Below are 48,627 nucleotides of genomic sequence, written 5' to 3'. Positions count from 1 at the left end.
AAGGCGTTGATGAAATTTACTTCATCAACACCATTTATTATAGAACCAAAATAAATAGGGTTCCCTTCATCGTGTTGATGTCGGGAACTCTATTTTTTTAAACACTTTTCTTAGTTGCTTATGCACACTTCCCATCTCCAAATTATCTGTTATAATGGCGTGGATATCTATTTCCTGTAAGGTATCCAACTACTTTAAATCTCAGAAAAGGGAGTGACACATTTGAAACTGCTGCATACTTTAAAACCAATATCGGCGGTCATCGCAGGGAATATCATCGTCGCATTTGCGATTGCAGCATTTATTTTGCCGAAAAATCTTATCGCTGGAGGAACGACGGGTCTTGCCATTATTTTGAATCATTTTTTTGGATTGAACATCTCTTTTGTTGTGTTGGTTTTCAACGGGTTCATGTTTTTTGTCGGGGCAGCCTTGTTGGGCAAGAAGTTCGCTTTGACGACGATCCTGAGCACGATCATTTTTCCGACTTTTTTAACTTTTTTCCGGACAGTGCCTGCTTTGCAGGACATGACCGATGATATCCTGCTTTCGGCAATCTACGCGGGGATCCTGTGCGGATTGGGTGTGGGGCTGGTGTTCAAGGTTGGCGCTTCCACGGGCGGGATGGATATTCCGCCATTGCTCCTGAACAAGCATTTCCGCATTCCGGTAGCAGTGGGGATGTATGCGTTCGACGTCATTTTCCTGCTGGTCCAAGCGTTCTTTTCCAGCATGGAACAGATCCTTTACGGGCTCATCATGGTGTTCCTGACGTCCATCGTCATAAACAAAGTCATGGTCACCGGAACAAACAAGATGCAGCTTTTCATCATTTCCAAAAAGTTTGAGGAAATCAAAGAGGCGTTGTTGTTTGTGCAGGATGTCGGGCTGACATTGGTGAATATTGAAACGGCTTTTGAAGGGGTACAGCAACAAGCGGTGCTTTGCGTCATCGAGCAGCGTAAACTGTCCGCCATCAATGCCTTGGTCAACGATATCGATCCATTTGCTTTCGTGATCATCGGACAGGTCCATGAGGTCGCAGGGAAGGGCTTCACGCTGGAACGCCAGTCTGGGCTCGTCGAATAACAAAATAAAGCAGAGGCAGCCCCGAAAATGGAGGCTGCTTCTGCTTTATTGGTTTTTATCACATGACTAAAGTTTGTTCGTCGACAGTTTCGTCAGACTGCGAGCGCGAACAGTCGACAAACAGCGGAGGCATCAACTGTTCTGACTGCGCGTCAGCATGAACAGTCAACAACTCCCCGTAGGCGTCAGGTCAGCTGTTCTATCTGTCTTCCTGCGCTAACAGCCGACGTAGCCCGCGTTAACAACCACTTATTAGGCAGTCACTCAGTACCCGCGGACGGATTTTTTCGGTACGAACAATTGCGGGTTCGTCTTCGCGATGACCGCCAGAACCATGATGGTGAATGCGCCGGTCGCCAAGGCGCTGGCGCCGTTCAGGGTGATGGAGTAGAACCATGCGCTCCAGCCTTCGGGTGCGTAGGATCCCCAGAAATAGTAGCCGGCGATCGTGTGCCAGAAGTAACGGCCGACAGTCCCGACGATAGTGCCCAAAATGACTTGCCACACCAATGCCTTTTGGTTTTGATCAGCGATCGCTTGTTGGACTTTCGGCGTGAACAGACCGGCCAAACCGGTGAAACCGAAGGCGATGAAGTACTCGATGAATCCTTGCAGCGGGGTGAGGATGTAAGCCGTCCCGATCAGGATGTGCAGCACACCCCAAAGGAAACTGGCGAAGAACCCGGGAATCAGGCCGCGGCGCAGGCAGTAAAGCATCATGACCGGCGCACCAACCGTAACTGAAAAACTAGGGCCGATATTGAAAGGAATCAAGGACAACACGGTCGCTAAAGCAGCGATGATGGTTCCTTCAATCCAGATATTCAGATTTTTAGACATAAAAAAACTCCTCCTTTTTGGGCATAATACACCATCAACAAAGGAGGAGAATGAATTTCATTTCTCAATCACAATCCCTACGCTCGTGTTAACGAACAGGTTCGAAGGGTCAGAATCTATGTTCAATCTCAGCCATGAAGGCACCCCTTTGTGAAACGGTCTATTTAGTTATAGCTAACTTTACTACAGTTTATTTCGTTATGCAAGGAACACGCTGCACAAAAGCAAATCCGAATAAAACGGCGGTCTGAACAATCTTTTGTGCAAAAGAACCTATTTCTGTTCTTGTTCAGCCTGTGTCTTCAGGATGGCTTCGCGTTTCTTTTTCTTCTGGGTATTCAGGTAGGAATCGATTATGCCGCCGATCAGCGTACCGATGCCGAAACCGAGCGTCAGGTTGCCTGCGAAGTAGCCGATTGAAGCGCCTATCAGCATACCGTACATCGTGAGATTAAAGGAATTCTGCAGTGTTGGATCTTCATCCACCGGCAGATTTTTCTTTGCTGCTGCTTGCTTATTTTTATGCAGTTCCGGTACTTTTGGGGTCACATTTCTGCGTTGGATTTGGTTGCCGTTGTTCTTTTTCGCCATTTATTGTACATCCTTCCGTCTATCTGAAACATCTTTTGTCTCCACTGAACATCATATCAGTTCGATTCTGGCTCTTCAATAGCCTTTGGTGGTGGATGTGGGCGAAATCGTACAAAAACGGGAAAATATCAATAAAATCGGCGGATCAATGCTCGTTATTGGAAATTTCGACAGGATCACCGTTGTCATCCTTAAAGAAGCCCTTCATCACAAAGGCATCGTCGAGTGGCCGATAACCGATGGCTGTGCGTGCCTGCGAGATGTCCAGGCGCGGGAATCGATTGTCCGACAGTCCGTTCACCAACAGGAACGGCTCAACCAGCGTGGCGTTGAGAGCGCAATCGATGAGATGACAAAGGTCCCGGGGCGACACGTATTCGGCCAAGTCTGCTTCATTGATGAATGGATTGTCGAGGTTTTCATCGAAGTTGCCGATGCGGAGGCCGATCGATTCTTGGCCTTCGGTAAAGGCGAAATGGCTGGCCAAGCTCTCCAAATAGGCTTTTGAGACGCCGTAAAGGTCACCCGGACGGACTGGGGCATCGACGGGAATCTGCACATTTTTCGGGTAGGCGCTGACAGTATGGAAGGAGCTCGCAAAGATGATGCGCTTGACGAAGTTCTCGTATTTGGATGATTCCTTGAACAGGTAGTAGGGCATTTTGTAGTTCAAACTAATAAGCGAATCGTCGAAAGCAGCATAGGGCGAAGGGTTTGCGGCCAGATGGATGACGTAATCGATCCCTTCCAGCAGGCCATCCCAGTTGCCGACGACAGTCAGGTCCAGTTCCTTTACGATGGTTCCCTCCAAAAGGGTAGGGTCGACGTCATGGAAATGGATATCAACCAAAGTCAGTTCGTAGCTCTTCTTCAGATGATCCACCAAAACTCTTCCTATATTACCGCTTGCGCCTGTGATCATGATTGTAGTCATTAGGGGTCAACCTCCTTGTTTCTATGCGACAAACGTTGCTGTTATGCTCGTGAGTGGCTTTGCTTTAACTGTATGCAAGCCACCGGAAAATGTCAAAGGATAGCACTTACAAAGGCAATGAATGGGCAAGTAAAAGGGGATTGTAATATTTCTGTAAGGAATAGGTAAATTAATTGAGCTGCGGGGATTATCCTAGTATAATAGGGGTAAGATGATAGGCAAGGGCAAGATACTTTTCAATCGAAAACGAGGGAGTGAGTAGGATGGACTTGTTGAATTTGCAAATGCGCGCTTCTCAAGGTCAGTGCGGATCTGTTGTGCAACAATCTTCCCATTCATTCTTTTGCCCGACAGAACACGTGCTTTCGCATGTGTTTTTTTGTTGATTCTCAACCGAATCAGCCAGGTTTATCATCATGAACATAAGCATTAAACGGGGGTGATGACCATTAATCTTTCTAACAACAAGACACAACGGAAAGGAACGGTGATCCGACGCATATCTCCTAGCTGTCAGGGGTGACAGCCATCGTACAGATGAAAGGCGTGAGGCCGGATAGAATGGTAACGTATCACCCAATTCAATGTAAAAATAAAAAAACTGGCGAGGTTCCCTTTCGGGGTGCCTCGCCAGTTTTTTGTAGAATCGCTATTATGCTTTTTTTACGAACTCGGATTTCAGTTTCATAGCGCCGAAGCCGTCGATTTTACAGTCGATGTTGTGGTCGCCTTCCACTAAGCGGATGCCTTTGACTTTTGTTCCGACTTTCAAGGCACTCGAGCTGCCTTTGACTTTCAGGTCTTTGATGACCGTAACAGTGTCGCCGTCCTGAAGTAGGTTGCCGTTCGCGTCCTTGACGATCAATTGATCTTCGTTTGCTGCATCAGCAGCATCCGCGCTCCATTCGTGCGCGCACTCGGGGCAGACCAGCATTGCGCCGTCTTCGTAAGTGTAAGCGGAGCCGCATTTCGGGCAATTAGGTAATTCCATCATGATTTTTATTCCTCCATTATTCTGAAATACTGTCTTCTGACTTTTCATTTCCGTCCCATTTTACAAGGCGGAAGATGCTTATATACTGCCACATTTTCGCCTTGTTGACAATAGAATCCGGACAATATAAGAATAATAACCAATAAGCAGAAAGAGCAAGAATGTTTGAAAGACAAATTCGGGAATATTAGATTCCACAAAAACCGCCCAGCCAACAACACAAAGTTGATAGCTGGACGGTATTTATTATCTCATCAGATACTGCTATTCAACACAACATCTTTCTGAACAGACATTTTTGCTTTGTTCTCCTTGATTGCTACTTGCGCGGAAGCCAAGCGGGCGATCGGCACGCGGTACGGCGAGCAGGAAACGTAATCCAAGCCAATGCTTGAGAAGAAAGCGATGGATTCGGGATCGCCGCCGTGTTCGCCGCAGACGCCCAGCACCAAGCCAGGATTAGTTTCACGGCCCAATTTGGCGGACAATTTGACGAGTTTGCCGATGCCTTTGACATCCAATGAGTGGAACGGATTCGGCTTCAGCAAGCCTTTTTCTTCGTATTCCTGGAGGAACTTGCCGGCGTCGTCGCGGGAGAAACCGAAGCCCATCTGCGTCATGTCGTTCGTGCCGAAGCTGAAGAAGTCGGCCTCCAGTGCGATTTCGTCGGAAGTGACGGCAGCGCGCGGAATCTCGATCATCGTTCCGATCAGGTAAGGGATGGTCGTAGTTTTTTCAGAGAATACTTCCTGGATCTCTGCCACGATTTCCGCTTTGACGTAGCGCAGCTCATCGACATCGCAGACCAATGGAATCATGATTTCCGGTGTGATCGTACTGCCGGTTTCAACGGAAGCGGCGATGGCGCCTTCGATGATGGCGCGCGCCTGCATCCGGTAGATTTCCGGGTAAGTGACGGCCAAACGGCAGCCGCGGTGACCGAGCATAGGATTGACTTCATGCAAGGAATCGATATGCGCCTCAAGTCCAGCCAAAGTGCCTCCCATCGCTTCCGCCAGTGCAACTTTATCCGCATGCGCTGTCGGCAGGAATTCATGCAACGGCGGGTCCAACAGACGGACGGTCATCGGACGATCCTGCAACAAAGCGAACATTTCCTGGAAATCTTGGCGCTGCATTTCCAACAATTCAACCAAGTATTTTTTGCGTTCGTCCAACGTGCGGGAAAGGATCATCTGACGGACAACCGGAATCCTGTCTTTATGGAAGAACATGTGCTCAGTACGGCACAAGCCGACGCCTTCCGCGCCCAAGGATAATGCTTGTTTGACATCGGTCGGGGAGTCCGCATTGGCTTTGACTTGCAGTACTTTCATTTCATTGACCCATTCCATGAAGGTGCTGAATTTGCCCCCCAAAGTCGGGTTCTGCTTGGCGATGGTGCCGGCGTAGACTCTGCCGGTTGCGCCGTCAATTGAAAGCAGGTCGCCTTGGTGAAGCGTGACATCATCGATCACGACGGTTTTATTTTCTTCGTCGATTACCGCTGCCGTGCAGCCTGCCACACAACATTTGCCCAAACCGCGGGCGACGACTGCCGCGTGCGAAGTCATGCCGCCGCGCGCCGTCAGGATGCCTTCCGAACTCATCATGCCGGCCAAATCTTCCGGTGATGTTTCGCGGCGGACCAGGATGACCGGCAGGCCGTCCTTTTGGGCCGCTTCGGCATCAGCTGTTGAGAAGTAGATATGTCCGGAAGCCGCTCCAGGCGAAGCGCCCAGACCGGTCGCCAACAAAGCTGCTTCATCCAGTGCTTTCGTGTCGAATGTAGGGTGGAGCAATTTGTCCAACTGGCCGGTTTCGATGCGCATCACGGCTTCTTCTCTCGTGATCAGACCTTCGTCCGCCAAATCAACGGCCACTGCGACGGCTGCGGCTGCTGTGCGTTTCCCGTTGCGAGTCTGCAGCAGGTACAATTTGCCTTTTTCAATCGTGAACTCAATGTCCTGCATATCGGCGTAGTGGTCCTCCAATTTTTCAGCGATAGCCTTGAATTCGCTGTAGACGGCAGGCATCACTTCTTCCAGGGTGTCGATGTTCAATGGCGTGCGGATGCCGGCGACGACATCTTCGCCTTGCGCATTCATCAGGAATTCGCCGAAGAGTTTTTTCTCGCCGGTCGCCGGATTGCGCGTGAAGGCCACGCCGGTTCCCGAATCGTTGCCGCGGTTCCCGAACACCATGCTTTGGACGGTGACGGCTGTGCCCAGGTTATGCGAAATGTTGTGGATCTCGCGGTAAAGGATAGCCCTTTCATTGTTCCATGAAGAGAAGACGGCTTGGACGGCTTGATGCAATTGATCCAACGGTTCCTGCGGGAAAGTTTCGCCGGTTTCGCGTTGGTAGACGGCTTTGTATTGCGCGACCAGCTCGGTCAGGTCTTCCAAAGTCAATTGGTTGTCGAACTGGTAACCGTTCTCATTTTTGACTGTATCCAGAATCGATTCGAAATGGATGCGCGGAACGGATTTCACGACATCGGCGAACATCTGGATGAAACGGCGGTAGCTGTCGAAAGCGAAGGTCGGATTCTGAGTCTGTTCGGCAAGGCCGGCGACTGAAGCATCGTTCAGCCCCAAATTCAGGATCGTGTCCATCATGCCGGGCATCGAGAAGGCAGCACCGGAACGGACCGACACCAACAACGGGTTGGCAGGGTCGTGGAACGATTTCCCGACCGCGTTTTCCAGGTCGATGAGGGCGGAATCAATCTGCTGCTGGATTGCAGTCCAAAGCGTACGGCCTTCATCGAAATAATGGATGCAGGATTCCGTCGTGATCGTGAATCCTGGAGGGATGGGCAGGCCGAGATTGGTCATCTCGGCGAGGTTGGCGCCTTTGCCTCCCAATAACATCTTTTGTTCTTTTTTGCCTTCTGAAAAACGGTAAACCCATTGCTTCGTCATATACTTTTCCTCCTTGTGAGTGGTCTATAGTTGCTTGCGGCTGATGTTCATGACATCCATGTAGTGCAGGATGTGGTCGGCGGTTTCTTCGATCGCTTTGTTCGAAACATCGACGATTTCGCAGCCAATCTGTTTCATGATCTGGTCTGCATATTCGAGTTCCTCCAGGATGCGTTCCATGCCGGCGTAGCTGGCTGAGGGTGGCAGTCCCAGTGTCTTCAGGCGTTCTTTACGGACTTCATTGAGCTTTTTCGGCGAATTCACCAGGCCGATGATCCGCTCCGGGGCAATCGTGAAGATTTCTTTCGGCGGCTTCGATTCCGGAAAGAGCGGGATGTTTGCGACTTTCACGTTCTTGTTCGCAAGATAGATCGACAGCGGCGTTTTGGATGTGCGGGACACGCCGACCAGTACGATATCCGCCTTTTCGATGCCGCGCGGATCGCGTCCGTCGTCGTATTTGACGGAAAACTCGATGGCCTCGACGCGGTTGAAATAGTCCTCGTTGAGCTGACGGTTCATGCCCGGTTTCTCCTTGGCCGGAAGCTGGAACAGTTGCCCCAAACCGGTCAGAATCGGACTGTAGATGTCGACACCGATCAGATTGGATTGTTCGATCCGCTCCTTCATGTAATCGGCCATTTCCTTTTTCACGAAGGTATAGAAGATCATCGCCTTTTCATCTTCGGTTGCTTTCGCGCAGATGTCGTCGATTTCCTCGGTCGTCTGCACGTAGGAATATTTCTTCAGTTGGTAATTTTCCGTCTCGAATTGGTAGAGGGCGGAACGGATCACCACATCGGCTGTCTCACCGATGGAATCGGATACTAAGTAAATCGCATTAAGGTCCATTTGCACACTTTCCTCCTAAAGGTCTTTGTTGAATATATCAAGCAACAATCTGCTGGCGGTCGATTTCGAAAATTTTCCGATGACCTCTTTTTTCCCGGTTTCTTCATACACGGAACGGGAAAGGACTGGTAAACTGTCGACGCGATGGGTAACGAGCAATTTGGTGGCATCGACAACGAACGTGTCGCTGAAGACGGTATACAGATTTGGCATCTTCGTCATGACCATTCCGACCGGGATGGCATTCAGATCGGAATCGCCCAACGCGCTCTTGAGCAGATCCTTGCGCGAAACGATCCCCAGTATTTCCCGGTTGTCTGTAACATAAAGGGAACCGCAATCCTCCAGGAAAAGCTGGATGATGGCATCCTGGATGCTCGTTTCTTTGGTGAGGTTGACCGAGATGGCCATCACCTTTTCGACTTTTTGTTTGGCGATCTGTTCGACCAGCACGGAGTTGGTGTGCTCCTCGTTGATCAGATAACCGACTTTCGGTTTGGCTTGAAGGATGCCGCTCATCGTCAGCAGCGAAAAGTCAGGGCGCAGCGTCGCCCGCGCAAATCCTAATATGGAGGCAATCTTTTCACCGGAAATCGGCTGCTGCTTCTTGACGATTTCGATGATCTGTTTTTGCCTATCGGTAAGTTCCATTTTTCCACCTCAATTCTTAATGTGATGTGTTAATGAATATATAGTATGTCACATTGGACACGTTGTCAACACAAAGTGACATCTTTTTTAGGAAATGTTTCCAATGCTGTGAACGGTAGGGCCGAAGGTAACGGAAACAGCGCTGTGGAGGGGGCAATTCCCGATTGGAGGATGGCTATTCGCGAATATGACCCACCGGCCCCGGGCAATCAGTCGCATCCAACAAACCCAGCGCCATTTTTGTAGCATGCTGCACCTTCCTCTATGGTAAAATAGCAGAGACTATATGTGTGAGGGTGTGAACCAATGATGATTAATGCGACATACAATAAGCGGGAAATCAAAAATCTGACGAACAACTATATGACCTTTGAGAAAGGGGGACGTCTGTATAAAAGTGGAGCCGTAAAAGAAGTCACCATTGGCGAATCTGAGACGGTTGTCGTTTCCAAAATCCACGACAAAGCAACTTACACAGGAAAATTAAAACTGGACAAGTTTGGTAAGATTGATGATTACGAATGCTCATGTGAGTATTTCCAAAGCAATCCAGAAGTGCCTTGCTATCATCTGGTCGCCCTTATGTTGGCGGTGCTGCACCTTGCTGCGGAATATAGGCAGAAGACTGCTGCATTAACACCACTAACTCGGAATCAGACGCACCCAACTGTTCAACAAGACAAATACTACAATGTCGCAGAAACAAACCGTCTTTTGGGATTCCTCCAGTACGAATTGATGGATGAAAATGATTTTTACGAGCGCGTGCCCTTGCAGGTGGAATATATGCTGACATACCAACCTTACCAGGACAATCACAATTTCAGTCTGCGGATGAAGGTAGGGCTCGACCACCTGTACCAGGTGAAAGATTGCGAGTCGGTGGTCAATGATATTCTGAACGGCAACCAACTTCCTTTCGGGAAAAAGTTCATCTATACGCCGGAACAACATGAACTGACCGAGGCGGACCATGCCGTTTTTGTGCTGCTGAAGCAGATCGCCGAGGCCGCACGTACTTCGGGACGTGACCTCCGCACTGTTGAGGACCGCAAGGAAATCATTATCCCGAACAGCATGATGAAGGAAATACTGCTGAAATTAGCCGAAAATGCGAATGTGTCGCTGAAAACGAATCAGTACCAGAAGCAGGAGATGAAGCTGCGCCCGGAACAATTTGTGACGGAATTCAAAAAGCTGCCGCTCAGTTTCGCTGTCAGTGAATTGCCGGACGGGGGGCTCCTCTTTTCGGAAATAAAGGATTTTGAGAAAACGGTGCTGCTTTTTGGTGATAGCGGATTGCTGTTGGTTGACGAAACAATCTACTTCCTGAACCAAAGTACGTTGGAACGCTTGGCGACTGTCAACGCTATGCTTGTCCGTTCAGCTAAGGAAGGCATGCGTATTCCGCCGGACAAGTCAGCCGATTTCCTGGCGATTGCCGTTCCGGCACTGCGGAAAATTGTCGGAGTGCTGCTGACCGATGAGGTGCAAGGGAAATATCAAAGCTTCCCGTTGAAGACTGAGCTTTATCTGGATTGGCAAAAGGAGCGTTTGATTCTGGAGGTGTTCTTCAACTACGGCGAGGCGAAAATCGATGTCGCAAAAGAATCCATGGAGCGCATAGATTTGACGCCGGAATCGGTCATCCGGGATCGGGTTGCCGAAAGAGTCATCGCCAAAAAGTTCATGGACGCAGGAAAACACGCCTACCTCTTTGAGGATACGCTTTTCCTGCAGGATGTGGACCAAATCAGCGCCTTCCTTTACGAAGGACTGGATAAACTGGCCCCCCACTGCGAAATATTCACGACGGCGGCTGTCGAGAACCTACTTTACCAACCGGTCAGGCTGCCGAAAGTCGCCATCGAGCTGAACAATCAGTCTCGGTTGTTGGATGTGACCTTCAGCACCGACGAAATCAGCATGGATGACCTGAAACAGATGGTCAGGCAAATTGCGGCGAATAAGTCGTATCACCGCCTGTCCAACGGCAAGATCGTCAACTTGCGCCAGAAAGAAATCAAGGAGCTGACCGATGCGGTCGTGCAGCTGGATGTGCCTTTGAAGGATCTGAAAACAGAGATGTCCTTGCCGCTCTATAAAGCCTTTGGGTTGGATACCGATGCGGGGATCGTCCATCAGGATGAGGAATTTATGACGCTCATCAATCGGATGGAGAAACCCGAAAAGATCGATTTCGACTTGCCTGAGGATTTGAATGCTACCTTGCGCCCTTACCAGGAAACGGGTTACAAATGGCTGAAGGGGCTTGATCACTACGGCTTCGGCGGCATCCTTGCGGACGACATGGGACTCGGAAAGACGCTGCAGGTCATCAGCTTCATCGCCGGTTCGCTCAGTGAGGGAGACGGCAAACCTTATTTGGTCATCTGTCCTTCCAGCGTGCTCTACAATTGGCAGAAGGAATTCAAACAGTTTGCGCCCGGCATCCAAACACAGCTCATCACCGGCACGAAGAGCGAAAGGAGCGACTGCGTAACGGCTGCAATCGCCGAAAATATTCCGGTTTGGATCACCTCCTATCCGCTGCTGCAGCGCGATGAGGATCTGTATGAAGGGAAAGCCTTCCGGACCGTCATCCTGGATGAAGCCCAAAGCGTCAAGAACGCCACGGCGAAGACGACAAAGGCGGCTTCCGCGCTCCAAGCCAACAACAAAATCGCTTTGAGCGGGACACCGATCGAAAATGCGTTGTCCGAATTGTACACCATTTTCAGCATCGCGCAGCCAGGCCTTTTCGGAACGAGAACGAATTTCAAACAGATGGAACCGGCGCAGATAGCCAAAAAAGTCAAACCGTTCATCCTGCGCAGACTGAAAGCGGACGTGCTGAAGGATCTGCCGCCGAAGATCGAATCGATCTCCTACATCGAAATGACCGAAAAACAGAAGACCGTGTACTTGTCGCAGCTGCAATTGATGCGGCAGGAAACAAAAGAGATGCTGGACGCGGACACGCTGAACGAAAACCGGATCAAGATCTTGGCAGGTCTTACGCGCTTGCGCCAAATCTGTTGCGATCCGGCCTTGGTCATGGCCGACTACAACGGCGGTTCCGGCAAATTGGACAGGCTGATGGAGTATTTGGCCGAAGCCAAAGAGAACGGCAGACGCGTCGTGTTGTTCTCCCAGTTCACACAAATGCTGGCCATCATCCGCAAAAAACTGGATGCGGCCGGCGAAGCCTATTTTTACCTCGATGGGCAGACGCCGAACCAGGACCGCTTGACCCTGACGACCCGCTTCAACGAAGGCGAGAAGGATCTTTTTCTGATTTCCCTGAAAGCAGGCGGGACCGGTTTGAACTTGACCGGTGGGGATACGGTCATTCTCTATGACTCCTGGTGGAACCCGGCCGTCGAAAGCCAAGCGACCGACCGTGTGCACCGTTTCGGCCAGAAAAAGGTCGTGCAGGTCGTCCGCCTGATCGCGACCGGCACGATCGAGGAACGGATCAACGAATTGCAGGAACAGAAACGCGAAATGATCGATTCCGTCATCCAGGCAGGCGGCCAATCGGTCACCTCCTTGTCGAAGGAAGAATTGATGCAGCTGCTGGAAATATAGAGCTTGCTGTAATGATTGGGCGTGGGCCGCTAGCAGGCTGCGCACAAGCCAATAATGTTTTGAGAAGGAAGGGGGATTTGGATGACAGTTACACCTAATCCGGAAATGGATTTTGAATTATACATGGATACAGCGGTCCTGGCCGGGCAAATCATGCTGGAAAGCAACGCGGAAACTTACCGTGTCGAGGATACGGTGACGCGCATCCTGAAGAAGACCGGGCTGCAGATGACCGAAGCGTTGGCTTTGACCACTGGGCTCGTCGCCACGCTCGACAGTCCGAATATGCACGCGATCACAGTCGTCAAACGAATCACAGAACGCACGACGAACTTGAACCGAGTGTCCCGTGTCAATGCCGTTTCGCGGAATTTCGTCGAAGACAGATTGACGATCCAAGAGGCTTACGATGCGCTGCAGAACATCGACGAAATCCAATACAGCAGACGCCAAAAGAGTTTTGCGCTGATCGGCTTTATCCAATTGTTCATCTTTTTGATGGGCGGGACTTTCTATGACTTTTTGGCGATGATTCCGGTCAGCGCCGCAGTTTCTTTTGTTTTGCACATCGCGGCCAAATGGAAGATCCGCCCGTTCATCCAGAACATGGTCTCCAGTTTTGTGATCGCCGTGTTGACGGCCATTTTGTCCGAGCTATTAACGTTTCCGATCCAGCCGGATACGATCATCATTAGTGCCATCATGCCCTTGTTGCCGGGTACCGTACTGACGAACGGCATCCGTGACACTTTCCGCGCTGATTACATGTCGGGAGCAGCCAAAATATTGGAGGCCTTTGTGATCGCCGTATTCATCGCGATTGGCATAGGTGCCGGTTTGATCGTCGGCGGGGAGGTGATCCGATGACCCTGTTTAATATCGTTTTGGAAATGGTCGTCGCTTTTGTTGCTGTCTACTTCATTGCCATCACTTTGGAAGCTCCGAAACGGACTTTGCGGTATGGAGCATCTGGCGGGGCTTTGGGATGGGGAGTCTACCTTGTCGCACTGTCGTTTTTGGACATCGTCGGGGCCACTTTTCTGGCGAGCCTGTTCATCGCTTGGATTGCGCATCTGTTCGCGCGTCATCTGAAGACGCCAGTGACGATTTATTTCATCCCTGCCTTCATTGCCCTGGTTCCCGGAGCAGGCGTTTATCAATCGGTCTATTCCTTCATCAACAAAGAGTATGCAGTCGCGCAGCAGCATCTGGTCCTGACGCTACAGATATCGGGCGCCATTGCGCTGGCAATTTTCATTGTGGATAGTCTCTTCGGGCTTATGGCCAGGATAAAGGCTTCAAAACAAAAGAAAAGCCAAGCTAAATAGCAGCCTGTGACACAGAGTTGTAAACTGGATTTAACGTAGCCGTATCGCAAATATGCTAAACTTGTATCATTCAGAAGGGGGCTACCGCATGTCCGAGAACAATCAAAAACCGACCAGACAAGAATTACACGGAAATCATAAACGCAATAACCTGCTTGTAGTTTTGGGCATCATCGTCGCCGCATTTTTGGGGCTCGTGCTCCTTTATAATATCTTTTACGGGAATGATGAAGAACCATCTATCGCGGCAGGTAATCAAACAAACTCACAAAGCATGATCATCACCGAATCGGATGACTCCAGCGAAACGTCCTCTTCAGCAGAGGAATCTTCGAGTGAAGATAAAGATAAAGATAAAGATAGCGCCAAAGAAGAGTCGGAGGAAGAATCGGATGAAGATACGGATACGGAAGAAGTACCGTCGACCGATGAGAACGTAACAAAGGCCTATACCGGCGACTGGGAACCGATCGGCACGACCCAAACCGGGGAACATGTTACGGATTACAGCGACGGCTCCGCCGACCGCAACGAAATCAAAGAGGCCATTGCTGCCGTGACAGGCATCAGTAGCGATAACATGATTGAATGGTGGATCGGCAATGCCGGCGATCAGCAAGTCACCGCCACAGTCTCCGATACACAGAAAGAGACGATTGCGCGCGTCCAGCTCGACTGGGTCGACGGCGAAGGCTGGCAAGTCACGCTTGTGGAAGAATTGAACGAGATACCGAACAACTGATCAACACAGCAAGGCGCTCCTCATCAAATGGGCGTCTTTTTTTGCGTTGCTTATTTGGAAATGTTTCTGTACGGAATGCTCGTTTTGGGGTAAACTATTTCTAAATAGGAAACAGTTGAGGGGTGTCAAAAATGGAAGAAGAGAAAAAACCTTACGGAACGGTCCTGCTGAAAGCCGCAAAAATCATCGATCATTTATCCAACAGCAAGGAGGCCCAGAGTCTGGCCGCCATCGCAGCCAACACGGGTCTGTCCAGCCCGACGGCACTGAAGATCCTGGACACGCTGCTTTTGATCGGATATGTCGAAAAGGATGAACAGACCAAGCGTTTCACCTTGGGCAGCGCGCTGATCCGCTATGCGAACAACCGTCTGGCGAATCTGGACATCATCAAAATCACCGATCCGTACTTGCGCAATCTGCAGGCGGGCTTGGACGAAACGGTCCATTTGGGCATTCTAGATAAGGATGAGGTCCTCTACGTCAACAAGCTGGAGACGCAGAAAGCGATCGCCAATATCAATTCCCGCATCGGCAACACCAACCATCTCTACAGTTCCGCGATGGGCAAGGCGATGCTGGCCGCCTTCAGCGATGAAGAGTTGACAGCGTATCTGGATCGGGTCGAACTAGTCGCGGACACTCCGAACACGATAACGGATCGGGATGTTCTGAAGGAAGAAGTGAAAAAAGTCAAAGAGTCGGGTTTTGCCACCGATGACGAAGAGAACGACCTGGATGTCATCTGCATCGGGGCGGCGCTCGTGATCGACAACAAAATCCATGGCGCATTCAGCGTCAGCACGCCGAAGTACCGTTTCGAGCGCGAGAAGACCATCGAAAAGGTGCTGGAAACGAAAAAGAATCTGTTGGCCGAATTGAGCAGGACGAACACGTTTATTAGTTGATTTGGTATTCTGGTTCGAGTTTGCGCGTTTGGATTTGACCGGGTCTCCCCGCCAAAATGGGTTTGGCGGGTTATTTTTGCGCGGTAATTCATATCCCAATGTCCCAAAGCCCTAAATCTCTGGGAAATTGAGAATGTTAAGTGACAGACTGTTGGATAAATGTCAGTAAAAGAGGAATTCGCTCACATAGGTGTTGAAATAACCAAAAGGAAACCGTATAATGAAACCAAAGTATTTCCTAAAAGAAAACAGGATTTCCTATTTGGAAATCACGTAAGTTTTATATCATGCATTTCACGTCGGTTGCGTCATGCCAGTAAGAAAAATGTAACCGCGTTCAGGGAAAACATATTAATATAATCGGGAGCGTGCGAGAAGATGAGTAAAATTTTGACGTTGGGCGAAATCATGTTACGCCTATCTACAGATCCAGGAACATTGATGACCTATTCCACAAATTTCACCGGGCATTACGGCGGCGGGGAAGCGAACGTCGGCATCAGTCTGGCGAATTTTGGCCATGAAGTGGCTTTCGCAAGCAAAGTGCCGGCCAATCCGCTTGGTGTTGCGGTCCGCAAACATCTGAAGAGTTATGGAATTTGTACAGCCTTGCTTCGAAAAGGTGGGGAGCGCCTGGGCACCTACTATTTGGAAAGCGGCGTTGGGGAACGTGCGGCATCCGTTGTCTATGACCGTGCCCATTCAAGTTTCTCGAGTATGGAAGCCTTGGAATGGGATTTCGACGAGCTGTTCGAGGATGTGAACCTGTTCCATATTTCCGGCGTCACTGCTGCACTCACAAAGGATTGGGCCGCATGGTCGGTCGATTTGGTGCGGGAAGCGAAAAGACGCGGAATCAAAGTCAGTTTCGATATCAACTACCGCGCCAAACTTTGGACGCAGGCTGAATGCGGGGCTTTCCTGCAGCAAGTCTTGCCGTTGACCGATTATCTTTCTGCGGGCAAATTGGATGCCTTGTATCTGATGGGGATTCCGGAAAATACGAGCGAGCAGGAAGACGTGACTTATTATTACGAGAAGATGGCGGAAAAATATCCGAACATCGAAGTCTTCTATTCCACCATCCGTCAGGTGCATTCCGCCAGCCACAATGTGCTCCAAGGGACGATGTGGCGCAAAGGGGAAACGACCTTCTCGAACGTGCATACGATCACACCGATCGTTGACCGCGTCGGCGGCGGGGATGCCTATGCAGCCGGAATCCTGCACGGTATCCTCTCCGAGTATACAGCGGAGCATACTGTCGATTTCGCGATCGCCGCTTCCAGCATGAAGCACACGATCCATGGCGACTGCAACCAGTTTTCCGCCGAAGAAGTGGAAGACTTCATGAATTCCGAGTCCGGTGCAATCAAACGATAAGATAATGCATATCAAAAAGGCAAGCTTTCGGTCAATAAACCGAATGCTTGCCTTTTTTGTCGGCTGTGCCGTGGTGAGCTCATCAGATGAATTCGCTGTCGTATTGCTTTTCCAACTGTTTCATTTCATTTTGACTCACTTGGTCGAGCGTCATGAAAGCTAACAACAGGTTGAAATCGTCGCGGGCTTCCGAATCGGTGGCATCCCAGATGAGTGTGTGCGCCGCCTCGTCCTCATCGAGATCCTCCGATAAATCGATCATATTGTTGCGCCATTTGATGTATGCTTCGTATTGTCCAGGTTTCATATTGTTTCCTCACTTTTCTTTATTTCGTGATATAAATCATTTCGATTTCGCGTTTTTCAAGATCGGTGCCGCGCTTCATGAAGCCGGCGTTTTCAAGCGTTTCCCGTCCCCATTGGTTGCCGATCTGGATGGATGCCTGCAGCAGCGTGCAGTCGAATTGCGTCTCGATCCATTTCGCAATCTCCCTTACGCTTTCGGAACCGAAACTTTTGGATTGGAAGGGCTGGCCGACCATGAACTGTTCGAGCGTCATGATCGCTGTCTTCTGCTCTTTTTTGACGAACGCCAAGCCGACCAGTTCTTCCTCTGCATAAAGGGCGACAGGGAAAAATTCTTGCGGTTGAACATAGGCGAGCGCAATCATTTCCGCATTCGGGCGGATGTATTTGCGCTGCCAATCATCGACGCTCAACGCAAGCGCGGCCTCGATATTGTCTTGTGAAAGGTTACGTATTGTAATCATTTTTTACCCCTAGTCCGTTTCATTATTTTGGGTTTCCGTATCGAAGGTGATGAGGTAAGCCTCAAGCCAATTGCCGCTGCTCTTCAAGGCGAAATAGCCCACGATAGCTACAATCGCTGCGGCGGTGCAGTTCACGATCAGGTCACCCATCGTATCCAATAAGGCTGACTGCCCGATCAGCGGAACGCCTTCGATTGTAGCGGTCCGTTGCGTATTCTGGCCCATGACGCTGTCGGCGAAAAACTCATAAAATTCCCAGAGCACACCGATCGTAGTTGCCAGACAGAAAGAAAAAAGCGAAGATAAAACCGGTGTCAGGTTCAATCTTTGGACGCCTCCCTCCTGCAGATTGGCGATGACGGAAAATCCGAGCACCCCGAATAAAGCGGAACTCAAGGCATGTTGGATTGTATCCCATTCGGCAACCGTGTCATAGAACCCGCCAAGACTGCCCAACAAGAGAGCCAAATAGAGAAACACAGCATAGATAAAAGTGATTCTTTGAGGCAAAAGGATCCGCGTATGTTTCCGCAGGAGCGAAGGGAAGAGCAAGGCAACCAGCCCGAAGCCGACTTGAACAAGCCTCAGGAAATGCTCAGCTTGCTTCTCAGTGCCTCTCGTTTGGACGAACCGCACAAATTCATAGCCGGTAATCAGGATGAAGCTCGCAAAGATGAACAGGACAACAGCGTAACTGAATTTTTTCAGCGTTTCACGCATGGTTCTTCAGCCTTCTTTCATTTATTCAGCACATGTATGATCTACTCTCATTTTAGTCGACTTCAGCGTGATTCGCAACTTGTCAGGCCTCTTTATGCCGCAAAAAAGGATGCCATAAAGGCATCCTTTTTTTGGCGGTGATCGTAAACAAAATCGCTGCTTATCTGTCGAACTTTTCCCGACGCTTGGTGGACTTGATGAAAAGCTGTTTTAACGCAATACTGTCGTCGTTCTTGATGGCCGCTTTGATCAGGTCGAGCTGATCCTCGAACGTCTGGATGCTCTTCAGCAAATACTCTTTGTTCTCCAGGAAAAGTTCGCTCCACAGGTCCTCATTGATCTTGGCGATCCGGGTCAACTCGCGGTAACTGTCACCGGTGAATTTTTCCGTTTCGCGGCCTTCAACATCGCTGTTGACCAAAGCCACGGCGATCGCGTGCGGCAACTGGCTGGTGAAAGCTATCATTTCGTCATGGTAATCGGCAGAGATGCGCGTGATCCTCCCGAAGCCCATCTCCATGATCAAAGCTTCCATGAAAGCAAGGTTCTCCTCTTTGTTGGAAGGGAGCGGAGTGAGGATGTAATTCGCATTTTTGTAGACGGAACTGCTGGCGAAATCGATGCCTTTTTTCTCGCGCCCGGCCATCGGATGACCGAAGACGAAGTCGATCGAGGCAGGCAAAACCGACAGGATATCTTCGATGAAGAACTTTTTGACACCCGTCGCATCCGTCAGAATCGAGCCCGGCTTGAAATGCTGCTTATGGGTGACGATGAAATCGTGCACCAGACGGGGATAGAGCGAAAAGATAACCAAATCGGATTGCGGCAGGATGTCTTTCCCATCCTGATAGCCCTCCTTGATGAGCTGTTGCGCTTTGGCTTTGTCCAGCGTCGCCTGGTCGATGTCGATGCCGTAAAGATTGCGGTAGCCGGCATCGTGAAGGGCCATCGCGAAGGATCCGCCGATTACACCCAAGCCGACGATTATGATGTTAAGCTCTTTATTGGGGATTGTCATGGGCGTCGCCTACCTTTCCTGATCCAGTGTGGCGCGCGATGATTTCAGCAGCGAGCTCTTCCAATGGCTTATCGTTCTTGACGATGAAATCCGCAGCGTCCTGATAAAGGGTTTCGCGTTCGGCCTTCAGCGCATAGATCCGTTCCAAACCGTCCTTCAGCAACGGGCGGTGGGAAACTTCGATGTCGTGCGTGATGTCTTCGACTGCTCGGTCGATGTAGTAGACTGTACCGTTCTTTTTTAAGGCCACTATGTTTTCATTGCGTTTGACGACACCGCCGCCAGTGCTCACGATCGTATCCTCAAAATCGGCAATTTCCTTATAGGCATCCGACTCGATGTTGCGGAAATAGTCCTCCCCAATTTGGAAGAGGTCAGTGATACTTTTACCGGTCTTCTCCTCAATGAAGGCATCCGAATCGATGAAACGGTAACCGATTATATTGCTCAATAATTTTCCTAAAGTCGTCTTGCCTGCACCGGGCAGTCCGATCAGGATGATATTTTTTCCCAAATCCTTCACCTATTTCCGTTATGATGTTATTTTTTCATAGATTTCTTGGTTCAATGCAAGTTCGAATGGCCGTTCCAGCCAGATTTCCTGGGATTTGATGCCTTGATGCACCAACATTTCCAATCCGTTGCAGGTTTTCAGGCCTGCTGTTTTCGCTAAGCGAAGGAATTCCGTTTCCTGCGGGTTGTAGATCAGGTCCACGGCTGCGCTGAATTGACGGATCACTTCGACTGGCACCGCGCTGATGCCGATGTTGTCAGGGAACATGCCGAGCGGTGTCGTATTGATGATCAGATCGCCTGAGATGTTCGTTATCTCATCATAACTCATCAAGGAGATGCGAGGATCCTCCGGAATATCAGTCAGGGAGCCTTTTTTCCGTGAAACGATGATAATCTTATTGATGCCGTTATCAAGCAAATATAAAACGACTGCTTTTGCGGAACCGCCGAAGCCCAAAACCATGGCTGTTTTGTTTTCTACCGCAATGTCGTGTGAAGCCAACATGGTTCCGAATCCGTAATAATCGGTATTGGCGCCGTACAGTTTACCGTTTTTTACCTTGATTGTGTTGACAGCACCGATGCGCGTCGCTTCCGGTGTGATTTCGTCCAAGTAAGCCATCACCGTCTGTTTGTAGGGAATCGTCACGTTGACGCCGACAAACTGAAGCACGCGGATCCCTTCAATCGCCGCTTCCAACTCTTCAAAGGGCAATTCAATATGTTTATAACCGGCATTCATTCCGATCAGATCGAAAAAAGTCGAATGGATTCTTTCTGAATAACTGTGGCTGAGATGTTCGCCGAATAAGCCGAAAAATTGCATTAAGTTTCACTCCTTTTAGGAAAGTGTAGATTATTGCCATGCAAATTTCAATACCCAGATTAAATTAAAAAAAAATTAAAAAACTATTGCAATGATTAGAGCGTTTGTTATAATGATTGAAATCAGACGTTTTCATTATGAGTTCAGCTGATTAAATGATACACAAGAGAAGAGGTCATCCGATGGGTTCCACGCATGCTATCAATCTTTTACAAACAAACTTTTACTTTACATACTTTACATTCTGGGGCTTCTATTTTAGCGCTGGATATTTTGTTTGGAAAAAATTGCATAGAGCGAATATGAGAAACATCAGAGGATGCGAGAAATAGGTTGCAGGACGGCTCGTCAGGCAACAGCATTTTTGGATAACGAAGCTTAACGCGGTGCTCATATAACATGGGCACCGCTTTTTATTTTTTTAAAAGCAAAAACATACTTAGGAGGAACAAGACATGATCATCATTTTGAAGAAAACGGCTAAAAAAGAGGAAATCGACGAACTGACAAAACGCTTAACGGATAAAGGGGTCATCGTGAGCCCGGTAATCGGCGAAACAATGACTATTTTGGGCTTGGTAGGGGATACTTCGAAAGTATCGATGGACACTATTCAGCAACATCATATCGTTGAACGCGTATTGAAAGTTCAGGAGCCTTACAAAAAGGCCAACCGCAAATTCCATCCGGACGATACGGTTGTCGAAATCGATGGCCAACGCATCGGTAACGGCTACTTCGGCGTGATCGCAGGTCCTTGTTCCGTTGAAGGCGAAGAACAGATCATCAGCATCGCGCAACGCGCAAAAGCCGCAGGCGCTAACTTCCTCCGCGGTGGAGCTTTCAAACCGCGCACATCCCCATACAGCTTCCAAGGTTTGGAATTGGAAGGCTTGCGCTTGCTGAAATTGGCGAAGGAAGCGACTGGCTTGCCGATCGTAACCGAATTGATGTCCACGAAATTCGTTGATGAGTTCGAGGCGGATGTCGATATGATCCAAATCGGAGCACGCAACATGCAGAATTTCGATCTGCTGAAGGAAGTCGGCAAAACAAAGACGCCAGTCCTATTGAAGCGCGGTCTGTCCGCAACTTACGAAGAATGGTTGATGTCTGCTGAATACATCATGTCCGAAGGGAACGAAAACGTCATCCTTTGCGAACGCGGCATCCGCACATTCGAAACGGAAACACGCAATACCTTGGATATCCAAGCCGTTCCGGTCATCCAAAAATTATCCCACTTGCCGATCATCATCGACCCAAGTCATGCCGGCGGTTCTGCTTACCTGGTGCCATCCATGTCCAAATCCGCAGTCATGTCCGGCGCGAACGGTCTGATGGTCGAAATCCACCACGATCCTGAGAACGCATGGAGCGATGGCCAACAGTGCCTGAACCCGAATGAGTTCGATGAGTTGATGGCTGTCGTAAAACAGTTGATTGCCATTGAAGGAAAGCATTTGGATGCGGTAAAATAAAGGAAGAACTTTCCTTGATAAAAAACGAAATCTGAATGAAATCTGAATGAGGAGTGAAACAATGGCTGAATTACATGTAGGGCTCGGCAAAAACAGTTATACGATCCTGATCGAAAATGGCTTGCGCCACCGTCTTCCGGAAGAAATCAAAAAAATCTACAGCGGCAAGAAGATTGCCATCATCACGGACCACAACGTCAATGCGCATTACGGTTCCCAGTTGGAGGCTGGTCTGCAGGCTGCAGGGTACGAGACGCTTGTGGTTGCCTTGCCGGCCGGCGAACAGACGAAAGATTTCCAGATGCTGCCGCAGATTTACGACCAATTGTTGGATTTCCAACTGAACCGCAGTGAATTGATCATTGCCTTGGGGGGCGGCGTCATCGGGGACCTCGCAGGCTTTGCGGCTGCCAGCTTCCTGCGCGGCGTGCCTTTCATCCAAATCCCGACTTCCTTGTTGGCCCAAGTCGACAGCAGCATCGGCGGCAAGGTCGGCGTCGATCTGGCAAGAGGGAAGAATCTGGTCGGGGCTTTCAACCAACCGAAGAAAGTATTCATCGACCCGGAAATGCTGAACACGTTGTCGGACCACTTTTTCCGCGACGGTCTCGGGGAAGTCATCAAATACGGCTGCATCAAGGACGCCGAATTCTTCAGCTTCCTGCAGACGCTGCATACCCGCGAAGAGATGATGGCGCACATCGAAAAGATCCTCTATACGTGCTGCGACATTAAGCGCAGAGTCGTGGAAGAGGATGAGAAGGACACCGGCGAACGGATGCTGCTGAACTTTGGGCACACGATCGCTCATGCTTTGGAGACATACACCAATTATGCAAAATATTCGCACGGTGAAGCGGTGGCGATCGGGATGGTCGCGATCACACGCCTTTCCGAGAAAAAAGGCTTCACAAAACTTGGTACTGCAGCGGCGATCGAAGCATTGGCTAAACAAGTCGGCTTGCCTACAGAACTGCATATCGAAGAAGTTGATTTGGACAGTTTGCTGGCGATCATGACGTTGGACAAAAAGAATTTGGACGACCATCTGAAAGTTATCCTGTTGAAGGAAATCGGCATCAGCTACGTTCAGGATGAAACTATCGCCTTCTTTGACGATTTGGAGAACATGTAGAACTATACTATAGAAGAAACAGAAGAAATAAAATCGAAGAAACAAACAGGAGGATTACAATGGATTTGACGATACAGCCACATAAGCTATCGGGAACAGTGACTGTCCCGCCTTCAAAGAGTTTGGCGCACCGTGCGGTCATTTGTGCCGCGCTTTCCGACGGCACCTGCAAGATCGATAACATCGCACTCTCGGATGACATCATCGCAACTACAGAGGCCATGAAGGCATTCGGAGCAATCATCGAGCAGGACGGCAGCACTTTGACGATCACCGGCGCTGGCCAATACGTTACAGAAGCAAAAGCAGCTGGGGACGCAACGACCGCTGAGCACCTGATCGACTGCAATGAATCCGGTTCGACCTTGCGTTTTGTCGTTCCGATTTCGACGCTTTTCCAAGGCGCGAGCCGCTTCATCGGAAGAGGGAATCTGGGCAAACGTCCATTGACCATCTTCTACGATATTTTCGAGGAACAAGGCATCTCTTACAAACCGACTGAAGGCGAGCTCGATTTGGTCGTGGATGGGAACCTGAAACCGGGTCACTTCTCATTTCCCGGAAATGTCAGCTCACAATTCATCACGGGCCTTTTGTTCACTTTGCCATTGTTGGACGGGGACTCGGTCATCACAATCACGACGCCACTTGAATCAATCGGCTATATCGATTTGACGTTGGATGTCATGAGCGCTTTCGGTGTCACCATCGAAAACGAAGACCATCAACTCTTCCGGATTAAGGGTGGTCAATCCTACAAAGCGACGGATTACCGGGTCGAAGGGGATTATTCCCAAGCAGCCTTCTTCCTTTGCGCAGACGCATTAGGGAACGATCTGTTGGTGGACGATCTCTCGATGGATTCGCTACAGGGTGACCGCGCTGTCGTTTCCATTTTGGAAGCGATGGGCGTCACTTTTGAACAACAGGGCAACGGTTTGATTGGCACGGCAACAGCCGGATTGCACGGCACGCTGATCGATGCGGCGCAATGCCCGGACATCATTCCGGTCGTCGCGTTGACGGCTTGCCTGAGCGAAGGCAGAACGGAAATCATCAACGCCGGCAGACTGCGCATCAAAGAATGCGATCGTCTGCAAGCGACGGCCAGCGAATTGAAGAAACTGGGCGCTGACATCGAAGAACTTCCGGAAGGCCTGTTGATCCATGGCGTCAAATCACTGAAGGGCGGAGAGACCGTCTGGAGCTACAAAGACCACCGCATCGCCATGATGCTGGCAATCGCTGCGACAGTCTGTGAACAGCCGATCACGGTTACGGATGCCGAATGCGTTTCAAAATCGTATCCGAATTTTTGGGAAGACTATAAAGCTATAGGAGGCAAGATACAATGAGCGGTGTATTTGGGAATAAATTAAAGGTATCCATCTTCGGCGAATCACATGGTTCCGCAATCGGCGTCACCATCGACGGTTTGCCGCCAGGCCATAAAATCGATATGGATAAAGTTCTGGAGGAAATGAAACGGAGAGCGCCAGGCCAAGGGGCATTGACGACGCCAAGGAAAGAAAAAGATCAGCCTGAAATCTTGAGCGGTTACTTCAACGACATGACGACAGGCAGCCCGCTTGCGGCGATCATCCGCAACAGCGATACGCGTTCCAAAGACTACGGCCAGATGAAAAAATTGATGCGTCCCGGCCAGGCCGATTACCCAGGCTATGTCCGTTACGACGGCTTCAATGATTACCGCGGCAGCGGCCATTTCTCCGGCCGGATCACGGCACCGTTAGTGTTTGCTGGTGCGATCGCGAAGCAATTGCTTGAAAAACAAGGTATCACAATCGGTGGCCACGTGAAGAGCGTAGCCAAAATCCAGGATGACAGCTTTCTGAACACGGAAGTCACACCGGAAATGCTGAAAAGCTTTGCAAGTAAAGAACTTCCGTTGTTGAACGAGTCGCTTGAAGAGGAAATGCGCAATCTGATCCGCGAAGCAAAAGCCAGCGGTGATTCCGTTGGTGGAACCGCGGAAATTTGTGTATTGGGCATCCCAGCAGGAGTCGGCAATCCGTTTTTTGATTCCGTTGAGTCCGTTCTGGCGCATATTCTTTTCTCTGTGCCTGCCATCAAAGGTTTGGAATTCGGAAGCGGCTTCGGCATCGCAGAAATGCTTGGATCGGAAGCGAATGATTCCTATTATTATGACGGCGACCAGATCAAGACCCGCACGAACCATAACGGCGGTATTTTGGGTGGCATCACGGATGGCATGCCGATCATCTACAAAGTGGCGATCAAGCCGCCAGCATCCATCACGAAGCTGCAGCAAACCATCAACATCGAAGACAAGACGGATGCGGAATTATCGGTTGAAGGCAGACACGATCCGATCATCGTACCGCGCGCCATTCCTGTATTGGAAGCCGTGACGGCGATCGCGATCCTGGATCTGCTGTTGGATTCCAAATTCTATAAATACGACTGAGAACGGAGTGGAAGGCGAGTATGACGGATTTAGAAGACTATCGCAAAGAGTTGGATGCTATTGATCAGGAGCTTGTGGCTTTGTTCGAAAAACGGATGCACATTTCCCAAGCCATCGGCAATTATAAGCTGGTGCATGATTTGCCCATCTTTGACGAAGGCCGTGAGCAACGCGTCGTGGAAAAGAATCTTACCCATCTGAAGAGTGAAGAGTTTGCGGTGCAGACCCATCATTTCTTGGATACGATCATGGATCTTTCGAAGGAAGTCCAAAAGGATGTCCGGGCGGCTTCGAATGATTATGAACAGATTTTTGCGATCTACGATCCAAAAGAGCACGCGCAGATCGGTTATTTTGGGGAAACGGGCTCGTTCTGCGAAGAAGCGATGTTGGCCTATTTCAAGGAAGCCCCCCGCGATCCGAAAAACTACCATACCTTTGAATCGCTGTTCCTGGGTATCCAGAGTGGGGAAATCGATTATGGCGTTCTGCCAGTGGAAAACTCTTCCACTGGTGCGATTTCACAAGTGCTTGATCTGTTGTACAAATACGGCCTATCCATCGTGGGAGAGCAATACATCAAAATCGAGCAGCATCTGATCGGCCTGGAAGGGACCGGTCTGGATCAGATCGAGGAAGTCTATTCGCACCCGCAAGGTTTCCAGCAATCCACCGATTATTTCAAGGACCACGAGCAGTGGCGTCAGATTCCGTTCCACAGCACATCCGACAGCGCGAAAATGGTGAAGGACTCCGGTGATGCGCATAAAGGCGCCATCGCCAGCAGAAGGGCCGCACAGATCCATGGCCTCGCCATCTTGGCGGAGAGCATCCAGAATCAGAGCGAAAACACGACCCGCTTCATCATCGTCGGCAAGGATCTCGAGTCGAATCCGCGCTGCAATAAAGTCAGTGTGGTGTTCTCCCTTGACAACCAAGCCGGAACCCTGTTCAAGCTGCTGCGTCATTTCGCAAGGTACCACATCAACCTGATCAAAATCGAATCCCGCCCCGTCGAAGGGGAAAAATGGGAGTACTTGCTGTACCTGGATTTCGAAGGCAACATCGCCGACGAAAACGTCCATGAAGCCCTGCGCTTCATCCACCGGAGCAGCGTCTATTTCAGGCTCTTGGGCTGCTATAAGGCCGCTATCGAAAACAAATAAGAAAAGTCAGCAACAACCGCTTCGTGCGGTGCGTTGCTGGCTTTTTGATTTACGATTCTTGCAGTCCGGGGCAAAAATGGGTACTATTAGGGAGAGAACGCGTTACGGAAGGGTGAGTGTTGTGAAAGCAGCAGAGAGACGAAATGAAATCATCAAATTATTGGAGGCCACAGACCAACCGGTGAACGCCACCCAACTGGCTGAACTATTATCGGTCAGCCGTCAGGTCATCGTGGGCGATATCGCATTGATCCGTGCTAAAGGGATTGAAATCCTGGCAACGCCACGGGGCTATCTTTCCGCGAATGCATTCAAGGGCGAAGGCAGTCTGTTCACAGGCAAAATTGCCTGCCAGCATACGCGGGCCGAGACGGTGACGGAACTGAACATCATCGTTGACAATGGCGGCGAGGTCGTGGATGTCCAGGTTGAGCATCCGGTCTACGGAACCTTGACCGGTGAATTGCATATCCGTTCGCGCCATGATGTCATCGACTTTATGTCGAAAATCGCATCAAATGAAGCGGCGATGTTGTCTTCGCTGACCGGCGGCGTGCATCTTCATACGCTTGCCTGCAAGGATGAAGAAACATTCCTGCGCATCAAAAAGGAATTGCAGGAAGCGGGCATCCTCTATTCCGGGTGAAAATCCATGAAAATATGCTTGACAACTCCTGAAAAGATTATATAATATATTACAACTGTCAAGACAGTTGTAAACATCTTTGGAGGGATTGGCGAAATGAATACACGTACACAAACGAAACACATTACGATAGCTGCTCTACTGATTGCGATAGGGATTCTGATACCGATGATCTCCCCTTTGAAAATAATTCTTGAACCGGCATCCTTTACGTTGGCTAGCCATGTGGCGACGATGATCGCCATGTTCCTTTCACCCGGCATCGCTGTTGCGGTTGCCTTTGGGACGGCAGTCGGCTTTATGCTTGGCGGCTTTCCATTGGTCGTAGTCCTGCGTGCGGCGACGCACATGATTTTTTCTTATGTCGGTGCGAAATACATCCAAAAGCACCCGGAGATGGCGCACGATTTCAAAAAATCGTTGTTGTTCAGCCTGGTCCTTGGCGTGTTGCATGCCGGCTGCGAAGTCATCGTCGTGAGCCTGTTCTACTTTGCAGGCAACCTTACGACAGCCTATTACGATAAAGGTCTGATTTCTTCCGTCATGCTGCTGGTCGGCGTAGGAACAGTCATCCACAGCATGGTCGATTACTGGTTGGCCCAAATCGTCTGGAAAACAGTCGGCAAAAAAGCTCTGCCTCTACGTTCTGTGTAGATCGGAAAACGAATCAAATGAAAAGGACGTATCCCGGCTTTCATTGCGGGATGCGTCCTTTTTCTGTGTGTACCATTCATTCTTCGAATTTGCTCAACCGTTGCCCAACAAAAATTCGCCTTTATCGCGGTCGTAGATGAAAACTTCACCGGTCTCGATGATGTAGTGCCACCCGCTTATTTTCAGCTTGCCTTCCCTCATTTTTTCGGCAATGTAGGGGAAAGTTATCAAATGCTTCAGCTGCTCCACGACATTGCCTTGCTCCATCATCCAAGCCCGTGCTTCGGGTTCGGATTCCGGGATTTCCTTCAGGACGCGGTCGCGGACCGGATGGATCAGTTCCAGCCATTTGCGGGTGTGCGGCAACTCCTCCAGTTTGCCTTCGGGATGCAGGCAAGCAGCACAGCCGCCGCAGTTGGAATGGCCACAGATGATGATGTTCTCTACGCCGAGCGCGAGCACGGCATACTCGATGGCGGATGTCGTTGCCACGTATTCAGTAGTCATCCGATAAGGCGGCACGATATTGGCGATGTTACGCACGATGAACAATTCGCCTGGTAACGTTCCGGTGATCATATTTGGATCGATACGTGAATCAGAACAGGAAATAAAGAGCGTATGAGGCTTCTGGGAAGCTTTCAAACCTTTGAAAAGCTCACGATGAGATTCAAAATCCCCTCTTCTGAAATTGACGATACCTTCTAATAACTTTTCCATGCTCATACCTTCTTTCTGAAATGATTATCCGAACAACAGTTGTGCAAATTGCACGATGATCGGGATTGTAAATAAGGACAACAGAGTGGTCAGGACCACAAGACGTGCGCCGTATTCGTAGTCGCCGCCGAACAAACGGCCAAGGATGGCGGTGTTCGTTGCAGCCGGCGCACAGGAAGCGATGGTCAGGACGATTTCCACCATATAGTCATCGATCGGCAACAAATAGATGACGCCGATCGAAATGAGGGCAGTGACGATCAAACGCAGGAAAGTGGTCCAATACGCTTTCGGGAAAGCCAACAATTCCGAAAAATTGCTGTTGGCGATGTAGCTGCCGAGGATGATCATGGCCAGTGGCGTATTCAACGCTGCCAAACTGTCGACGGACTTCCAGAGAAAATCTGGGACAGGTAGGCGACTGATGTAGATGGACAAACCGATGGCAGCCCCGATCATTCCGGGATTGATAAGGGTTTGCCGCAAGGTCATCGCTTTTTTGTCGCCCGAAATCAGATATTGGCCGTAAGTCCACTGGGTTACGTTGTTTGCCATGATGTAACCGGACATGAAAAAGACGCCCTCATAGCCCACGGTCGCAAGGACCAAGGGGATGCCGACAAAACCGGCATTCGGGAAAATGGTGGCATATTTATCGATGCGGTCCTCTTTTTTCAGCAGGACATGGACGATGAACGCGCGTATGGAAATCGTCAGAAAAGCCGCCAAAGTAGCCCATAACAACAACTTCAAGCGTTGCGCATCAAAATCGGCATTGAACGATGTGATCATGGTCGCGGGCATCACGAACAAGGAGAGGATGGTCGATATCTGACGCGTACCCTCGCTGGTGATGACATTCGCACGGATCAGAATAAAACCAAAGAACATGATAGTGAACATGGTCAACAGCTGTTGGAAAACGATGCTTATCAAAGTGGTGCGGCACTCCTTTCATGAATGAAAGCCTGATTCAGTTTTTTCTGTTCCTAACATGATAACACACCACGTGATATAATTTTAAGGAAAATCTCATAAATGTCTAGTATAATGAATTGGTATACATAATAAAACAAACAACAGCACCTCAGCTGAAGAATGGAGAATATAGATGGCTAGAGTAGAAAGTTTTGAATTGGATCACGATTTGGTGAAGGCTCCGTATGTCCGCCAAGCAGGCTATGAAGTGCACGAAACGGGGGCTGTCGTCACAAAATTTGATCTGCGTTTTGTGCAGCCCAACCAGGATGCGTTGCCGACAGGGGCTATGCACACGCTGGAACACCTTTTAGCGATCAACATCCGCGATTATGTGGATGGCGTCATTGACTTGTCGCCGATGGGGTGCCGCACCGGTTTTTACATGATCTGTTGGGGTGAACACACTCCGGAAGAAATCGCTTCTGCTTTGGAAAAAGTGTTGCAGATTGTATTGGAAACGACCGTAGTTCCGGCAACGACCGCGAAGGAATGTGGGAATTACCGCGACCATTCCTTGTTCGGCGCACAAGAATACGCTAAGCAAGTGTTGGCGGCCGGCATCAGCCGCGATCCATTCACGCGCACGGTCTAGAAATTCAGGGAGGAATGACGTTTATGACGAAAGAATTGATCGTAAGAACTGGTCCGCAAGAATACGAATGCAGAGAAGGCGTCCTGTCAACTTTACCGAAACGATTGCAAGAGCGCTTCGTCAAAAATATTTTGATTGTGCACGGGACAGTATCTTGGCAAAAAGCCCGTCCCTACCTTGAAGAGCTTTATCAAGCCGGTTTTTCGATCACCGAAGTTGCTTTTTCGGGTGAATGCAGCTATGAAGAAGTCGACCGCATCGTCAGTTTGGCCGCAGAGCACGAAAGCGATGCAATCATCGGCGTCGGCGGCGGGAAAATCATGGATGCAGTGAAATATGCAGCAGCTAAAGCAGAGGGAATATTGAACGTAATGGTGCCGACATTAGCGAGCAATTGCGCACCATGGACGCCGCTGAGTGTCATGTATACCGAGGATGGCGTGTTCATCCGCTATGATTTCCTGCAGCAACAAGCCTCACTCTTGTTGTTGGAACCGCGCTTGATCATCGATTCACCGAAGGATTTCTTTGTGGCCGGATTGGCGGATACGCTGGCCAAATGGTACGAATCGGATGAAATCCTTTCGCTGCCTGAGAATGCCCAACAACCGATGCTGATGATGTCGCGCCAAGCTGCGTACATCTGCAGACAGAGCATCCTCGATCACGCCGAGTTGGCGATCGCCAGCCTGGAAGCGGGGGAAGTGACCGAAGCTTTTGTGAAACTGACGGAGGTCATCACTTCCATCAGCGGCATGGTCGGCGGGATGGGGGACGCATTTGCGCGGACGACCATCGCCCATGAAATCCATGATGCCATCACCAATTTCCCTGAGTCGCATCATTTCCTGCATGGGCACAAAGTAGCCTATGGAATCATGGTCCAATTGGCCTATGAGAAGAAATGGGCGGAGATCGACAACCTGATCCCGTTCTATGAACATCTCGACATTCCGAAGAGCCTCCACGATCTGCATCTGGACAGGCTGGACGCGGAAGGCATCATGGAAATCGCCCGTCTGTCGACCAAGCCTGAAGCACCGGCGCACGGACTGCCTTACGAAGTCACTGCCGAGTTGATGGCGGAAGCGATCCAGGCGCTCGAGGAGTACATGGCGAATTTGCCGGAACTCTGATCCGAACGATTAAAGCTTGAGCAGGAGCTAAGCAACGCTGACCGATGACCTTTCCGGTTTGGCAAAATCTGGAATAATCGGTATACTGTAAACACGAACATTTACCGATCAGAAAAAATACCCATTCTTGATAAGCGAGGGATCATCGATGAACAGTGAAGAATTAGTCTCCAGAGCAAGAGCGGCCATGCAACATGCATACAGCCCGTATTCCCATTTTCCGGTTGGGGCAGCAGTCCTCTATAAGGACGGCGAAGTGATCGAAGGCGTGAACGTGGAAAATGTTTCCTTCGGCGCGACAAACTGCGCTGAGCGGACCGCCTTGTTCACCGGAGTTACGAGAGGCTACCGCAAAGACGACGTCGTAGCCATCGCCATCGCCGGCGACACGGAAACTTTCCTTCCGCCGTGCAGCATCTGCCGCCAGGTGATGGTGGAATTATGCGGGTACGAAACGCCTGTCTACCTTTCCGACAAGCACGGGAAAATCATGGAGCTGACAATCAAAGAGTTGGTTCCCTATGCCTTTACCGATTTGGATATGTAAAAAAACAACTGCGGCCCACCAATCAGAGGTGGGCCGCAGTTGTTTTTATGCTACATTTTCAGGAATAATACATAGGCAATCGTCATCATCAACAACAAATGTGCACTGATGCCGCCGAGGCAAAGGTAGAGCGTATCCCGCTTCGTTTCATTGATCGTCTGGTACAGGCTGGCGATGAACGTCACCAGATAGCTGGACAGATGGACCAAGAACAACAACAGCACCGGGACAGCCATCAGGATCGGGGCGATGAGGCTGGTCACAAAGGCGGCACCCAACAACAACAGGCCGAAAGCGTTCATTCCCGCATACTGCGTCATCCAGTTATGGAAGGCATGGCGTCTGTGCAAAAAGAATGTTTTGATGAGGTACGCCAAAAATGGGTACAGATAGTAGAACGCTAGGAACAACAGAAAACTCTTCATGAACCAAACAACCGGTTCTACCTGGAAAGTGACGGTCGGCAGCAATGAAATCTGCGAAAGCAAATCATATTGATTAGCCAATGCGACCGCAATCCGCGTCACCAATCCGGCTGAAAGCAGCGCTGAAAGGACGAAGGTAAAGTAGCCGTAAAGGTTGTGGCTTTCTCTGCGCGATTTTCTGGTCTCCGCGGGGTCTTTCATTTTTTTCCACAAAAAACGCATGTAGCGGATGAATTTATTCTTTGCTTCATTGAAAGAGAAGGCTTGCTTATCAGCACGCGAAGCCGCTTCAGCCGCTTCTTCTTCCTCATCCTCCGTAAGGTCGACAAATTTTTCCGTATTATCCTCGAATAAAGTGGATTGATAAAAATCATCTTGGTGGATCGCATCCGAACCGGAAACATCCGACCCGCACATCGGGCAGATCAAAGCTTCTTTCGGGATGCGGTTATGGCAATAGATACATATCTTCATTGAGTTTTCTCCTTCTCGCTGGTAACTAACCTCTAGAATAATTCAGTTTGTGGGATATAGCAAGGTTATTTTTGCGACAAACTTTTTGTAATGGAACCGATAATTCGGTATGATAAGGACAGCATAAATGAGAGGAATGATGACTCAATGAAAATGTTACACACTTGCATCCGCGTGCAGCACTTGGATAAATCGATTGCGTTCTACAAAGAGGCGTTTGATTTCCAAGAGAAAAAGAAGTTGGATTACCCTGAGCACAAGTTTTCAATCGTCTACTTAGGTTTGAAAGGCGATGACTATGAGTTGGAATTGACTTACAATTACGACCATGAGCCTTATAACATCGGTGACGGTTATGGCCATATCGCCATCGGAGTGGATGAATTTGAAGCACTCCATGACAAACAGGTAGCTGCCGGATTCAACGTGACCGACTATAAAGGTTTGCCTGATTCTTCCGTAAGATACTACTTCATCACCGATCCGGATGGCTACAAGGTTGAAGTCATCCAGAACAGATAGGGCGGACCTATGGAGAAAACGACCAAGCGCAAATTGCTTTTCATCGGCGACAGCATCACGGATGTCGGCCGCAACCGCAACAACCCCGATTCGCTGGGGAAAGGCTATGTGGCAATAATAGCGAAGGCTCTTGCGGATAGAGGCGATTCCGAACACTACCAGCTGATCAACCGCGGCATCAGCGGCAACCGAATCCATGATATAGCGGAAAGATGGCACGCCGATTGCGTTTCGCTCGAACCTGATGTCGTAACTATGTTGATCGGCATCAATGATACGTGGCATAATGTCGGCGATGAAACGGTGTTCGCGACCGAAGCGGGCGCTGAACAGTTCGAAATGCATTACCGCCATTTGTTGGCCTCTTTGCGGAAAAAATCGGATGCAAGGCTCATTCTGATGGAGCCGTTCGTCTTCCCGTATCCGGAAGACCGCAAAACTTGGCGGGTTGATTTGGATCCGAAACAGGAAATCGTCAAACGCCTTGCCGAAGAGTTCGATGCCGATTGGATCGGGCTGGATGCTTATCTGAATGGAATCGGTGCTGTCGATGGTTATGAAACTTTATCGAATGACGGTGTCCATCCGACCAAAAAAGGCCACCAGCTCATCGCCGATGCTTGGCTGAAGCAATTTGACGAGAGTGGCATAAAATAAAGGTCATTGCGTAAAAAAAAGAATCGTGCTGAAAAGTCTTGCTTTTTCGGTTTCTGCATGATAAGATGTTTTACATGCGATGAGGCGACGAGCAATCAGGTGGGTTCGCCCATTCCGCGCAAGCGGCGAAGTGATTGCAAATCAAACGGGACATACGTGCTTGCACAACCACAGGATGTGGATGTTTGATGGTGACTGCTGTGAACAGTCCCATCCATGGGTTTACCCATGCCGTATCAGAAGAAAGGGTCGGAAAGATGAACACTTAGGTGTTTACCTTTCCGGCCCTTTCTTTTTGTGTTGGAATGAATGGGATCGGCAGCTCCGGTGAGGGGCGGTTCGCCGGAGCTGCCGGCCGCCAAAGACACATCTTCTCCTGCGAGGATTGCTTCGCAGGAGGAGAGTGCGCTAAAGCCGTGTCAACTCCGACGAGGGCCGCTTCACCGGAGAAGCGGCTAGTTTTCGCGGTTGTTCTCCGGCCAAGCCAACCCCGCCACAGCCGGAGTTTGAATATGTAAGGGCTTTATTAGGCGCAGCGGCCGCCATGCGGTATAATCTAAGTAGGAAACTTAGGAAAGATTGGAGGCGCCTCAATTGAAAAAATTGAAATTATTGATCCTTTCGCTGCTGTCATTCTCACTGGTGGGCTGTTCATTCTTAACGCCGGAGGAAACGAGTGTTTCGCAACAAGACGCTGCTGGAGTAGACAACGTGACGACCGAAATAGCCAAATCAGATGGGGCGGTCGGTTCGGGATTGCTGATCGGCGAAAAGGTAGTGACCACTGTCCACCTTTCCTATGAAACGTTGAAATATGATGATTCCATCGCCTATCTGAAGGAGATAGTCGGAAAATACGGAGCCTATGTGGAGTATTCCTATGAATCAAGCGGCGGCGACATGTTCTATACGACTTCTTCATTGACCCAAAACTATCGCCAAGGCAGCTACACGATCCGGATTCCGAAAGATTCAGTGACAGCCTTCCTGGATGATCTGGAGGGTGGGCTGGGCACAAAAGTAAGCGAGCAGCAAGGCAACGAAGATGTTACGCAATATTACGAGGACACAGCCACGCGCATCAGCGTGCTGCAAAGCAAGGAAGAGCGCCTGTTGACGCTGCTTGAGCAGGCGGAGACGGTCGAAGAGATTCTTACCATCGAAGACAGTCTCAGTGCGGCCATAGCCGAAAGGGAAGTGCTGCAGTCCGAATTGGATAACATCGACGATCTGATCGACTATACGGCTTTGTATCTGACTGTTTCCGAACGTTCGCGCATCTCGAACAACCAAGGCGGATCAGCGCCTTTCTGGGGTCGCGTCAAGGATGCTTTCACCGATTCGCTTTATTCCTTCTACTATTGGCTGCAGGATGCCGCTATCTGGTTCATCTACGCACTGCCGTTCTTCGTAGCCGTCCTGTTGCTGTTACTGCTGTTGTGGGCGATCAAAAAACTGTTCGGCAAAACGGTTTGGGGCAAGCAAAGAGCTGAAAAGCAACTCTTGGAAAGAAAACAGATCGAAGAGCGCCGGAAAGAACGGTTTGAACGGACCCACCCAAGAAAAACGGGAGGAACAACCATAGTAGCAACGAAACCGACCGCAACACCGCCAGTGCCAACAAAAACTACTGCAACAACCGTGCCGGAAACGCCAGTCGCGAAAAGTGATGAAGAAAAGGAAACCACCCCTGAGGCAGGCAACAAGGAAGATCCATTGGAACCGTAAGCTTAAGAAATAAATCTGGAACAATTAAGAAGCAGCCACCGAATCTCAGCGGATTCGGTGGCTGCTTCTTTGTTTTTCAGTTATGGAATGCACGGTACCGGAACATGCTACGAATTTTTCAAAACGATCATTTCGATGACATCGGCTGCCGCTTCAAAGGAATCGGTGGCCCGTTCGAACCGGTCGTAGATGTTCGTCGTAGCCATTGTCGTCAGCGCATCCTTCTGTTCTACAAACAATTTTTTGACCGAACGGGTGTACAGAGCGTCACCTTGTTTTTCAAGGCGATTGATGGTGATGATGGCTTCTTTGATGATTTTTGATTTCTTGAAATTCTTCAGATCATTGATGGCTTCATCCAGGCTTAACGCGCTCTTTTCGATTATCTCCATAAACTTCAACATTGCCGGTGTGATTTCTTGGATCTGATAGATATCGATGTGGATGAGCGTGTCCTCAATGGTGTCGATGGTCGTATCCAATTCTCCGGCCAGATCGATGATGTCCTCGCGTTCGAGCGGAGGCAGAAAATCGCTGTATAGGTAACTCATCATCTTGTGCTTCTTTTGATCCGCTGCATGTTCGATTTCATGCAGTTCCTTCAGTCGGGCTTCCAGAGTCTCCAAATTGTAATCAGCCAAAATGCTGTTCATCAATTGGGCTGCGGAAACGGCCATTGCAGAAACTTCAATGAATTCTTGATAGTAGCTGTATTCTTTTGTTTTTTTTCTCATCAGCATGGTTGCAATCTTCTCAGAATATATTCATGAAAATAAGCGCCATCAGGTAACCGACCAGACCGCAGCCCGGAAACGTAAGAACCCAAGCCCAAACCATTTCTTTGACGGTGATCCAATTTACGGAAGACAGCCGTTTTGCGGCACCAACTCCCATGATGGCAGTCGTTTTTGTATGTGTGGTACTTACCGGCAAACCCCAGATGGATGAGAGCAATAGGCACGCAGCTGCCCCTACGTCCGCGCTGAAGCCCTGATAGCCTTCCAGCTTGACCATGTTCATACCAACTGTTTTGATGATTTTGTATCCGCCAATCGAGGTGCCGAGTGCCATTACGAATGAGCAGAGGATCATCATCCAAAGTGGGATGATGAACTGGGTCGTATTGCTGTTCCCTTGACCCAGAAAAATTCCCAACATAAAGATTCCCATGAACTTTTGGCCGTCTTGGGCTCCGTGCATAAAGGCCATCGCCGCTCCGCCAAGTACTTGGCCGATCTGGAAAAACGGTCCCGTTTTTTGCCGCTCCTTATTTCTGCAGATGGTCGTTGTGATTTTCGATACCCCAAAACCGAAGCCGAAGCCCAAGATAGTGGAGAGGATCAGGCCGTAGATGACTTTGATCCACTCTGAACCGTTGATGGCCCCGAATCCTCCTTGAAGTGCAATCGCCGCTCCTGAAATGCCCGCAATCAAGGCGTGGCTCTCGCTTGTCGGAATTCCGAAGTACCATGCTGCCGTTGCCCACAGAACAATCGCGAAAAGTGCGGCGCAGAGTGCGATGATCGACAGCTTCGGATCGTTGCCGAAATCGACCATGTTCGCGATTGTCTGTGCTACGGTCGCGTTGATGGATGTCATCACGAAGACGCCCAGAAAGTTAAAGACGGCTGCCATCAGAATGGCTTTTTGAGGAGCAATGGACCTGGTGGATACACAAGTTGCGATTGCGTTCGGAGCATCGGTCCAGCCGTTCACCAAAATGACACCCAGAGTCAATATCACAATGATCAGGAGGATGGGGTTTGTCTGAATACTGTCGAGAAAATCCGTGAATGTGATTGTCATAGTTTGCATTTCCACACTTTCTTGAATAACGTGCTCAAATAATGTAACCGCTTGCCTTATTTTTCATAACTGCTGAATGGAAACGGTGTGCTTCCAGTAGGGCAGAGGTCGGCATATAAGATGATTTCGCTATTGTATTGTTAGATATTGCACATTATCTATTTTACTCCTACCTGTTCCAAAATAGAATAGCTTTTTGAAGGAAACGGAACGGACGGAAAACTGTTGTTTCCGATTTTAGAAACCGGTGACGTAAGCTGCTCCGTCACTGTCAAAAGAATGTTGAAATTAAATACTTTGCTGTATCCATGCGGCTCCCAATATATGGTAAAATAGCAGGATAGGAGGGTGTTATTATGGTAAAAAGAAAACTGTATATCATTTCATTAGATGCATTTGGTGCCAGTGACTTAGAATTTGCCAAGACGCTGCCCCATCTCCAGGAAATATTGAACAGAAGTGCACTCGTCAAAGAGGTGGAATCGGTTTATCCTTCTTTGACATACGTAGCCCATACTTCAATCGCAACCGGGATGAATCCGAATCGCCACGGTATCATCCACAATACACATCGGCAACCGGAAAGACAGTCTCCGGACTGGTATTGGTATGCGAAAGAAATAAAGAAGGCGACATTGTTTGATGTCGCAAAGAAGGCTGGTTATACAACCTGCGCTTTGCTTTGGCCAGTGACAGGGAAAAGTCCGTCCATCGACTATAACCTTGTGGAAATTTTTCCGAACAGACCTTGGCAAAATCAAGTGATGGTTTCAGCGTTTGCCTCCAGCACAAAATATGCGCTGGAGATGAACAAAAAATACAGTTCGTTGCGGAACGGCATTGCCCAACCGGAGTTGGATGAATTTGTCACGGCGATTGCGGTCGACACGATCAAAACGAAACAGCCAGATCTGCTGGCTGTGCATCTGGTCGATCTGGACAGCATGCGTCATCAATTTGGCGTCTTGAGCGATCAAGCGAAAGAAGCCATCGTCCGGATGGATCGCCATCTCGGCCAAATCATCGACGCGATGAAAGAAATGGATATCTATGAGGATACCGTGTTGGCTGTACTGGGAGATCATTATCAGATCGATACGCATACGGTCATCCGCCCGAACCACCTGTTTTTGGACAAAGGGTGGCAGACTTTGGATCGCAAAAGGAACATCAAGGACTGGAAAGTGCTGGCAAAAGCCGCGGATGGTGCTTGTTATATTTACCGTAAAGATGTCAGCATCACTAATAAAATGATATTGGATGCATTGAAAGGGATTGAAGACCGGGTTGAAACCATCCATTCGGCTGCAGAAGCCAGAAAAATGGGAGCGGATGAGAATTGCCTCTTCATTCTGGAAGCGAAGGCGGGTTATTATTTTGAGAGTGACGTGCTGTATCCTTTCATGGAAAGCACCGCCAAAAACCTTCCTGACCGAAGATTGCATAGCGCAACGCACGGCTTCAGTCCGAAAAAGAAAAAATATGCCACGATGCTGATGGTTTCCGGACCCGGAATCGACAAAGACGCTGTTGTCGAAAAGGGCAGGTTGATAGACGAAGGACCGACTTTCCTGCATGCAATCGGTCTGAAATTTCCGGAAGCCACGGATGGAAGGGTCATCAACAAAATATTTTTGTAATCAGGAGGATTTAATCGACGCATGATCAAAGTAGTGGGAGCTGTAATAGAAAAAGAGGGCAGCATTTTTTGTGCCAAAAGAGGTCCGGGTAAGGCTTTAGCCGGCCTCTGGGAATTTCCTGGAGGCAAGCTTGAGGACGCTGAGACGGCGGAAGAGGCGCTTGTCCGTGAGATGGAGGAGGAGTTTTCCTGCCGGATACTGGTCAAAGATAAGCTTCTCACGATCAAATATCCATATGATTTCGGAACCGTGGAGTTGACGACGCTTCTCTGTGAATTGTACGAGGGTGAACCGCGATTGTCGGAGCACACGGAAATGCGTTGGGTGAACGTTTCAGAATTGCCCGAGTTGGAGTGGGCGCCGGCAGATATCCCTACCGTGGAGCTGCTGATACAACGATTGTAAATACCAAGTAAAAATAATCCTGAATTGTAAAAATTATGCCACAATCTTTGCAAATCAGGATTTTCTTACTATATAAATGTAAGCGTCAACATTTACGATGTGGTGGAATGCTCGAATTGTGAAATAATTAACTAAATCTATCTGTGTATTTCCATGTTCATATTTGTAAGTGAATGCCAACAAAATGTTATAACAGTAAGCTTGGTAGAATCGGTTTTCATCGATTTCTAATTATAAATTCATTTTTATGACTTGGATGGTTTCTATATAGTGATATTCGTGGTTTAGTTTTGATTAGCGTTTACAATGTTGTTTTTATGTAAAAAAACTATTAATGATGATACATTATTACTATTAAGAAGGAAAAAGGGTTTCAATATATTTATCATGAATTATGGCAAAATCATCTTTAAAATGGTATTATGGATATATATTAATGAAAGGACCTGGCATGATTAAATAAATCATTATTGGATCGTTTTGTTACAGCAATATAATTGTAAGGGAAGTGTCTGAATGAGTGCAAAAATGAACATACTTAAAGAGTTGGAAAAAGAGATGTATTTGTTCAACATCGGGGAGCATCTTGAAAGCTATCGCTTTTTAGGAAGTAAACAACGGACCGAAAATGGGATTGAAGGCTGGCGTTTTACCGTTTGGGCGCCCAATGCAAAAAACGTTTCGGTGGTTGGGGACTTTACTGAATGGAAACCCGTAGAAATGCAAAAAATCGGCAAAACCGGTGGCTGGTCACTCTTTACGGAGGATGCGGCACAAGGGGACTGTTACAAGTATTATATCGAGGACAAAAACGGCAAAAAGAAATACAAAATCGATCCTTATTCTTTCGCGTATGAAGTTCCGCCGAAAGACGCCTCTGTCGTGTTTGATATGCCCGATAAGAAATGGAAAGACGGTAGATGGTCCGCAAACAAAAAAAGAAAGTCCATCTATCAAAAACCGCTTAACATTTATGAAGTGCATTTCAGTTCCTGGAAAAAACATGATGATGGCAGCTGGTATTCCTTCAAGGACCTTGCTGAAACGTTGATTCCATATGTGAAGGAAATGGGCTACACGCACATCGAATTCATGCCATTGATGGAACATCCGCTGGAAGCTTCTTGGGGCTATCAAATCACCGGATACTTCGCGGTGGCTGCCCGTTACGGCAATTTACTCGAATTACGGGATTTCGTGGAAGAAGCGCATAAAGAAGGGGTCGGGGTCATCATGGACTGGGTTCCCGGACATTTCTGCAAAAATGACTATGCGTTAGCCAATTTCGATGGCACACCGACTTTTGAATATGCCGATCCGAATCGCGCCATCAACAACCGCTGGGGAACATTGAATTTTGACTTGGGTAAAGCGCAAGTGCACAGTTTCCTGATTTCGAACGCCATTTTCTGGCTGCAAGAGTTCCATTTTGACGGAATTCGTGTCGATGCCGTTTCGAATATGCTTTATCTTGATTATGATGAAGGCCCTTGGACACCGAATGAAGACGGTGGCAATGATAATCGCCAAGGAATCGAATTCCTGAAGAAAATGAACACGAAAGTCTTCGAGCGCCAACCGGATACTTACATGATCGCGGAAGAAAGCACTGCCTGGGCGAACGTCACGAAACCTATCGAGATGGGCGGCTTGGGCTTCAACTATAAATGGAATATGGGCTGGATGAATGATACGTTGCGTTTCTTCGAAATGGATCCGTTGTTCCGAAAAGACAATTTCAACCTGATCACCTTCTCATTTATGTATGCTTTCAATGAGAACTTTATTTTGCCGATATCCCATGATGAAGTGGTCCACGGGAAACAGTCCCTTTTGGCCAAAATGCCCGGTGACCGCTATAAACAATTTGCGGGCTTAAGGACGCTGCAAGCCTATATGATGGCTCACCCAGGGAAAAAGTTGAATTTCATGGGTAATGAAATCGGACAATTCCTGGAATGGCGCTTCTACGATCAGATCGAATGGGGTGTCTTGAACAACGAGTTCAATCCGGAGTTCCAGCATTACATCAAAACATTGAATCATCTATACAAAGAGACGAAAGCCTTGCATGAAGTCGATGATGCAAATACCGGTTTAGAGCTTTTGGACGCGGACAATAACTTGGAGTCAGTCCTTTCCTTCATAAGAACAGGTGATAAACCGCGCGACTTCCTGATTGTCGTTTGTAACTTCACACCTGTAGAGCGTCGTAAATTCCGAGTGGGTGTGCCGTATGAGGGCCACTACGAAGTATTGCTGAATACGGAAATGCAGGAATTCGGCGGTACTTGGACGGAAAATCTGCCTGAAATGGTCACCAGCCTCGACGGCATGAATAACCAACCTTTCTCGATCGAATTTACGTTGCCCGCATTAGGAGTTTTGTTCATCAAACCAAAACGCGTTTTTGGTGTTAATAAATAGATCTACAGATAGTTATGATGAGAAGGAGGGGAAAGGAAGAGGCATTCTTCCTGATACTATGAAAAATCAAATGGTAGCAATGATATTAGCCGGAGGGCAAGGCACACGGCTAGGGAAATTAACACGCGAAACAGCCAAACCGGCAGTTCCGTTCGGCGGGAAATATCGAATTATCGACTTTGCTTTAAGCAACTGCGCTAATTCAGGCATCAATAAAGTCGGGGTTGTGACACAATACCAACCTTTGGAATTGAATGAACACATCGGAAACGGTGAACCCTGGGGACTGAACGGAGGAGATGGCGGAGCTACTATCCTGCAGCCTTATTCAAGTGCAGATGGCGAAAAGTGGTTCAAGGGTACCGCACATGCCATCTATCAAAATATCGCCTATATCGACAGATACAATCCGGAATACGTTTTGGTACTGTCCGGCGACCATATTTATAAAATGGACTACTCCCACATGTTGGAATTCCATATTGCGCACAATGCCAGTTTGACAGTCGGTGTTATCCCTGTTCCGATGGAAGAAGCACCGCGCTTCGGGATCATGAATACGGATCAGACCAACCGCATCATCGAATTCGATGAAAAACCTAAAGAACCGAAAAGCAATCTGGCATCCATGGGGATTTACATCTTCAATTGGCAAGTACTGCGTAAATATTTGGTTGAGGATCAAGCGAAGCAACGCGAAATGGAAGATTTCGGTAAAAACGTCATCCCGACCTATCTGGAAAACGGCGAAAACTGCTTTGCTTATGCGTTTGATGGGTATTGGAAAGATGTCGGTACCATCGAAAGCCTTTGGGAAGCAAACATGGAATTCCTTGATCCCAATCATGTCCTGAACATCAGGGATGAAGAATGGCGTATTTATTCCAAAAATCCGGTATCCCCTCCGCAATTCTTGACAGAGACATCCGATGTGACGGATTCCATGATTGTTGACGGTTGCTATGTGGCTGGTGAAATTACCCATTCGATCCTTTCCCAGAACGTTCGGGTCGGCAATGGTTCAGTCGTACGCGATAGCTTGATCATGGCGAATGTAACAATCGGAGAGAATGTCACAATCGAGCATGCCATCATCGGAGAAAATGCAAAAATCGCCGATAACGCGAATGTCATCGGTAAGAACGGTGAAATCGAAGTTGTCGGATATGCTGAAGTTATAGGAGGACTGAAAGATGAAGATGAATAGAATTTGTGCCATTTTAAACTTGACCGAGGACGAGACAGCGTTGAAACCTTTGACGCATATCCGCCCGATTGCTTCATTACCATTTGCAAGTCGCTATCGCTTGATTGACTTCAATCTTTCAAGCATCAGCCATGCCGGAATCAAATCAGTAGGCATGTTCATCGCCGGAAGCGGCCGTTCGATCTATGATCATATCCGCAGCGGGTCCGTTTGGAATCTTGAATCCGGACTGACCGGTGGAATCTTCACCTACTCGCAACAGGTGTTGAAAGCGGTCCAAGAGAAAAATGGTGATGCTCCGGACTTTTACATGAACCATAAAGAGTTCATCAACCGTTCCCAAGGCGAATATGTCATCGTCATGGGCAGCAAAATCTTGGCCAATGTTGACATTAAAGCCATTATGCAGCACCATTTGGCTAAGGAAGGCGACATCACTGTAGTCTATAAGAGTGTGCCTAAATCCTTTCTGGAAAATCGCCAGCATGAAAAAGTGCTCAAAATCGACCGAGATGAATATTTGCTGCATCTGACCGACTTCCAGGATGCGCCTTCCGATATCGAGCGCACCGCGATGAGCATGAACATGTATTTCATGAGAGCTGAAAAAATGCTGGAATTGATCCAGCGTGCCGAAATGGAAGGCGTCCAACTCGATTCGGACAAGTTGATCGAACACTACTTGCCGGAATACCAAGTCAATACCTATGAATACACAGGCTATATGGCCAATATCGATTCTATCCCAGCCTACTTCAACGCAAATATGGAAATGTTGGAAAAGAATAAGTTCTCAGCCTTGTTCCACGGCAGCCAAAGCGTCATCACGAAGGTGAAGAACGGGGCACCGACCTATTACTCGAAAGAGGCACATGTAAAAAATGCCCAATTCGCTACGGGTTGCGTCATTGAAGGTACAGTGCAAGATTCGTTGGTCTTCCGGAAAGTGTCCATCGGTAAAGATGCCGAAGTACGCAATAGTATGGTTATGCAAGGGTCGAAGATCGGCGAAGGTGCAGTCATTGAGTATTGCATCCTGGACAAGAATGTGACTATCGGACCCGGCGTGACTTTGAAAGGCACCAAAGATAATCTTGTGGTTATCGAAAAAAATAAAACAATTACTGTTTAGAGAGAAGGATGCGCACGATGAAAATTTTATTTGCCGCAAGTGAGGCTGCTCCCTTCTTTAAAACAGGTGGCCTCGGTGATGTCGCGTACGCATTGCCGAAGGAGTTAGTAAAACAAGGCGTGGATATCAGGGTTGTCCTTCCTTATTATTCAACCATGCCTGCAAAATACAAAGAAGACATCAAAGAATTGTTGCATTTCCGCGTACAAGTCGGTTGGAAAAGCATGTACTGCGGTGTGAAAACATTGGAATTGGAAGGCGTGACTTATTATTTCATCGATAATCAAGCCTATTTCAATCGTCCCTCCCTGTACGGTCAAATGGATGATGCCGAAAGATTCGGTTTCTTCTCTTTGGCGATCTGCGAAATGATGGAAAAAATTGATTTCATTCCGGATGTCGTCCATGTGAACGATTGGCATACGGCTATGGTTCCGGTCCTGCTTGTGGATAAATACCATTGGGTCGAAGCGTATCAAGGCATCCGCAAAGTCATCACAATCCACAACATCCGTTTCCAAGGCGTCTATGATCCTTCCATTCTGACCAGTATCTTCGGGACAGGCATGAACATCTATCATGAAGCTGGCGTTAAGTATTATGATAACGTCAATTTCATGAAAGGCGGCATCAATTTCTCTGATGTCGTCACGACGGTCAGTCCATCCTATGCGAATGAAATCCAAACACAAGAATTCGGTGAAGGCTTGGAAGGAACGTTGGGATACAACAGCTGGAAAATCAGAGGCATCATCAACGGAATCGATTACGATGTCAATGATCCTGAAACCGATCCGAAACTGGAATTCCATTTCTCTGCCGACGATTTGACCGGTAAAGCGGCAAATAAAGCGGCCCTTCAGGAGCGGTTGGGATTGGAAGTGAATCCTGACATCCCCTTGATCACAAGCGTTGGACGCTTGACTGATCAGAAAGGCTACCAACTTGTGCAGGAAAAAACCGAGGAATTATTGAATGCCCGTGATGTACAGATTGCAATCCTCGGTACGGGCGAAGCGGAATACGAGAACTCATTCCGTTACTTTGCCGCAAAATACCCTGATCGCTTTGCGGCGGTCATCGATTTTGACATCACCTTGGCACAGCAGATGTACGCAGGCGCGGATATGTTCCTGATGCCTTCCGCATTCGAACCATGTGGCTTGTCGCAAATGATTTCCTTGCGCTACGGCACTTTGCCGATTGTGCATGAAACGGGCGGCTTGAAAGATACAGTAGTCCCTTACAACTCCTACACGGGTGAAGGCACCGGGTTCACATTCATTGATTTCAGTGGATATGCACTGCTCGGAACCATCTATCGTGCACTTGATGTATATGAAAACCAACCGAAAGCCTGGGCAGAGATGGTGCGCGAAGCGATGAGCAGCGATTTCAGCTGGAAAGAACCGGCCAAGGATTATCTGGACGTCTATCAGTCATTAGTCAACGAATAAAAGGAGTTGAAAGCGTATATGGCATTTGACGTTCAAGAGTTCAAAAAAGAATACCAAAAGAAATTCGAGGAATTGTTCGCTTACGGTTATGAGGCTGGTTCGAAAACGGAACAGTACATTGCTTTAGGGGACTTGGTCCGCGGACTCTACTCCGAAGATTGGATTCAAACAATCATGGAGTACAACAAGAAAAAGGAAAAGCAAGTCTATTACTTTTCGATGGAGTTCCTGCCCGGAAGGATGCTGAAAAGCAATCTCCTGAATATGGGAATACTGGACTGCGTCAAACAAGGCATGGATGAGCTCGGACTGGACTTGGATGAAGTAGCGCGTGCCGAAGTCGATCCGGCCTTAGGGAACGGTGGACTCGGCAGACTGGCTTCCTGTTTCATGGATTCGATCGCCTCGACCGGTCTTGCCGGCAACGGCAACGGCATCCGCTACCGTTATGGTCTTTTCAAACAAAAATTCATCAACGGCTATCAGATTGAATTGCCCGAGAATTGGCTCCGCAACCGGAACGTATGGGAAGTCAGGAAAGAGAACAAAGCCGTCATCGTCCGCTTCGGCGGGGATGTCAGCTTTACGCAGGAGGATGGGGACGGCAGATTGCGTGTGCGTCACGAAAATACCCGTGATATCCTTGCGGTTCCTTACGATACGGCCCAAGTCGGCTACCATAACGGCGTCGTCAATAATCTGCGGCTTTGGTCTGCGGAAATTCCTTACGGGGATGAGGCGCGATTTTCGACAGAAGAACAACGCGAAGAAGTCAAACGCATCACCGAAGTATTGTATCCGGATGATTCCAATTACGAAGGACGTCTCTTGCGAGTCCAGCAGGAATACTTTTTCTCCTCTGCCGGCATCCAAAGCATCGTCCGCTATTTCAAACGACTGAAACTTGAGTGGAGCCTTTTCCCTGATAAAATCGCGATCCACATCAACGATACGCACCCAACTTTGGCAATCCCTGAATTGATGCGGATCCTGATGGATGAGGAAGGGTTGACTTGGGACCAAGCGTGGGAAATCACGAAGAAAACAGTCAGCTATACCAACCACACAATTCTCCAGGAAGCGATGGAGCGTTGGCCAGAAACGATGATTTCGGATCTGTTGCCGCGTATCTACCAAATCATTCAGGAAATCAACCGCCGTCATATCGACAAAAAAACGCCTTTATATGGGGAAGAATTATCCCAGCGCACTGCCATCATTGCCAATGGCCAGATCAAGATGGCCAACCTTGCCATCATCGGCAGCCATAGCGTCAATGGCGTCGCTAGATTGCATACAGATATCCTGATGGCTGATACGCTGAATGACTTCTACGTGATGTATCCGCAAAAATTCAACAACAAAACGAACGGGATCACGCAACGACGTTGGGTCCAGATCGCAAATGAAAATCTGACCGCGATGCTTGATGAAACTATCGGTACGGAGTGGAAAAGCAATCCGGAAGAAATAAAAATCCTGAAGGCGCACCGCGACAATAAAAATGTCCTGGATAAGCTGGAACAAGTCAAGCTGTCAAACAAAAAACGTTTTGCGGCATATGCCCAGCAAGAGATGGGCATTGAAATCGATCCGACTGCATTGTTCGACGTGCAGATCAAACGATTGCATGCTTATAAACGCCAATTGTTGAACATTCTGCACATCTTGGACAGATATCTGCAACTGAAGGATAATCCCAAGGTTAACCTTCAGAAGCGCGTCTTCATTTTCGGCGCGAAGGCTGCGCCCAGCTATTATTACGCAAAACAAATCATCAAATTGATCAATTCGGTTGCTTATCTGATCAACAATGACCCTTCCATCAATGATAAAATCAAGATTGTTTTCGTTGAGAACTATGGTGTCTCGTTGGCAGAGTTGATCATCCCGGCAGCCGATATCAGCGAACAGATCTCCCTTGCCGGCAAGGAAGCTTCCGGTACCAGCAACATGAAGCTGATGTCGAATGGTGCCATCACGATGGCCACGTTGGACGGTGCCAATGTTGAAATCAGGGATAATGTCGGTGAAGACAATATCTTCATCTTTGGCCTGAAGAGTGATGAAGTGCAAGAGTACTATCGCAATGGTGTTTACAATTCAAGAGATATCTACGACAAGAATCCGCGTTTGAAACGTATCCTGAATCTGCTAATTGATGGCACGATTCCAGGTGTCGAGACGGAAGGCCGGGATATCTTCGATTCGTTGGTCATGTACAACGATGAGTATTTCCTGCTGAAGGACTTTGACGGATACCTGCAAGCGCAATATGAGGCGGATGTGGCCTTTTCTGACAGAGACAGATGGAACCGCATGGCACTGATGAATATCGCAAGCTCAGGCCCGTTTTCATCGGATTACACGATTCTGCGTTACGCGGATGAAATCTGGAAGATCAAACCACAGGCATAACCGAACATTAACCGCAAACAAGGGCTGCCCCGAAAAATGGGGTAGCCCTTGTTTGCAGTTTAGCGGTGTAATTCCCCGCCAAAGTGGCTTGAGGCTGCTGAAAAAGTCAGATAAAAATCTGGCTTTTTTTGTATTTTGG

General features: G+C 48.7%; 45 protein-coding genes and 1 riboswitch. Of the genes, 27 read left to right on the top strand and 18 right to left on the bottom strand.

The window, feature by feature from the left end; all coding sequences use genetic code 11:
• Positions 1 to 222 precede the first annotated feature (222 nt).
• A complete protein-coding gene (locus tag C7R73_RS12690) occupies positions 223 to 1,089 on the top strand; it encodes a YitT family protein (RefSeq protein WP_153060402.1) in 867 nt (288 codons plus the stop codon).
• A gap of 264 nt (positions 1,090 to 1,353) precedes the next feature.
• Here the strand turns inward: C7R73_RS12690 and thiT are convergent, their stop codons facing one another.
• The 7 genes from thiT to C7R73_RS12655 form a co-directional block, all read right to left on the bottom strand.
• A complete protein-coding gene (gene thiT / locus C7R73_RS12685; RefSeq protein ID WP_106450857.1) occupies positions 1,354 to 1,929 on the bottom strand; it encodes an energy-coupled thiamine transporter ThiT in 576 nt (191 codons plus the stop codon).
• A gap of 57 nt (positions 1,930 to 1,986) precedes the next feature.
• Positions 1,987 to 2,087, bottom strand: a riboswitch (TPP riboswitch).
• A 115-nt stretch (positions 2,088 to 2,202) separates the two neighbouring features.
• The gene (locus C7R73_RS12680) at positions 2,203 to 2,520 is read right to left on the bottom strand and encodes a hypothetical protein (protein ID WP_106450856.1); all 318 of its coding nucleotides are present in this window, start codon (positions 2,518 to 2,520) and stop codon (positions 2,203 to 2,205) included.
• Positions 2,521 to 2,665: 145 nt separating this feature from the next.
• Positions 2,666 to 3,454 (bottom strand): NAD-dependent epimerase/dehydratase family protein, encoded by a 789-nt coding sequence (locus C7R73_RS12675; RefSeq protein ID WP_106450855.1) that lies wholly within the window; start codon positions 3,452 to 3,454, stop codon positions 2,666 to 2,668.
• A 652-nt stretch (positions 3,455 to 4,106) separates the two neighbouring features.
• Entirely contained in the window at positions 4,107 to 4,445 is a 339-nt protein-coding gene (locus tag C7R73_RS12670) for a zinc ribbon domain-containing protein YjdM (protein ID WP_205076523.1), read from the bottom strand.
• Positions 4,446 to 4,702: 257 nt separating this feature from the next.
• Positions 4,703 to 7,375, bottom strand: a complete 2,673-nt coding sequence (gene ppdK / locus C7R73_RS12665) for a pyruvate, phosphate dikinase (protein WP_106450854.1) — start codon at positions 7,373 to 7,375, stop codon at positions 4,703 to 4,705.
• A 24-nt stretch (positions 7,376 to 7,399) separates the two neighbouring features.
• Positions 7,400 to 8,227, bottom strand: coding sequence for a pyruvate, water dikinase regulatory protein (locus C7R73_RS12660; protein ID WP_106450853.1), 828 nt, complete (start codon positions 8,225 to 8,227; stop codon positions 7,400 to 7,402).
• Between the two features lie 15 nt (positions 8,228 to 8,242).
• Positions 8,243 to 8,878: a CBS domain-containing protein gene (locus C7R73_RS12655; protein WP_086987566.1), complete on the bottom strand. Its 636-nt coding sequence runs from the start codon at positions 8,876 to 8,878 to the stop codon at positions 8,243 to 8,245.
• 306 nt (positions 8,879 to 9,184) lie between these two features.
• Here C7R73_RS12655 and C7R73_RS12650 point away from each other — a divergent pair, with 306 nt between their 5' ends.
• From C7R73_RS12650 to C7R73_RS12625, 6 genes are all read left to right on the top strand, one after another.
• Positions 9,185 to 12,469, top strand: a complete 3,285-nt coding sequence (locus C7R73_RS12650) for a DEAD/DEAH box helicase (RefSeq protein WP_106450852.1) — start codon at positions 9,185 to 9,187, stop codon at positions 12,467 to 12,469.
• Between the two features lie 81 nt (positions 12,470 to 12,550).
• Positions 12,551 to 13,336, top strand: a complete 786-nt coding sequence (locus tag C7R73_RS12645) for a threonine/serine exporter family protein (RefSeq protein WP_106450851.1) — start codon at positions 12,551 to 12,553, stop codon at positions 13,334 to 13,336.
• Complete coding sequence (locus C7R73_RS12640; RefSeq protein ID WP_106450850.1) at positions 13,333 to 13,797, top strand: threonine/serine exporter family protein; 465 nt, start codon at positions 13,333 to 13,335, stop codon at positions 13,795 to 13,797. Before C7R73_RS12645 ends, C7R73_RS12640 begins: the two co-directional genes overlap by 4 nt.
• Before the next feature lie 88 nt (positions 13,798 to 13,885).
• On the top strand, positions 13,886 to 14,539 hold the full coding sequence (locus C7R73_RS12635; protein ID WP_161525949.1) for a YrrS family protein: 654 nt from the start codon (positions 13,886 to 13,888) through the stop codon (positions 14,537 to 14,539).
• A 131-nt stretch (positions 14,540 to 14,670) separates the two neighbouring features.
• A complete protein-coding gene (locus C7R73_RS12630) occupies positions 14,671 to 15,447 on the top strand; it encodes an IclR family transcriptional regulator (RefSeq protein WP_106450848.1) in 777 nt (258 codons plus the stop codon).
• 378 nt (positions 15,448 to 15,825) lie between these two features.
• A complete protein-coding gene (locus C7R73_RS12625) occupies positions 15,826 to 16,830 on the top strand; it encodes a sugar kinase (protein WP_106450847.1) in 1,005 nt (334 codons plus the stop codon).
• Between the two features lie 82 nt (positions 16,831 to 16,912).
• On the opposite strand, the gene C7R73_RS12620 is transcribed toward C7R73_RS12625, so the two are convergent.
• The 6 genes from C7R73_RS12620 to aroE form a co-directional block, all read right to left on the bottom strand.
• The gene (locus tag C7R73_RS12620; RefSeq protein ID WP_106450846.1) at positions 16,913 to 17,137 is read right to left on the bottom strand and encodes a hypothetical protein; all 225 of its coding nucleotides are present in this window, start codon (positions 17,135 to 17,137) and stop codon (positions 16,913 to 16,915) included.
• 19 nt (positions 17,138 to 17,156) lie between these two features.
• Positions 17,157 to 17,600, bottom strand: a complete 444-nt coding sequence (locus C7R73_RS12615) for a GNAT family N-acetyltransferase (protein ID WP_106450845.1) — start codon at positions 17,598 to 17,600, stop codon at positions 17,157 to 17,159.
• A 9-nt stretch (positions 17,601 to 17,609) separates the two neighbouring features.
• Entirely contained in the window at positions 17,610 to 18,320 is a 711-nt protein-coding gene (locus C7R73_RS12610) for a DUF2238 domain-containing protein (RefSeq protein ID WP_106450844.1), read from the bottom strand.
• Positions 18,321 to 18,480: 160 nt separating this feature from the next.
• Positions 18,481 to 19,341 (bottom strand): prephenate dehydrogenase, encoded by an 861-nt coding sequence (locus tag C7R73_RS12605; RefSeq protein ID WP_106450843.1) that lies wholly within the window; start codon positions 19,339 to 19,341, stop codon positions 18,481 to 18,483.
• Complete coding sequence (locus C7R73_RS12600) at positions 19,325 to 19,855, bottom strand: shikimate kinase (protein ID WP_106450842.1); 531 nt, start codon at positions 19,853 to 19,855, stop codon at positions 19,325 to 19,327. Before C7R73_RS12600 ends, C7R73_RS12605 begins: the two co-directional genes overlap by 17 nt.
• A gap of 18 nt (positions 19,856 to 19,873) precedes the next feature.
• On the bottom strand, positions 19,874 to 20,683 hold the full coding sequence (aroE, locus tag C7R73_RS12595) for a shikimate dehydrogenase (protein ID WP_106450841.1): 810 nt from the start codon (positions 20,681 to 20,683) through the stop codon (positions 19,874 to 19,876).
• Positions 20,684 to 21,138: 455 nt separating this feature from the next.
• Here aroE and aroF point away from each other — a divergent pair, with 455 nt between their 5' ends.
• The 7 genes from aroF (at position 21,139) to C7R73_RS12560 (ending at position 28,214) form a co-directional block, all read left to right on the top strand.
• Positions 21,139 to 22,164 carry a 3-deoxy-7-phosphoheptulonate synthase gene (gene aroF, locus C7R73_RS12590; RefSeq protein WP_106450840.1) on the top strand — a complete coding sequence of 342 codons (1,026 nt, stop codon included), beginning with the start codon at positions 21,139 to 21,141 and terminating at the stop codon, positions 22,162 to 22,164.
• 61 nt (positions 22,165 to 22,225) lie between these two features.
• Entirely contained in the window at positions 22,226 to 23,299 is a 1,074-nt protein-coding gene (aroB, locus tag C7R73_RS12585) for a 3-dehydroquinate synthase (RefSeq protein ID WP_106450839.1), read from the top strand.
• Positions 23,300 to 23,358: 59 nt separating this feature from the next.
• Complete coding sequence (aroA, locus tag C7R73_RS12580; RefSeq protein WP_106450838.1) at positions 23,359 to 24,654, top strand: 3-phosphoshikimate 1-carboxyvinyltransferase; 1,296 nt, start codon at positions 23,359 to 23,361, stop codon at positions 24,652 to 24,654.
• The gene (gene aroC, locus C7R73_RS12575; protein ID WP_086627353.1) at positions 24,651 to 25,748 is read left to right on the top strand and encodes a chorismate synthase; all 1,098 of its coding nucleotides are present in this window, start codon (positions 24,651 to 24,653) and stop codon (positions 25,746 to 25,748) included. Before aroA ends, aroC begins: the two co-directional genes overlap by 4 nt.
• A 20-nt stretch (positions 25,749 to 25,768) precedes the next feature.
• Positions 25,769 to 26,914 (top strand): prephenate dehydratase, encoded by a 1,146-nt coding sequence (gene pheA / locus C7R73_RS12570; protein ID WP_106450837.1) that lies wholly within the window; start codon positions 25,769 to 25,771, stop codon positions 26,912 to 26,914.
• Between the two features lie 121 nt (positions 26,915 to 27,035).
• The gene (locus tag C7R73_RS12565; RefSeq protein WP_239992640.1) at positions 27,036 to 27,560 is read left to right on the top strand and encodes a transcription repressor NadR; all 525 of its coding nucleotides are present in this window, start codon (positions 27,036 to 27,038) and stop codon (positions 27,558 to 27,560) included.
• Between the two features lie 96 nt (positions 27,561 to 27,656).
• Positions 27,657 to 28,214, top strand: a complete 558-nt coding sequence (locus tag C7R73_RS12560; protein WP_106450835.1) for a hypothetical protein — start codon at positions 27,657 to 27,659, stop codon at positions 28,212 to 28,214.
• Between the two features lie 93 nt (positions 28,215 to 28,307).
• Here the strand turns inward: C7R73_RS12560 and C7R73_RS12555 are convergent, their stop codons facing one another.
• Both C7R73_RS12555 and C7R73_RS12550 read right to left on the bottom strand, forming a co-directional pair.
• Complete coding sequence (locus C7R73_RS12555) at positions 28,308 to 28,934, bottom strand: carbonic anhydrase (RefSeq protein WP_106450834.1); 627 nt, start codon at positions 28,932 to 28,934, stop codon at positions 28,308 to 28,310.
• A gap of 24 nt (positions 28,935 to 28,958) precedes the next feature.
• Positions 28,959 to 29,870, bottom strand: coding sequence for an AEC family transporter (locus tag C7R73_RS12550; RefSeq protein ID WP_106450833.1), 912 nt, complete (start codon positions 29,868 to 29,870; stop codon positions 28,959 to 28,961).
• Between the two features lie 175 nt (positions 29,871 to 30,045).
• On the opposite strand from C7R73_RS12550, the gene C7R73_RS12545 reads away from it, so the two are divergent.
• The 3 genes from C7R73_RS12545 to C7R73_RS12535 all read left to right on the top strand — a co-directional run bounded on the left by C7R73_RS12545 (position 30,046) and on the right by C7R73_RS12535 (position 32,190).
• Positions 30,046 to 30,507, top strand: coding sequence for an S-ribosylhomocysteine lyase (locus C7R73_RS12545; RefSeq protein WP_106450832.1), 462 nt, complete (start codon positions 30,046 to 30,048; stop codon positions 30,505 to 30,507).
• Positions 30,508 to 30,530: 23 nt separating this feature from the next.
• Positions 30,531 to 31,643 carry an iron-containing alcohol dehydrogenase family protein gene (locus tag C7R73_RS12540; protein ID WP_161525948.1) on the top strand — a complete coding sequence of 371 codons (1,113 nt, stop codon included), beginning with the start codon at positions 30,531 to 30,533 and terminating at the stop codon, positions 31,641 to 31,643.
• A gap of 148 nt (positions 31,644 to 31,791) precedes the next feature.
• On the top strand, positions 31,792 to 32,190 hold the full coding sequence (locus C7R73_RS12535) for a cytidine deaminase (RefSeq protein WP_106450830.1): 399 nt from the start codon (positions 31,792 to 31,794) through the stop codon (positions 32,188 to 32,190).
• A gap of 50 nt (positions 32,191 to 32,240) precedes the next feature.
• On the opposite strand, the gene C7R73_RS12530 is transcribed toward C7R73_RS12535, so the two are convergent.
• Complete coding sequence (locus C7R73_RS12530) at positions 32,241 to 33,089, bottom strand: hypothetical protein (protein ID WP_106450829.1); 849 nt, start codon at positions 33,087 to 33,089, stop codon at positions 32,241 to 32,243.
• Positions 33,090 to 33,236: 147 nt separating this feature from the next.
• On the opposite strand from C7R73_RS12530, the gene gloA reads away from it, so the two are divergent.
• From gloA to C7R73_RS12515, 3 genes are all read left to right on the top strand, one after another.
• Positions 33,237 to 33,611 carry a lactoylglutathione lyase gene (gene gloA / locus C7R73_RS12525; RefSeq protein ID WP_106450828.1) on the top strand — a complete coding sequence of 125 codons (375 nt, stop codon included), beginning with the start codon at positions 33,237 to 33,239 and terminating at the stop codon, positions 33,609 to 33,611.
• A 9-nt stretch (positions 33,612 to 33,620) separates the two neighbouring features.
• Entirely contained in the window at positions 33,621 to 34,268 is a 648-nt protein-coding gene (locus tag C7R73_RS12520; RefSeq protein ID WP_106450827.1) for an SGNH/GDSL hydrolase family protein, read from the top strand.
• A gap of 594 nt (positions 34,269 to 34,862) precedes the next feature.
• On the top strand, positions 34,863 to 35,996 hold the full coding sequence (locus C7R73_RS12515; RefSeq protein ID WP_161525947.1) for a DUF4349 domain-containing protein: 1,134 nt from the start codon (positions 34,863 to 34,865) through the stop codon (positions 35,994 to 35,996).
• 107 nt (positions 35,997 to 36,103) lie between these two features.
• Here C7R73_RS12515 and C7R73_RS12510 read toward each other — a convergent pair whose 3' ends face one another.
• Positions 36,104 to 36,736 (bottom strand): DUF47 domain-containing protein, encoded by a 633-nt coding sequence (locus C7R73_RS12510; protein ID WP_106450825.1) that lies wholly within the window; start codon positions 36,734 to 36,736, stop codon positions 36,104 to 36,106.
• A 13-nt stretch (positions 36,737 to 36,749) separates the two neighbouring features.
• Positions 36,750 to 37,802: an inorganic phosphate transporter gene (locus tag C7R73_RS12505; protein WP_106450860.1), complete on the bottom strand. Its 1,053-nt coding sequence runs from the start codon at positions 37,800 to 37,802 to the stop codon at positions 36,750 to 36,752.
• A 356-nt stretch (positions 37,803 to 38,158) separates the two neighbouring features.
• Between C7R73_RS12505 and C7R73_RS12500 the strand changes: the two genes are divergently transcribed.
• The 7 genes from C7R73_RS12500 to C7R73_RS12470 all read left to right on the top strand — a co-directional run bounded on the left by C7R73_RS12500 (position 38,159) and on the right by C7R73_RS12470 (position 48,488).
• Positions 38,159 to 39,442: an alkaline phosphatase family protein gene (locus C7R73_RS12500; protein ID WP_106450824.1), complete on the top strand. Its 1,284-nt coding sequence runs from the start codon at positions 38,159 to 38,161 to the stop codon at positions 39,440 to 39,442.
• 21 nt (positions 39,443 to 39,463) lie between these two features.
• Positions 39,464 to 39,847, top strand: a complete 384-nt coding sequence (locus C7R73_RS12495; RefSeq protein WP_106450823.1) for a (deoxy)nucleoside triphosphate pyrophosphohydrolase — start codon at positions 39,464 to 39,466, stop codon at positions 39,845 to 39,847.
• A 516-nt stretch (positions 39,848 to 40,363) separates the two neighbouring features.
• Positions 40,364 to 42,274, top strand: coding sequence for a 1,4-alpha-glucan branching protein GlgB (gene glgB / locus C7R73_RS12490; RefSeq protein WP_239992639.1), 1,911 nt, complete (start codon positions 40,364 to 40,366; stop codon positions 42,272 to 42,274).
• 58 nt (positions 42,275 to 42,332) lie between these two features.
• Positions 42,333 to 43,481 (top strand): glucose-1-phosphate adenylyltransferase, encoded by a 1,149-nt coding sequence (locus tag C7R73_RS12485; RefSeq protein ID WP_106450822.1) that lies wholly within the window; start codon positions 42,333 to 42,335, stop codon positions 43,479 to 43,481.
• Positions 43,468 to 44,613 carry a glucose-1-phosphate adenylyltransferase subunit GlgD gene (gene glgD / locus C7R73_RS12480; RefSeq protein ID WP_106450821.1) on the top strand — a complete coding sequence of 382 codons (1,146 nt, stop codon included), beginning with the start codon at positions 43,468 to 43,470 and terminating at the stop codon, positions 44,611 to 44,613. The genes C7R73_RS12485 and glgD overlap by 14 nt, the downstream gene beginning before the upstream one ends.
• Positions 44,614 to 44,630: 17 nt before the next feature.
• Entirely contained in the window at positions 44,631 to 46,070 is a 1,440-nt protein-coding gene (glgA, locus tag C7R73_RS12475; protein ID WP_106450820.1) for a glycogen synthase GlgA, read from the top strand.
• 18 nt (positions 46,071 to 46,088) lie between these two features.
• Positions 46,089 to 48,488 carry a glycogen/starch/alpha-glucan phosphorylase gene (locus tag C7R73_RS12470; RefSeq protein ID WP_106450819.1) on the top strand — a complete coding sequence of 800 codons (2,400 nt, stop codon included), beginning with the start codon at positions 46,089 to 46,091 and terminating at the stop codon, positions 48,486 to 48,488.
• Positions 48,489 to 48,627 lie beyond the last annotated feature (139 nt).

Origin of the sequence: Trichococcus alkaliphilus (genome assembly GCF_003008695.1) — a bacterium.
Classification (GTDB): domain Bacteria; phylum Bacillota; class Bacilli; order Lactobacillales; family Aerococcaceae; genus Trichococcus; species Trichococcus alkaliphilus.
Note: the sequence above shows the minus strand (reverse complement) of the source record. Positions and strands in the feature narration are given on the sequence as shown.

Excerpts from the sequence above, each read along its gene's own strand:
- thiT (WP_106450857.1), bottom strand. The coding sequence starts at position 1,929 with ATGTCTAAAAATCTGAATATCTGGATTGAAGGAACCATCATCGCTGCT.
- C7R73_RS12680 (WP_106450856.1), bottom strand. The coding sequence starts at position 2,520 with ATGGCGAAAAAGAACAACGGCAACCAAATCCAACGCAGAAATGTGACC.
- C7R73_RS12675 (WP_106450855.1), bottom strand. The coding sequence starts at position 3,454 with ATGACTACAATCATGATCACAGGCGCAAGCGGTAATATAGGAAGAGTT.
- C7R73_RS12670 (WP_205076523.1), bottom strand. The coding sequence starts at position 4,445 with ATGGAATTACCTAATTGCCCGAAATGCGGCTCCGCTTACACTTACGAA.
- ppdK (WP_106450854.1), bottom strand. The coding sequence starts at position 7,375 with ATGACGAAGCAATGGGTTTACCGTTTTTCAGAAGGCAAAAAAGAACAA.
- C7R73_RS12660 (WP_106450853.1), bottom strand. The coding sequence starts at position 8,227 with ATGGACCTTAATGCGATTTACTTAGTATCCGATTCCATCGGTGAGACA.
- C7R73_RS12655 (WP_086987566.1), bottom strand. The coding sequence starts at position 8,878 with ATGGAACTTACCGATAGGCAAAAACAGATCATCGAAATCGTCAAGAAG.
- C7R73_RS12650 (WP_106450852.1), top strand. The coding sequence starts at position 9,185 with ATGATGATTAATGCGACATACAATAAGCGGGAAATCAAAAATCTGACG.
- C7R73_RS12645 (WP_106450851.1), top strand. The coding sequence starts at position 12,551 with ATGACAGTTACACCTAATCCGGAAATGGATTTTGAATTATACATGGAT.
- C7R73_RS12640 (WP_106450850.1), top strand. The coding sequence starts at position 13,333 with ATGACCCTGTTTAATATCGTTTTGGAAATGGTCGTCGCTTTTGTTGCT.
- C7R73_RS12635 (WP_161525949.1), top strand. The coding sequence starts at position 13,886 with ATGTCCGAGAACAATCAAAAACCGACCAGACAAGAATTACACGGAAAT.
- C7R73_RS12630 (WP_106450848.1), top strand. The coding sequence starts at position 14,671 with ATGGAAGAAGAGAAAAAACCTTACGGAACGGTCCTGCTGAAAGCCGCA.
- C7R73_RS12625 (WP_106450847.1), top strand. The coding sequence starts at position 15,826 with ATGAGTAAAATTTTGACGTTGGGCGAAATCATGTTACGCCTATCTACA.
- C7R73_RS12620 (WP_106450846.1), bottom strand. The coding sequence starts at position 17,137 with ATGAAACCTGGACAATACGAAGCATACATCAAATGGCGCAACAATATG.
- C7R73_RS12615 (WP_106450845.1), bottom strand. The coding sequence starts at position 17,600 with ATGATTACAATACGTAACCTTTCACAAGACAATATCGAGGCCGCGCTT.
- C7R73_RS12610 (WP_106450844.1), bottom strand. The coding sequence starts at position 18,320 with ATGCGTGAAACGCTGAAAAAATTCAGTTACGCTGTTGTCCTGTTCATC.
- C7R73_RS12605 (WP_106450843.1), bottom strand. The coding sequence starts at position 19,341 with ATGACAATCCCCAATAAAGAGCTTAACATCATAATCGTCGGCTTGGGT.
- aroE (WP_106450841.1), bottom strand. The coding sequence starts at position 20,683 with ATGCAATTTTTCGGCTTATTCGGCGAACATCTCAGCCACAGTTATTCA.
- aroF (WP_106450840.1), top strand. The coding sequence starts at position 21,139 with ATGATCATCATTTTGAAGAAAACGGCTAAAAAAGAGGAAATCGACGAA.
- aroB (WP_106450839.1), top strand. The coding sequence starts at position 22,226 with ATGGCTGAATTACATGTAGGGCTCGGCAAAAACAGTTATACGATCCTG.
- aroA (WP_106450838.1), top strand. The coding sequence starts at position 23,359 with ATGGATTTGACGATACAGCCACATAAGCTATCGGGAACAGTGACTGTC.
- aroC (WP_086627353.1), top strand. The coding sequence starts at position 24,651 with ATGAGCGGTGTATTTGGGAATAAATTAAAGGTATCCATCTTCGGCGAA.
- pheA (WP_106450837.1), top strand. The coding sequence starts at position 25,769 with ATGACGGATTTAGAAGACTATCGCAAAGAGTTGGATGCTATTGATCAG.
- C7R73_RS12560 (WP_106450835.1), top strand. The coding sequence starts at position 27,657 with ATGAATACACGTACACAAACGAAACACATTACGATAGCTGCTCTACTG.
- C7R73_RS12555 (WP_106450834.1), bottom strand. The coding sequence starts at position 28,934 with ATGGAAAAGTTATTAGAAGGTATCGTCAATTTCAGAAGAGGGGATTTT.
- C7R73_RS12545 (WP_106450832.1), top strand. The coding sequence starts at position 30,046 with ATGGCTAGAGTAGAAAGTTTTGAATTGGATCACGATTTGGTGAAGGCT.
- C7R73_RS12540 (WP_161525948.1), top strand. The coding sequence starts at position 30,531 with ATGACGAAAGAATTGATCGTAAGAACTGGTCCGCAAGAATACGAATGC.
- C7R73_RS12535 (WP_106450830.1), top strand. The coding sequence starts at position 31,792 with ATGAACAGTGAAGAATTAGTCTCCAGAGCAAGAGCGGCCATGCAACAT.
- C7R73_RS12530 (WP_106450829.1), bottom strand. The coding sequence starts at position 33,089 with ATGAAGATATGTATCTATTGCCATAACCGCATCCCGAAAGAAGCTTTG.
- gloA (WP_106450828.1), top strand. The coding sequence starts at position 33,237 with ATGAAAATGTTACACACTTGCATCCGCGTGCAGCACTTGGATAAATCG.
- C7R73_RS12520 (WP_106450827.1), top strand. The coding sequence starts at position 33,621 with ATGGAGAAAACGACCAAGCGCAAATTGCTTTTCATCGGCGACAGCATC.
- C7R73_RS12510 (WP_106450825.1), bottom strand. The coding sequence starts at position 36,736 with ATGCTGATGAGAAAAAAAACAAAAGAATACAGCTACTATCAAGAATTC.
- C7R73_RS12505 (WP_106450860.1), bottom strand. The coding sequence starts at position 37,802 with ATGACAATCACATTCACGGATTTTCTCGACAGTATTCAGACAAACCCC.
- C7R73_RS12500 (WP_106450824.1), top strand. The coding sequence starts at position 38,159 with ATGGTAAAAAGAAAACTGTATATCATTTCATTAGATGCATTTGGTGCC.
- C7R73_RS12495 (WP_106450823.1), top strand. The coding sequence starts at position 39,464 with ATGATCAAAGTAGTGGGAGCTGTAATAGAAAAAGAGGGCAGCATTTTT.
- glgB (WP_239992639.1), top strand. The coding sequence starts at position 40,364 with ATGAGTGCAAAAATGAACATACTTAAAGAGTTGGAAAAAGAGATGTAT.
- C7R73_RS12485 (WP_106450822.1), top strand. The coding sequence starts at position 42,333 with ATGAAAAATCAAATGGTAGCAATGATATTAGCCGGAGGGCAAGGCACA.
- glgD (WP_106450821.1), top strand. The coding sequence starts at position 43,468 with ATGAAGATGAATAGAATTTGTGCCATTTTAAACTTGACCGAGGACGAG.
- glgA (WP_106450820.1), top strand. The coding sequence starts at position 44,631 with ATGAAAATTTTATTTGCCGCAAGTGAGGCTGCTCCCTTCTTTAAAACA.
- C7R73_RS12470 (WP_106450819.1), top strand. The coding sequence starts at position 46,089 with ATGGCATTTGACGTTCAAGAGTTCAAAAAAGAATACCAAAAGAAATTC.